General features: G+C 70.1%; 53 protein-coding genes, 1 tRNA gene, 1 other RNA gene and 1 pseudogene (1 of these 56 only partly in view). 22 read left to right on the top strand and 34 right to left on the bottom strand.

The features are described 5' to 3' along the window. On the top strand, window positions 1–382 hold the 3' portion of the coding sequence (locus tag BXU09_RS10155; RefSeq protein WP_078302218.1) for a MazG family protein. The gene continues 266 nt to the left of window position 1, outside the view; only the last 382 of its 648 coding nucleotides appear in the window; its start codon lies off the left edge, out of view; the stop codon is at window positions 380–382. Further along, window positions 379–954: a CoA pyrophosphatase gene (locus tag BXU09_RS10150; protein WP_055363106.1), complete on the top strand. Its 576-nt coding sequence runs from the start codon at window positions 379–381 to the stop codon at window positions 952–954. The genes BXU09_RS10155 and BXU09_RS10150 overlap by 4 nt, the downstream gene beginning before the upstream one ends. Window positions 955–1,135: 181 nt before the next feature. Here BXU09_RS10150 and BXU09_RS10145 read toward each other — a convergent pair whose 3' ends face one another. The 7 genes from BXU09_RS10145 to mraZ all read right to left on the bottom strand — a co-directional run bounded on the left by BXU09_RS10145 (window position 1,136) and on the right by mraZ (window position 7,801). Further along, window positions 1,136–2,161, bottom strand: coding sequence for a DUF4384 domain-containing protein (locus BXU09_RS10145; RefSeq protein ID WP_078302217.1), 1,026 nt, complete (start codon window positions 2,159–2,161; stop codon window positions 1,136–1,138). Between the two features lie 97 nt (window positions 2,162–2,258). Beyond that, the gene (locus tag BXU09_RS10140; protein WP_078302216.1) at window positions 2,259–3,467 is read right to left on the bottom strand and encodes an ABC transporter permease; all 1,209 of its coding nucleotides are present in this window, start codon (window positions 3,465–3,467) and stop codon (window positions 2,259–2,261) included. Between the two features lie 130 nt (window positions 3,468–3,597). After that, on the bottom strand, window positions 3,598–4,176 hold the full coding sequence (locus BXU09_RS21190) for a 3D domain-containing protein (protein WP_099747826.1): 579 nt from the start codon (window positions 4,174–4,176) through the stop codon (window positions 3,598–3,600). Between the two features lie 433 nt (window positions 4,177–4,609). Next, window positions 4,610–5,956, bottom strand: coding sequence for a penicillin-binding protein 2 (locus tag BXU09_RS10130; RefSeq protein ID WP_078302214.1), 1,347 nt, complete (start codon window positions 5,954–5,956; stop codon window positions 4,610–4,612). Beyond that, entirely contained in the window at window positions 5,947–6,354 is a 408-nt protein-coding gene (locus BXU09_RS10125) for a hypothetical protein (protein WP_230273774.1), read from the bottom strand. The genes BXU09_RS10130 and BXU09_RS10125 overlap by 10 nt, the downstream gene beginning before the upstream one ends. After that, window positions 6,351–7,253, bottom strand: coding sequence for a 16S rRNA (cytosine(1402)-N(4))-methyltransferase RsmH (gene rsmH / locus BXU09_RS10120; protein ID WP_078302212.1), 903 nt, complete (start codon window positions 7,251–7,253; stop codon window positions 6,351–6,353). The genes BXU09_RS10125 and rsmH overlap by 4 nt, the downstream gene beginning before the upstream one ends. A 119-nt stretch (window positions 7,254–7,372) precedes the next feature. Continuing rightward, window positions 7,373–7,801, bottom strand: coding sequence for a division/cell wall cluster transcriptional repressor MraZ (mraZ, locus tag BXU09_RS10115; protein WP_055363104.1), 429 nt, complete (start codon window positions 7,799–7,801; stop codon window positions 7,373–7,375). Window positions 7,802–8,050: 249 nt separating this feature from the next. Between mraZ and BXU09_RS10110 the strand changes: the two genes are divergently transcribed. Beyond that, window positions 8,051–8,401 (top strand): DUF423 domain-containing protein, encoded by a 351-nt coding sequence (locus tag BXU09_RS10110; protein WP_078302211.1) that lies wholly within the window; start codon window positions 8,051–8,053, stop codon window positions 8,399–8,401. 82 nt (window positions 8,402–8,483) lie between these two features. On the opposite strand, the gene rnpB is transcribed toward BXU09_RS10110, so the two are convergent. From rnpB to BXU09_RS10095, 3 genes are all read right to left on the bottom strand, one after another. After that, window positions 8,484–8,921: RNase P RNA component class A (gene rnpB / locus BXU09_RS10105), an RNA gene on the bottom strand. A gap of 78 nt (window positions 8,922–8,999) precedes the next feature. Beyond that, complete coding sequence (locus BXU09_RS10100) at window positions 9,000–9,806, bottom strand: pseudouridine synthase (protein WP_078302209.1); 807 nt, start codon at window positions 9,804–9,806, stop codon at window positions 9,000–9,002. Beyond that, the gene (locus BXU09_RS10095; protein ID WP_078302207.1) at window positions 9,803–10,174 is read right to left on the bottom strand and encodes a hypothetical protein; all 372 of its coding nucleotides are present in this window, start codon (window positions 10,172–10,174) and stop codon (window positions 9,803–9,805) included. The genes BXU09_RS10100 and BXU09_RS10095 overlap by 4 nt, the downstream gene beginning before the upstream one ends. 78 nt (window positions 10,175–10,252) lie before the next feature. Between BXU09_RS10095 and truB the strand changes: the two genes are divergently transcribed. Continuing rightward, a complete protein-coding gene (gene truB / locus BXU09_RS10090; RefSeq protein WP_078302205.1) occupies window positions 10,253–11,179 on the top strand; it encodes a tRNA pseudouridine(55) synthase TruB in 927 nt (308 codons plus the stop codon). A 48-nt stretch (window positions 11,180–11,227) separates the two neighbouring features. Here the strand turns inward: truB and gatA are convergent, their stop codons facing one another. The 3 genes from gatA to BXU09_RS10075 form a co-directional block, all read right to left on the bottom strand. Beyond that, entirely contained in the window at window positions 11,228–12,703 is a 1,476-nt protein-coding gene (gatA, locus tag BXU09_RS10085) for an Asp-tRNA(Asn)/Glu-tRNA(Gln) amidotransferase subunit GatA (protein WP_078302203.1), read from the bottom strand. A 187-nt stretch (window positions 12,704–12,890) separates the two neighbouring features. After that, on the bottom strand, window positions 12,891–13,463 hold the full coding sequence (locus BXU09_RS10080) for a CAP domain-containing protein (protein ID WP_078302201.1): 573 nt from the start codon (window positions 13,461–13,463) through the stop codon (window positions 12,891–12,893). Between the two features lie 357 nt (window positions 13,464–13,820). After that, the gene (locus tag BXU09_RS10075; protein ID WP_346417560.1) at window positions 13,821–15,068 is read right to left on the bottom strand and encodes a tetratricopeptide repeat protein; all 1,248 of its coding nucleotides are present in this window, start codon (window positions 15,066–15,068) and stop codon (window positions 13,821–13,823) included. Between the two features lie 349 nt (window positions 15,069–15,417). Here BXU09_RS10075 and coaE point away from each other — a divergent pair, with 349 nt between their 5' ends. Continuing rightward, window positions 15,418–16,023, top strand: a complete 606-nt coding sequence (gene coaE, locus BXU09_RS10070) for a dephospho-CoA kinase (protein WP_078302197.1) — start codon at window positions 15,418–15,420, stop codon at window positions 16,021–16,023. Window positions 16,024–16,184: 161 nt separating this feature from the next. Here coaE and BXU09_RS10065 read toward each other — a convergent pair whose 3' ends face one another. Then, the gene (locus tag BXU09_RS10065) at window positions 16,185–17,825 is read right to left on the bottom strand and encodes a CTP synthase (RefSeq protein ID WP_055362401.1); all 1,641 of its coding nucleotides are present in this window, start codon (window positions 17,823–17,825) and stop codon (window positions 16,185–16,187) included. Between the two features lie 160 nt (window positions 17,826–17,985). Here BXU09_RS10065 and BXU09_RS10060 point away from each other — a divergent pair, with 160 nt between their 5' ends. Beyond that, entirely contained in the window at window positions 17,986–18,645 is a 660-nt protein-coding gene (locus BXU09_RS10060) for a thiamine diphosphokinase (RefSeq protein WP_078302195.1), read from the top strand. A 74-nt stretch (window positions 18,646–18,719) separates the two neighbouring features. On the opposite strand, the gene BXU09_RS10055 is transcribed toward BXU09_RS10060, so the two are convergent. Then, complete coding sequence (locus tag BXU09_RS10055; RefSeq protein WP_144012064.1) at window positions 18,720–20,087, bottom strand: alpha/beta hydrolase; 1,368 nt, start codon at window positions 20,085–20,087, stop codon at window positions 18,720–18,722. A 335-nt stretch (window positions 20,088–20,422) separates the two neighbouring features. Between BXU09_RS10055 and BXU09_RS10050 the strand changes: the two genes are divergently transcribed. The 5 genes from BXU09_RS10050 (at window position 20,423) to BXU09_RS10030 (ending at window position 24,858) form a co-directional block, all read left to right on the top strand. Next, window positions 20,423–21,106 carry a hypothetical protein gene (locus tag BXU09_RS10050; protein WP_078302191.1) on the top strand — a complete coding sequence of 228 codons (684 nt, stop codon included), beginning with the start codon at window positions 20,423–20,425 and terminating at the stop codon, window positions 21,104–21,106. Window positions 21,107–21,303: 197 nt separating this feature from the next. After that, the gene (gene hemL, locus BXU09_RS10045) at window positions 21,304–22,671 is read left to right on the top strand and encodes a glutamate-1-semialdehyde 2,1-aminomutase (protein ID WP_144012063.1); all 1,368 of its coding nucleotides are present in this window, start codon (window positions 21,304–21,306) and stop codon (window positions 22,669–22,671) included. After that, window positions 22,668–23,096 (top strand): CoA-binding protein, encoded by a 429-nt coding sequence (locus BXU09_RS10040; RefSeq protein ID WP_055362402.1) that lies wholly within the window; start codon window positions 22,668–22,670, stop codon window positions 23,094–23,096. The genes hemL and BXU09_RS10040 overlap by 4 nt, the downstream gene beginning before the upstream one ends. 133 nt (window positions 23,097–23,229) lie before the next feature. Then, on the top strand, window positions 23,230–24,291 hold the full coding sequence (locus tag BXU09_RS10035) for an NAD(P)-binding protein (RefSeq protein ID WP_078302187.1): 1,062 nt from the start codon (window positions 23,230–23,232) through the stop codon (window positions 24,289–24,291). A gap of 111 nt (window positions 24,292–24,402) precedes the next feature. Continuing rightward, on the top strand, window positions 24,403–24,858 hold the full coding sequence (locus BXU09_RS10030) for a TerB family tellurite resistance protein (protein ID WP_055363967.1): 456 nt from the start codon (window positions 24,403–24,405) through the stop codon (window positions 24,856–24,858). A 215-nt stretch (window positions 24,859–25,073) separates the two neighbouring features. Here the strand turns inward: BXU09_RS10030 and BXU09_RS10025 are convergent, their stop codons facing one another. The 3 genes from BXU09_RS10025 to BXU09_RS10015 form a co-directional block, all read right to left on the bottom strand. Beyond that, window positions 25,074–27,107, bottom strand: a complete 2,034-nt coding sequence (locus tag BXU09_RS10025; RefSeq protein ID WP_078304929.1) for a DHH family phosphoesterase — start codon at window positions 27,105–27,107, stop codon at window positions 25,074–25,076. 71 nt (window positions 27,108–27,178) lie between these two features. Next, window positions 27,179–27,520: a lipopolysaccharide assembly protein LapA domain-containing protein gene (locus BXU09_RS10020; RefSeq protein ID WP_078302185.1), complete on the bottom strand. Its 342-nt coding sequence runs from the start codon at window positions 27,518–27,520 to the stop codon at window positions 27,179–27,181. Window positions 27,521–27,668: 148 nt separating this feature from the next. Continuing rightward, window positions 27,669–28,844 (bottom strand): S-layer homology domain-containing protein, encoded by a 1,176-nt coding sequence (locus BXU09_RS10015; protein ID WP_078302184.1) that lies wholly within the window; start codon window positions 28,842–28,844, stop codon window positions 27,669–27,671. A 379-nt stretch (window positions 28,845–29,223) separates the two neighbouring features. On the opposite strand from BXU09_RS10015, the gene BXU09_RS10010 reads away from it, so the two are divergent. The 3 genes from BXU09_RS10010 to BXU09_RS10000 all read left to right on the top strand — a co-directional run bounded on the left by BXU09_RS10010 (window position 29,224) and on the right by BXU09_RS10000 (window position 31,987). Continuing rightward, window positions 29,224–29,949, top strand: coding sequence for a purine-nucleoside phosphorylase (locus BXU09_RS10010; RefSeq protein WP_078302182.1), 726 nt, complete (start codon window positions 29,224–29,226; stop codon window positions 29,947–29,949). A 153-nt stretch (window positions 29,950–30,102) separates the two neighbouring features. Further along, window positions 30,103–30,900: an enoyl-CoA hydratase-related protein gene (locus tag BXU09_RS10005; RefSeq protein WP_078302180.1), complete on the top strand. Its 798-nt coding sequence runs from the start codon at window positions 30,103–30,105 to the stop codon at window positions 30,898–30,900. Beyond that, window positions 30,893–31,987 carry a phosphohydrolase gene (locus BXU09_RS10000; RefSeq protein ID WP_078302178.1) on the top strand — a complete coding sequence of 365 codons (1,095 nt, stop codon included), beginning with the start codon at window positions 30,893–30,895 and terminating at the stop codon, window positions 31,985–31,987. The genes BXU09_RS10005 and BXU09_RS10000 overlap by 8 nt, the downstream gene beginning before the upstream one ends. 57 nt (window positions 31,988–32,044) lie before the next feature. Here BXU09_RS10000 and BXU09_RS09995 read toward each other — a convergent pair whose 3' ends face one another. Further along, complete coding sequence (locus BXU09_RS09995) at window positions 32,045–32,371, bottom strand: hypothetical protein (RefSeq protein WP_078302176.1); 327 nt, start codon at window positions 32,369–32,371, stop codon at window positions 32,045–32,047. A 151-nt stretch (window positions 32,372–32,522) separates the two neighbouring features. Here BXU09_RS09995 and greA point away from each other — a divergent pair, with 151 nt between their 5' ends. Beyond that, window positions 32,523–32,990: a transcription elongation factor GreA gene (gene greA / locus BXU09_RS09990; RefSeq protein ID WP_055363971.1), complete on the top strand. Its 468-nt coding sequence runs from the start codon at window positions 32,523–32,525 to the stop codon at window positions 32,988–32,990. Between the two features lie 226 nt (window positions 32,991–33,216). Here greA and BXU09_RS09985 read toward each other — a convergent pair whose 3' ends face one another. Then, the gene (locus BXU09_RS09985) at window positions 33,217–33,711 is read right to left on the bottom strand and encodes an NUDIX hydrolase (RefSeq protein ID WP_055363972.1); all 495 of its coding nucleotides are present in this window, start codon (window positions 33,709–33,711) and stop codon (window positions 33,217–33,219) included. Then, window positions 33,698–34,798, bottom strand: coding sequence for a peptide chain release factor 1 (prfA, locus tag BXU09_RS09980; protein WP_078302174.1), 1,101 nt, complete (start codon window positions 34,796–34,798; stop codon window positions 33,698–33,700). Before prfA ends, BXU09_RS09985 begins: the two co-directional genes overlap by 14 nt. 241 nt (window positions 34,799–35,039) lie before the next feature. Between prfA and BXU09_RS09975 the strand changes: the two genes are divergently transcribed. Next, a complete protein-coding gene (locus BXU09_RS09975; RefSeq protein WP_078302172.1) occupies window positions 35,040–36,002 on the top strand; it encodes a homoserine dehydrogenase in 963 nt (320 codons plus the stop codon). Window positions 36,003–36,091: 89 nt separating this feature from the next. On the opposite strand, the gene BXU09_RS09970 is transcribed toward BXU09_RS09975, so the two are convergent. Together BXU09_RS09970 and BXU09_RS09965 are read right to left on the bottom strand one after the other, a co-directional pair. After that, window positions 36,092–37,093 carry an SIS domain-containing protein gene (locus tag BXU09_RS09970; RefSeq protein WP_078302170.1) on the bottom strand — a complete coding sequence of 334 codons (1,002 nt, stop codon included), beginning with the start codon at window positions 37,091–37,093 and terminating at the stop codon, window positions 36,092–36,094. A 247-nt stretch (window positions 37,094–37,340) separates the two neighbouring features. Continuing rightward, a tRNA-Arg gene (locus BXU09_RS09965) sits at window positions 37,341–37,417 on the bottom strand. Window positions 37,418–37,457: 40 nt separating this feature from the next. Here BXU09_RS09965 and BXU09_RS09960 point away from each other — a divergent pair. The 3 genes from BXU09_RS09960 (at window position 37,458) to BXU09_RS09950 (ending at window position 41,262) form a co-directional block, all read left to right on the top strand. Next, the gene (locus BXU09_RS09960; RefSeq protein WP_144012062.1) at window positions 37,458–39,353 is read left to right on the top strand and encodes a peptidylprolyl isomerase; all 1,896 of its coding nucleotides are present in this window, start codon (window positions 37,458–37,460) and stop codon (window positions 39,351–39,353) included. 92 nt (window positions 39,354–39,445) lie between these two features. Further along, window positions 39,446–40,444, top strand: a complete 999-nt coding sequence (gene trpS, locus BXU09_RS09955; RefSeq protein ID WP_078302168.1) for a tryptophan--tRNA ligase — start codon at window positions 39,446–39,448, stop codon at window positions 40,442–40,444. Window positions 40,445–40,485: 41 nt separating this feature from the next. Further along, complete coding sequence (locus BXU09_RS09950; RefSeq protein ID WP_078304927.1) at window positions 40,486–41,262, top strand: ScpA family protein; 777 nt, start codon at window positions 40,486–40,488, stop codon at window positions 41,260–41,262. A 120-nt stretch (window positions 41,263–41,382) separates the two neighbouring features. Here BXU09_RS09950 and BXU09_RS09945 read toward each other — a convergent pair whose 3' ends face one another. The 8 genes and pseudogenes from BXU09_RS09945 to BXU09_RS09910 all read right to left on the bottom strand — a co-directional run bounded on the left by BXU09_RS09945 (window position 41,383) and on the right by BXU09_RS09910 (window position 48,572). Beyond that, window positions 41,383–42,015 carry a hypothetical protein gene (locus tag BXU09_RS09945; protein WP_144012061.1) on the bottom strand — a complete coding sequence of 211 codons (633 nt, stop codon included), beginning with the start codon at window positions 42,013–42,015 and terminating at the stop codon, window positions 41,383–41,385. A 108-nt stretch (window positions 42,016–42,123) separates the two neighbouring features. Continuing rightward, window positions 42,124–42,954, bottom strand: coding sequence for a shikimate 5-dehydrogenase (locus tag BXU09_RS09940; protein WP_240501159.1), 831 nt, complete (start codon window positions 42,952–42,954; stop codon window positions 42,124–42,126). A gap of 118 nt (window positions 42,955–43,072) precedes the next feature. Beyond that, window positions 43,073–43,990: an N-acetyl-gamma-glutamyl-phosphate reductase gene (gene argC / locus BXU09_RS09935; protein ID WP_078302164.1), complete on the bottom strand. Its 918-nt coding sequence runs from the start codon at window positions 43,988–43,990 to the stop codon at window positions 43,073–43,075. Continuing rightward, window positions 43,987–44,250, bottom strand: coding sequence for a hypothetical protein (locus BXU09_RS09930; protein WP_144012060.1), 264 nt, complete (start codon window positions 44,248–44,250; stop codon window positions 43,987–43,989). Before BXU09_RS09930 ends, argC begins: the two co-directional genes overlap by 4 nt. Window positions 44,251–44,308: 58 nt before the next feature. After that, on the bottom strand, window positions 44,309–44,830 hold the full coding sequence (locus BXU09_RS09925) for an NUDIX domain-containing protein (protein ID WP_078304925.1): 522 nt from the start codon (window positions 44,828–44,830) through the stop codon (window positions 44,309–44,311). Then, window positions 44,827–45,345, bottom strand: coding sequence for a GNAT family protein (locus BXU09_RS09920; protein ID WP_078302160.1), 519 nt, complete (start codon window positions 45,343–45,345; stop codon window positions 44,827–44,829). The genes BXU09_RS09925 and BXU09_RS09920 overlap by 4 nt, the downstream gene beginning before the upstream one ends. After that, on the bottom strand, window positions 45,345–46,403 hold the full coding sequence (gene argF / locus BXU09_RS09915) for an ornithine carbamoyltransferase (RefSeq protein WP_078302158.1): 1,059 nt from the start codon (window positions 46,401–46,403) through the stop codon (window positions 45,345–45,347). The genes BXU09_RS09920 and argF overlap by 1 nt, the downstream gene beginning before the upstream one ends. A 154-nt stretch (window positions 46,404–46,557) precedes the next feature. Then, a pseudogene (locus BXU09_RS09910) lies at window positions 46,558–48,572 on the bottom strand (M14 family zinc carboxypeptidase). A gap of 189 nt (window positions 48,573–48,761) precedes the next feature. Here BXU09_RS09910 and BXU09_RS09905 point away from each other — a divergent pair. From BXU09_RS09905 to BXU09_RS09895, 3 genes are all read left to right on the top strand, one after another. Continuing rightward, window positions 48,762–49,688, top strand: a complete 927-nt coding sequence (locus tag BXU09_RS09905; RefSeq protein ID WP_144012058.1) for an EamA family transporter — start codon at window positions 48,762–48,764, stop codon at window positions 49,686–49,688. A gap of 51 nt (window positions 49,689–49,739) precedes the next feature. Further along, the gene (locus BXU09_RS09900) at window positions 49,740–50,525 is read left to right on the top strand and encodes a histidinol-phosphatase (protein WP_078302156.1); all 786 of its coding nucleotides are present in this window, start codon (window positions 49,740–49,742) and stop codon (window positions 50,523–50,525) included. A 160-nt stretch (window positions 50,526–50,685) separates the two neighbouring features. Continuing rightward, a complete protein-coding gene (locus BXU09_RS09895) occupies window positions 50,686–52,392 on the top strand; it encodes a helix-hairpin-helix domain-containing protein (protein WP_078302154.1) in 1,707 nt (568 codons plus the stop codon). 21 nt (window positions 52,393–52,413) lie between these two features. On the opposite strand, the gene BXU09_RS09890 is transcribed toward BXU09_RS09895, so the two are convergent. The 3 genes from BXU09_RS09890 to BXU09_RS09880 all read right to left on the bottom strand — a co-directional run bounded on the left by BXU09_RS09890 (window position 52,414) and on the right by BXU09_RS09880 (window position 54,488). Next, window positions 52,414–53,175 (bottom strand): DUF4388 domain-containing protein, encoded by a 762-nt coding sequence (locus tag BXU09_RS09890; protein WP_078302152.1) that lies wholly within the window; start codon window positions 53,173–53,175, stop codon window positions 52,414–52,416. A gap of 150 nt (window positions 53,176–53,325) precedes the next feature. Further along, the gene (scpB, locus tag BXU09_RS09885) at window positions 53,326–53,862 is read right to left on the bottom strand and encodes an SMC-Scp complex subunit ScpB (protein ID WP_168174583.1); all 537 of its coding nucleotides are present in this window, start codon (window positions 53,860–53,862) and stop codon (window positions 53,326–53,328) included. Beyond that, entirely contained in the window at window positions 53,859–54,488 is a 630-nt protein-coding gene (locus tag BXU09_RS09880) for an L-threonylcarbamoyladenylate synthase (protein ID WP_078304923.1), read from the bottom strand. The genes scpB and BXU09_RS09880 overlap by 4 nt, the downstream gene beginning before the upstream one ends. Window positions 54,489–54,540 lie beyond the last annotated feature (52 nt).

Here is a 54,540-nt window from a genome sequence, read left to right as displayed (position 1 = left end):
GCGCCGGCACCCGCATGTGTTCGGTGAGGTGAGCGTTCAGGACAGCGCGGACGTCATGAGAAACTGGCAGGAGATCAAGGCGCAGGAACGCGGGGGCCGGCCGCGCCGCGCCGAGGACCGCGTCCCGGCCGGTCTGGGCGCCCTGGCCCGCGAGGCGAAAACGCAGAAACTGGCGGGCGTTCCGAAAGTCGCGGCGCCGCAGGGGCGCGCGGCGGTCGCGCAGGTGGTCGCCGCAGCCCCGGACACCCCGGCGGGCGTGGCCGACGTGCTGGCCGCCGTGGTCACCTGGGCCCGCAGCGTGGGCGTGGACCCGGAACTGGCGTTGCGGGACCGTTCGCTGGGCACGCTGCGCGCCCTGCCTGACCAGGGGCCGGACGCTTGAGCGGCGCCGACCCGCTGGACCGCGCGCTGGCGGACCCCTGGGCGCTGTGGGTGGGCGAGCGGGGGCGGCGCAGCCTGCACCTGCCCACCTACCGCCGCGCGGCCGTGCTGGTCGCCCTGACCCGCGAGGTGGACCCGCGCGTGCTGCTCACGGTGCGTTCGGCGGACCTGCCCACCCACCAGGGGCAGATCAGTTTTCCCGGCGGCAGTCTGGAACCCGGCGAGACGCCCACGCAGGCCGCCGTGCGTGAGGCCTGGGAGGAGGTGGGCCTGGAGCCCGCGCAGGTGACGGTGCTGGGTGAACTGGACGACGTGTTCACCCCGGTCGGTTTTCACGTCACGCCGGTCCTGGCGCGCATTCCGGCCGAACCGACCCTGACCCTGGGCGGTGAGGTGGCGCAGCTGCTGCTGCCGTCCCTGGCGGACCTGCGCGACCTGCCCGTGACGCGGGAGGTCCGGACCCTGCCGGACGGTCAGCGGGTGCCGCTGTACCGCTACCCCTGGCAGGGCCACGACATCTGGGGCATGACGGCGCGGGTCCTGCACGACCTGCTGACCGACGGACCCGGCTGAGCGCAGCCCTCACAGCGGTGGCACGGAATGCGGCGTGAAAGCCGTGGGTGAAGCCCCGCCAGAGCGAACAACCCACGCACATGAACGACAGGTGGCGGCCCCCACCCACCGGGTATCGGTGGGCGGGGGCCGTCAGGACTCTGTCATCAGACAGGGCTCTCTGTTCAGAGGGGAGCGCGGATCAGCGGGTGGGGGTGATGGTGATCTGGCCACCCTGGGTGATGTTGTAGGTGTTGCTGAAGGTGCGGTAGCCGGGAGCGACCATCAGGATCTCATGGGTGCCGCGCGTCAGTTGCAGGTTCAGCAGGCCGCCGCTGACGGTACCGGCTTCCTGGCCGTCCACGAACACGCGGGCGCCGTTCACGCTGGTGCGGATGGTGACGGTGAAGCGGTTGGCGACGGGGGCGGGGGCGGGCGTGACGGCCTGGGCGAATTCCACGTTCAGGTTGGTGGTGCTGCCGGCGCGGACGGTGATGGTGGTGGTGTAGTCACGGTAGCCGGGGGCCTTGACGCGCACCGGGTACGTGCCGGCGCGCAGGCCGCTGTACGTGACGTTCGCGGCGCCGAGGGTGCGGCCGTTCATGATGACGCTGGCGTTGGCGACGTTCGTGCCGACGAACAGGCTGCCGGTGCTGACCGGGTTGCGCGCGGCGACGGTGTAGAAGGCGGTGTCGCTGACCCAGCTGTTCTGCGGCAGGGGCGTGACGACGATGCTCAGCGCCTGCGCCAGTCCGTTCTGGTTCTTGGCGGTCACGGTGGCGAACTGGTCCTGGGCGGTCTTGAAGGAGCTGATCTGGTCGAGGTCCAGCGGGGTGAGGCTGGCGAGCGCCAGGACCTTGTTCTGGCCGACGGGGCCGGCGACGGTGTACGTGAAGTTGTCGCCCGGTGCGGGGAAGCTCTTGGTGGTGCCGGCCTTCACGAAGTTGCTGTCGCTCAGGCGGTTGGGGAGGATCTGGTCGACGCTGCCGTCGGGGTTGACGTTGAACAGGTACACGTACGCGTCGCGGTTGACGGTGGCGCTGATGCTGATCTTGTCGTCCACGCGGTAGGCGGGGTTCTGGTTGCCCGTGGTGTCGCGGTCCACGCGGACGCTGACGTTCAGGTCGGGCGTGGTGGGGTTCACGATGATGCTCTGGGCGCTGATTTTCGGTGCGGCGGCGGCGGTGCTGAGCAGCAGGGCGGCGGGGATCATCAGGAACTTTTTCATGGGTTCAGCGTAAGCGCCGTCACATGACGGACCATGAGTGGGGCGCCGTGAAACATTTATAGGGGTTCAGCTGACGATCAGACAGCGCGGCCCGCGCTCAGCGGATGATGCGGGCCGGTTCGATGCTGGCGGCGCGCCGGGCGGGGATCAGCGCGGCCAGCAGGGTGGTGAGCAGGCCGATGGCGTTCACGCCGAGCAGGTCGCTGACGCGCACCTCGACCGGCAGGCTGGTGATGAAGTACAGGTCGCCGGGCAGCGTGAAGGGCCGCACCGTGAAGTACGCGCTGATGCCCAGGCCCAGCACGTTGCCCAGCAGCAGGCCGCCCAGGCCCAGCGCGAGGCCCTCGAGCAGGAACACCTGCGTGATCAGGCGGCGGGTGGCGCCGATGGCGCGCAGGATGGCGATTTCCTGGGTCTTCTCGAAGACGGCCAGCGTCAGGACGTTCGCGATCCCGAAGGCCGCGACGACCACGATCAGCAGGACCACGAAGCCGATCACTTTCTTCTGCAGCGCCAGCTGATCGAGCAGGGTGCCGTACAGGCTCTGCCAGGGCAGCGGCGAGTACGGGCGGGTGCGGGTCAGCGCCTCCCCGACGGCCGGCGCGAGGTCCGGGTCGTGCAGGCGCAGCTGGTAGCCGGTGATGTTGGTGGTGCCCTGCAGGGTCTGCAGGGTGGGCAGGTTCGTGAAGGCGTACGCGGAGTCGATCAGGTAGTTGCCGGTGGTGAATACGCCCCGGACGGTCAGGCTGGTGCGGCGCTGCGTGGAGTTCAGCAGGCGGACCTCGTCGCCGGTGAAGGCCCCGACACTGCGGGCCAGGGCCGAGCCGAGAATCACCTCGCCGTCTTTCAGGGAGGCCAGGGCGGCACTTTCGGCGACGGGCAGGTCGAGTACGCGGGCGGCCTGTCCGGTCACGCCAAACAGCGTGGCGAAGTCCACGCCGGCGGCGCGGCCCTGGGTGGCGGGCCGGGTCAGCAGGCCCTTGTCGGCCAGGAAGGGCGTGAAGGCCAGGACGCGCGGGTCGGCGCTGGCGGCGCTCTCGAGTTCCCGGTCGGGGCCGCCCGGGTTGAAGGACGTGACGCTCAGGTGCGGGCTGGCGCGCAGGGTGGCGTTCACGAGCGCGCGGGTAAAGCCGTTGGTGAGGCTCAGCGCGGCGATCAGGGCCATGACGCCCACGGCGATGCCGAGGATGGTCAGGACGTTCTGGGTGCGGCGGCGGCGCAGGTGGGCGCGGGCCAGGGACCACGCCAGCGAGCGGTCGGGAGCGGCGTGGCCGCGCTCGGGTGGGGTGGCCGGGGCTGAAGTCATGCAAGGCGGAGGATACCAGAGTGCCCGGCTGGCTCCGGGCCTGCACCCCGGCACAGGAAACCGGGGGCACAGGAAACCGGGCCCCGCTCACGTGGAGGGGGCCCGGCTGGGGAGGTACTGGGTCAGCGGGTCAGCGGACGGCGGTGATGCGGATCTGACGGGCGCCCCAGTTCAGGGCCTCGCTGCGGGTGGCCATCCAGATGTCGACCGAGTTGGTCTTGCGGGCGGCCATGGTGTCCTCGACGATGAAGACGCGGCCCTTGAGCATGTTGGTGTATTTGCCGCTCAGGTCCTCGATCATGACCTTGGTGCCGTAGGGGAAGGTGCGCAGCAGGTCGCGGGACAGGGCGACCACGCCGGGGCGGGTGCGGGTGCCGGTGGCCGTGATGAACGGCGTGGAGTCGGTCTGTCCGGGGACGCTGTTGTAGGCGGTCGAGCGGGCGATGGCGGTCTTGCCGCGGATGGGCGTGAGCGCGACGGTGTCGCTGCTGGCGCTGCTGGTGTCGGCGCGGGCGACGGCCTCGGCGCGGACCTGAGCGGCGCTCTGGGCCTGGGTGGCGGCGGGCGTGGCAGTGGGGGCGGTGCTCAGGGCGTCACGGACGGCGTTGGTGGCGACGGTACTGGCGGGCAGCGCGGGGGTGGCGGCGGAGGCCACTCCGGCGAGGCTGAACAGGACGGCGCGGGTCCAGCGGATCAGGGGTTGAAGCATGGGGTCTCCTGCGGAGGCGGGGCGGTGAGCCCGGCAGCATCCGGCGTTTTTCTGGGTGTGGATTCAAGTGCGGGTGCCAGCATGAAGGCTTTCCCGACCTCGAGAATGAGCGTACGGGGCTCAGATGGCAGCTTCCTGATAAAAAGGGGTTTATGATCTCATTTTAAAGACCAGTAATTTCTATACTGCGTGTATAAAAAACAGAAAATGCCCACTAGGGGGCATTCTGATAGATGAGACAAGTTCTAATGCTCTCATTTAGTTTCTCACATAAATGTTCTGCACCCGGCAGAATCCGGTATCTACCACTGCTCTCTGGGCTCCCAGAAGAGATGACTTAGTAAGCTGGGTTACCCTGTGTGACAGGTCGGGCGTGAGAGAAGCACGAAGGAACAGTTGAACAGGCGGTCAATTCGCTGCCCACTCTCACGCGTTACTCATCAGCTCCGCTGGCCTTGCCCGGCGCGGCCGCCCAGCTCGACAGCACATCCGCCGAGATCTCCTTGAAGATCGGCGCGGCCAGCTGCGAGCCGTGGTACTCGATCTTCGCGCCGTGCACCATCACCGCGATCGTCACGCGCGGCGACTCGGCCGGGAAGAACCCACCGAAGGTGCTGTCGTACACCGTCTTCGAGTACCGACCGTTGGCGTCCACCGTCTGCGCCGTCCCGGTCTTCCCGGCCAGGTCGTATCCCTCGATGCCCGCCTTGGCGAAGATGCCCTCGTTGATCACGTTGCGCAGCATCAGCCGCGTGGCGCGCGCCACCTCCGGACGGATCACGTTACGGCGCTCCACGCCCCCGGCGCCCTCGACCAGCCGCGGCGTCACGTACTGCCCGTCGTTCGCCAGGACATTGAAAGCCGCCGCCAGTTGCAGGTTCGTGCCGCTCATTCCCTGCCCGAACGAGTTGGTGGCACGCACCAGATCGTCCCAGCGCGACAGGGGTTGCAGCGACCCGGTCGCGGCCGGCAGGTTCGGCACGCTCGGCTCCTTCCCGAACCCGTAGGCCTGCAGGTAGCCGTACAGATCCTCGGACGGGAAACGCTCGACGATGTGCGTCATACCCACGTTACTGCTGTAGCGCAGGACGCCCTGGGTGTTCAGCGACGACGGATGCGCCACCTGGTCCCCGATGGTGCTGCCCCAGCGCCCCCCCACGAAGCGGCGCATGGGCGTGCTGTATACCGTGTCCGGCGTGGTCAGGCCCTCGTTCATGGCGGCGGCCACCACCAGCGGCTTGACGGTGGAGCCCGGCTCGAACCGGGTCACGAACGGCCGGTTCAGCCACACCTCCGGCGCGTACCGGCGCCAGTTGTTCGGATTGAACGGCGGGTACGTCGCGGCGGCCAGGACACGGCCCGTGCGGGTTTCGAGCACCACCACCGACCCGAACTCGCCCCGGTGCGCCGGCACGGCCCGCGCCAGCGCCGCCTCAGCCGACGCCTGCACCTGGGTATCCAGCGTGAGTTTCAGGGTCTGCCCGGCCGCCAGCGAGTCGTTGTACGCCGCCTCCAGCCCCTCGAGGCCCTCGGTGGCGCCCATCATGCCGACCAGCTGCCCCGCGATCTGCCCCTGCGGGTACACCCGCTTGCCGTCGCGACTCATGGCCAGCACCTTGCCGTCGGAGGTCACGATCTTGCCGCGCGCCTGCACCACCGAGCTGCGCACCGCCTGCGGCACGCCCCACTCCAGCTGCCCGTACGCCCAGACCAGCAGCAGGAACATCCCCAGCGCCAGCACCCGCATGAACGCCGACCGGGTCCGGATCTTCACTTCCACTGAACACTCACCTCCACCTGGCGCGGCGCGGCAGGCGCGGGCGCAGCCGCCTTGACGCCCCCGATCTTCCCGGTCTCCTTAGCCGCGTCCGTGAACCGCTGCATGCCGTTCGCGAAGGCCCAGTCCCGCAGCCGCTGCGGGTTTTCCAGCACCTGCAGTTGCAGCGCCAGGTCGTCACGCTGCGTGGTCAGGGCCGCCTCACGCGCCTGCGCCTCCTTCAGGGCCGGCCGGACCCCCTGCGTCGCGGCGCGCACCGTCACCAGCGCCAGCACCATCAGCAGGTAGATCAGCACGTACCGCACCGCCCGGCCCCGCCAGGTGGGCAGGCTGGTGTCCACCGTCAGGCGGCCCAGACGCACCTCGCGCAGCGCCGCGCCCTTCCGGAACGGCAGGATCACGCGGCCCCCACCCGCTCGGCCGAGCGGAGTTTCGCGCTGCGGGCGCGCGGGTTGAGGGCCTGCTCGGCCTCGGAGGCGATCACGGGCCGCTTGGTCAGCGGGGTCAGGACCTCGCTACCCAGCAGGAAGCGTTTCACGATGCGGTCCTCCAGCGAGTGGAAGCTGATCACGGCCAGCCGCCCGCCGGGAGCCAGCAGCGTCTCGGCGGCCTGAAGACCGTCGCGCAGCGCGCCCAGTTCGTCGTTCACGTGAATCCGCAGCGCCTGGAAGGTCCGCCGCGCCGGGTGGATGCCCTTGCTGAAGCCCGGATACGCCCGCTTGACGATCTCGGCGAGCTGCACGGTCGTCTCGATGGGTGCTTTCTCGCGGGCGTACACGATGCCGCGCGCGATCCGGCGCGACAGGCGGTCCTCGCCGTACTCGTAGATGATCGCGGCGATGTCCTCCTCGTCGTAGCCGTTCACCACGTCGGCGGCACTCTCGCCGGACTGGCTCATGCGCATGTCCAGCGGGGCCTCGGTGTGGTACGAGAAGCCGCGCCCGGTGTCGTCGAGCTGAAAGGAACTCACGCCGATGTCCAGCAGGATGCCGTCCACCTGCGTGACGCCCGCACCCGCCAGCAGCGACACCATGTCACGGTAGTTGCCCTGCAGGACGTGCAGGCCGGCGTGGTTCGCGGAGCGCGCACGTTCCAGCGCGAAAGGATCCTGGTCGATGCCGTACACGGTCGCGCCGGCCGCCAGCAGCAGCCCGGTGTGCCCGGCGCCGCCCAGCGTGCCGTCCACGAACACCTTGCCCGGCGCGGGAGCCAGGGCCGCGATGACCTCGTCGGCCAGCACCGGAACGTGCGAGAGGCTCCCAGGCCCGTCCGGGTCGGACTCGTCCGTGATGATGTCCATGGGGATGACGTCCGTTGGGATGGACCCGGTGGGAATGACTTCGGAAGGGATGGATTCAGACGGAGCGGAAGGCTCCGGGGTCACGCGGTTGGGCTGTTCGGTATCTGCATTCATGCTATTCACGCCACGAAGTTCACGAGAAGGTCAGGGTTGGGCGGGTTGTCCTGCACGGCCGTGATGGCCGCCTCCCAGCGGTCCGGGGTCCACAGTTCCAGGCGACCGGGCGCGCCCGCCACGATCACGTCGCTGTCCAGACCCGCGAAGGCCCGCAGGGTCTGCGGCACCGACACGCGGCTCTGGTTGTCCAGCCGGGCCTTGTTCGCGCCGGAGTAAAAGAAACGCACGAACGCCCGCGATCCGGCGTCCGTGAGGGGAAGACCCTCGAGCTGCTCCTCGACGCGCTTCCAGCTGGACAGCGGAAACACGTACAGGCAGCCTTCCATGCCGCGCGTCAGGATCATGCCGTCCTCCACGAATTCGCGAAAAGGCGGTGGAATGACCACACGCCCCTTGTCGTCGATGGTGTACGGGTACTCTCCGAACGGCAACGTCTCCCCTTTTCCCCACCCGCTCCCACCGGTACGCCCGGCGAAACGTCAGGCAACGTTCAACCATGAACACGAACTAAACGCATTGAGGTTGATGCGGCGAGTGTAACAGCCCTCCCCACGAATTACCACCAATTCCCACCAGAACCCACAAATGGCACCCGAACGCTCCTGTTTTCCCACCGCGCCCCCCAGAGCGCACCCCGCCCGAGGACACTTTCCCCGGCCGCCCCCGCTAGCATCGGCGGCATGACTGCCCCCCATGCCCTGCGAAACGGCGCGCTGCTGGCCGCCGTGGGCGTCGCGCTCGGTGCGTTCGGAGCCCACGCCCTGAAAGCCCAGCTGACGCCCGAAGCCCTGAATACCTTCGAGACCGGCGTGCGTTACCAGATGTACGCCGCGCTGGCCCTGCTGATCCTGGGTACCCAGCCCGCCCAGACCCGCGCGCCCCGGCTGCTGCTGGCCGGCGCCGTGGTCTTCAGCGGCAGCCTGTACCTGCTGACCCTGACCGGCGTGAAGATCCTGGGTGCCGTCACGCCCATCGGCGGCGCCCTGATGATCGCCGGGTTCGTCCTGGCCGCGCTGGACGCCCGCAAGTAGAACGTGGGCGGTGGGTTGCAGGAACAGTCCCCACCCCACAACAGGCAGGCCGCCTCCGGTTGAATGGGGCGGCCTGCTCGTCTGGTGCGGGGGAACTGTAAGCCGGGTTCTGTCCGTCACTCTCGTGACTGTTCGGCCATCTCTCTGGGACGCGCGTCGCCGCGCGCCTCAAGCGACCATCCTGGCGGTCATAGGGCGGGCCACCCTCGCGCACTGTCGGGTCTTGCACCGGATGGGGTTTACCAGACACTCCCGGTCTCCCGGGAGTCTGGTGCGCTCTTACCGCACCGTTTCACCCTGACCACCTGCCCGCCCGCGCCGGGGCTTTACGTACTGAAACGCCGGCAGGTGGCGGTCTGGTTTCTGTGGCACTGTCCTTCGGCTTCGCCGCCACCCGCACGCAGGCGCGCGCCGCGGGTACTTGACTCGCCGACCAGCCGTTAGCTGGCATCCCTGCCCTGCGGTGCCCGGACTTTCCTCACCCAGACTCACGCCTGGGCGCGGCCGAACATTCCCCCGCAAGGACAGAGCATAGCAGACCGCCCCCACGCACCCCACCCGGACGGGCAGGCGCGTGAGGGCGCGGGGACGGGGCGGCTCAGCCCCAGCGGGCCATCGTCTCGCGCTGCGCACGTTCCCACACGGCGGGGGGCATGCGCTCCGGGTGCAGCAGATCCTGAAGTTCCTTCTGGTTCAGCTGACGGAACTCGCCGGGTTCCAGGTCGCCCATCCACAGGCCGCCCACGCGGTAGCGCAGCAGGCGGTAGACCGGGTGACCGATGGTTTCGAGCATGCGCCGCACCTGCCGGTTGCGGCCCTCGCCCAGCACCACGAAGGCTCCCTCGCGGGCCGGTTCGGCACTGACGGCGCGGGCCACGCCGTCTTCCAGCTCCACGCCGGTCACCAGCGACTCGAGTTCCTCGGCGGTGGGCGGCGCGTCCCCTTCGGTCCAGGCGCGGTAGGCCTTCTCGTGCCCGTAACGGGGGTGGGTGAGGTTCAGCGTGAGTTGCCCGTCGGTGGTGAGCAGCAGCAGACCCTCGGAATCCTTGTCGAGCCGCCCGACCGGGTGCAGGCCCGGAATGCTGGGCATGGCGTCCAGGACGTTGCGGCGGCCGTACTCGTCACGGGCGGTCGTGACGTACCCGGCGGGTTTGTGCAGCATGAACGTGACGTTCTCGACAGCGGTCGTCTCGACGAGTTGCCCGTCCACGCGCACGTCGTCGGCGTCGGTGACGGTGCGGCCCAGCACGGCGACCTCGCCGTTCACGGTCACGCGGCCCGCCTTGATCAGGTCCTCGACGGCGCGGCGCGAGGCGACCCCGGCGCGCGCGAGGCGTTTTTGCAGGCGTTCCCCGCCGGAACTGGCGGGTGTGGAGTCAGGATGGTCAGCGGATCGGTCGGTCATAGGTGCCCCCGGCGGGATGGAAACGAGAGAATGGCCACGACGGCCAGAACGAGCAGGAAGGCCGACAGGCCCAGCAGCAGCGAGCGCAGACCTGTGGGCAGGGATTCGGCGCCGCGCAGGGCGGCGGGTAGCAGCGCGGCGACGCACAGCAGGTTTCCGCCGGCCAGCCCGGCGACCTTCACGGCGTCGGGCCTGAAACTGGCCGCGACCTGAAACGCGCCCCAGGCCAGCAGCAGCGCGCCGCTCCCGCGCGCCAGCCACAGCGGCGAGACGCCCAGCAGGGCCGCCACGCCCGGCGACAGAAAGTACAGGTACAGGCCCAGCGGAACGAACAGCAGGGCGGTCAGCCAGAACGCGACACGCAACACAGGGAACAGTCTACGCGGCCACGGCGAGGCGGTGCGTGCGCCGCTCCCGGCTGGCGCCGCTCTGGTAGCCTCGCGGTTATGCCCGTGATCGCCGTCGACAAACCCCTGAACCTCACCTCTCACGATGTCGTGAACCGCGCCCGCCGCGCGCGCGGCACGAAACGGGTGGGGCACACCGGCACCCTGGACCCCCTGGCGACCGGGGTGCTGGTCCTGTGCGTGGACGACAGCACCAAGGTCGTGCAGTTCATGGAGGCCGACAGCAAGGACTACCTCGCGTGGATCAGCCTGGGGGCCGGGACGCCCACCCTGGACGCCGAGGGGCCGGTCGAGGAGACGGGCGACGTGCCGCCCCTGGACCCGGCGCAGGTGCAGACGCTACTGCAATCCTTCACAGGGCCGCAGGCGCAGGTGCCGCCGCAGTACAGCGCCATTCAGGTGGGCGGGCAGCGGGCCTACGCGGTCGCCCGCGCCGGGGGTACGCTGGACCTGCCCGCACGGAACGTCGTGATTCACACCCTGGACCTGCTGGGCGTCTACCCCAGCGTGGACGCCGCGCCGCGCACCTTCGACCCGCAGAGCTGGACACCCGCTGAAACCGGCCACACCTTCACGCTGCCGCCCGCGCTGGGCGAGTTTCCCACCCTGCTGGTGCGCGCCCGCGTGGGCAGCGGCACGTACCTGCGCTCGCTGGCGCGCGACGTGGGCGCCGCGCTGGGCGTTCCCGCGCACCTGGGCGGGTTGGTCCGCACCCGCGTGGGCCGCTACGACCTGCGGGACGCCGTGACGGTGGAGGACCTGCCCGGCGCGACCGGCATTCCCGACCTCGCCGCGCTGGACTTCCCGGTGATCGAGGCCGACGACCGCGTGGCGCGCGAACTCCGCCAGGGCAAACGCCCGGCCCACTCCGCGCAGGGCCGCCACGTCGTCACCCTGAACGGCGAACTGGTGGCGGTCGTGGACGGCAACGGCGAGCAACTGAAAGTCGTGCGCGCCTGGGCGTGAGGGGGTTGTGGGGTGTAGAACGAGCCGTTCCCACAACCCACACCCTCTTCAGTACCCCGGCGCCACCTGCGGCTGCGCGACCCCGATGCCTTCCAGCGCTCCGGCGATCTGCACGAGGCGTTCGTCGTGCAGGGCGGGCGCGATGAACTGGATGCCGACCGGCAGGGGCGTGCCGTCCACGGTTTCGAAGCCAGCGGGGACGCTCAGGGCCGGGAGGCCCGCGAGGTTGACGGCAACCGTGTCCACGTCGGCGGCGTACATGGCCAGCGGATCGCTGGTCTTCTCGCCGCGCCGGAAGGCCGGGAAGGGACTGGTGGGCGTGACGAGTACGTCGAACTGCCCGAAGGCCTGCGCGAAGCGGTCGGCGATCAGGCGGCGGACCTTCATGGCCTTGCTGTAGTAGGCGTCGTAGTAGCCGCTGCTCAGGGCGTACGTGCCGATCAGGATGCGGCGCTGCACTTCCGGGCCGAAGCCCTGCTCGCGGGTCAGGGTCATGGCCTCGGTCACGTCACTGCCGGGCACGCGCTGGCCGTACACCATGCCGTCGAAACGGGCGAGGTTGCTGCTGGCCTCGGGCATGGCGATCAGGTAGTACGCGGCGATGGCGTAGCGCAGTTCCGGCAGGCTGACCTCGGCGGTGGTCGCGCCCGCGCCGCGCAGGGCGTCCAGGGTGGCGTTCAGGGTGGCGTTCACGCCCGCCGTGTTCCCGGCGAGGCTCTCGGTGATCACGCCGACCCGCAGGCCGCGCAGGTCGTCGGGCGTCCCGGCGGCGAAGGCGGGCGGGGCGTGCAGGCTGGTGGCATCCAGGGGATCATGCCCCGCGATGACGTTCATGACCAGCGCGAGGTCCTCGGCGCTGCGGGCGAACGGCCCGATCTGATCGAGGCTGCTGGCGTACGCGATCAGGCCGTAGCGGCTGACGCGGCCGTAGGTGGGTTTCAGGCCGTACACGCCGGTGAACGCGGCGGGCTGGCGGACGCTGCCGCCAGTGTCGCTGCCCAGACTGACGGCGCTCAGGCCGGCGGCGACGGCCACGGCGCTGCCGCCGCTGCTGCCGCCGGGCACGCGGGCCGGGTCGTGCGGGTTCAGGGTGGGGCCGTAGGCGCTGTTCTCGGTGGAGCTGCCCATGGCGAACTCGTCCATGTTGGCCTTGGCGACGATCACGGCGCCCGCCTGCACGAGCCGCGCGGCAGCGGTGGCGTCGTAGGGGCTGACGTACCCGCGCAGGATGCGGCTGCCGCTGGTGGTGGCGGTGCCAGTCACGTTGATGTTGTCCTTGACGATCACGGGCACGCCCGCCAGCGGCAGGGTCTGGCCGGCGTCCAGGCGGGCCTGCACCTGCGCGGCCTGCTCGGCGGCGTGCGGGTTGACGCTCAGGACGGCGTTCAGGTCGCGGGCCGCCTCGATGCGGGCCAGGGCGGCGGCCGCGAGGTCCTGGGGGGTCGTGTCGCGCGACTGCACGGCGCGGGCCTGTGCGGCGGCGCTGCTGGTGGCGCTGGTGGGTGGGATGGCGGGCACGGGCATACCCGGTCAGTCTAGCGGCGCGGCCCGGCCCGGTGCGCCCGGCCGTCTGAACCGGCCTGCCCGGCGACTCCTGGCGTCCGGCCTGCCCACAACAGGGCGGGTGGGACGGCTCCCCTCACAGAACCGTCCCACCCTTTGTTTGTCGCGTGCGCCCAGCTTCAACCCTGGTGCGCGGTGCGGTCACGCCTTAGCGCGTGCCGTAATCCTGCACCCAGTAGGTGCCGTACCGGCTGCCGGGCTTGTACACGTAGCCCACGCCCACCTCTTTCAGGGTGGGGTCCATCAGGGTCTTGCAGTGGCTGGGGCTGTCCAGCCAGCCCTGCGTGACGTTGCCCAGGGTGTACCCGGCGGCGATGTTCTCGGCCACCACCTGCCAGCCGGTGTACCCGGCGGCCTCGGCGCGCTGGGCGGGCTTGACGCCCTCCGGGGTGTTGTGGTCGAAGTACCCGCGGGCGGCCATGTCGGCGGCGTGGGCGCGGGCGGCGGCCGCCAGGTAGCCGTTCCAGGTGACGGGCGCGGCCGCCGCGAAGCGCTGGGTGCCGCAGGTGCGCGGCACGGCGCGGGCCTCGTTGATCTCCCGGAGGATCTGAGCTTCCTCGGCGCCCATGGTCTGGCTGCCGGCGTCTTTCAGGCCGCTGCCCTGGTTGCCGGTGGCGGTGGTGCTGCCCACGGCGCTGGGGGTGCTGGGGCCGGCGCCGCAGGAGGCGAGCAGCAGGGCGGCGGGGATCAGGAGGGTCAGGGGGTGGGGGAAGCTGGGCATGTGAGGGTCCTTTGTCGCTGCCTGAGTGTGGTCAGCGGTTGAAGTGTCCTCACCTTAGTCAGTGGTCCCTTTCAGGCGGCTCACGCGGGCGTGCATGAATGACGGCGCCCCGGAATGCCCCCATATGGGGGGGAGAAGCCCCGCAGGCCGCGCCCCGCCCACCCACACCATGACCGGTGTTTTCTGTTGTCCCAGACGCCTTCAGCCCCGCAGACAGCGGCAGGTCCGGGGGTGGGGGGTGGGGGGTGAAAATGCCAGCGACCCGTCGCGGTGGACGGGTCGCTGGCAGCTTGAAGTGGACTGTGACGGGCAGCGGCGTCTGTCAGATTTCTGTGACAGTTCCGGCGCGGGCGGCTCTCAGCGCGTGCGGCTCAGGCCCTCCTGGGCCAGCCGGTACGAGGGGCTGAGTTTCAGGGCCGCCTCGTAGTTCTCGCGGGCCTTCAGGCGGTCGGGTGCCACCACTCCGGCCCCCCGCTCGTAACTCAGGCCCAGGTAGTACAGGTACTCGGGGGTGTTGTTGCCCAGCGCGGCGGCGCGCGTCAGGTTCTCGCGGGCGGCCTTCAGTTCACCGCTGTCGAGGTTCAGGCGGCCCAGGTAGTAGTAGAACTCCGGGTAACGCAGCGGATCGAGCGTGACCGCCTGGGTCAGCTGCGCGCGGGCGGTGGCCGCGTCCTTGGCCAGGTAGCTGACCACTCCGTACTGACCGACTGCGTAGGCGTTCTTCGGCGCCAGACGCGCGGCCTGCGCCGCCTCGGGGCGCGCGGCCGTCAGGTTGCCGCTCAGGGCCAGCAGCTTGGCGTAGTACGCGCGGTTGAAGGCGTCGCGGGGATCCACGATCACGGCCTGCTGCAGGTAATCCAGCGCCTGCGGGATGTTCCCGGTCGCGTAGTACATGTCGCCCAGGTTGTACAGCAGGATCGAGTTGTCGGGGTTCAGGGTGGTCGCCTGCCGGAACGCCTGAATGGCCTTCGTGGCGTCGCCCTGCAGTTTGTACACGTACCCGCGCTCGTTCCAGACGCGACTGAGCGGGACGTTCTTGCCGGCCGTGGGGGTCTGCGCCAGCGCCTCGGCGTCGGTCAGGATGCGCAGCGCCTCGCCCAGGTTGCTGCTGACGGCCGCGCGGTCCCCCGCGCCGATGTACTGCTGCACGTACGCCTGCGAGAGCGAGATGTACGCGTCGAAGTTCCGGCTGTCCAGGCTGATCAGCCGCTTGAGGGTCTCGATACCGGCGCTGTACAGCCGCAGTTTCACCTGCGAGCGGCCCAGGCCGATCAGGGCGTCGGGGTTGCGCGGGTCGATCTCGGCGGCGGCGCGGTACGCCACGTACGCCTGATCGAACTGTCCCTGCTCGTAGTAGTACACGCCCACCGCGACGTAGTTCGCGGCGGGAATGACGCGGGCCGGAGCGGCCGGGGTCGTGCCGGCAGGAGTGGTCGGTGCGGGCGTCTGTACAGGAGGCGTCGGTACAGGAGCAGTCTGCGCGGGAGGCGTCTGGGCGGGAGGCGTCTGGGCGGGAGCAGTCTGGGCGACCGCAGCGGACGCCGCGGCGAGGCCCAGGGTAATCATCAGGCCCAGCAGGCCAGAAACGGTCGTGCGTCGATTCACTCGAAAAACCTCCGTGGGGTTCGTCCGGAGCGGCTGCGCCCGAACGACCACGCCCTGCCAGCAACTGGCGTGAGCGGATAATACGTGAGAACGAACACAGCGGGGGTGAAGCGGCTGTGAGATACGGGACCACCCATTCTGACAGTCTTCACGCGCCGCGTGACCGGCAGCTGACGCGCCGCGCTCCCCGGCACCGCTGTTATACGGATTCCGTTTGTTTCGCCGACAATCCGGAACTTCACCGGATTGCCGACTCCACGTCCGGAACCCGTTTTGCTCCCACTCGCTTCGCTCGGATTGAATGGGCTGCAAAGCCCATTCAATCGGAGTCCGTATTACAGTCGGGATCATGAGCTTCCCTTCCCTCCGGCGCGTGGGCCTGACCGGCTCCATCGGCGCAGGCAAGAGTACCGTCGCCGCCCTGCTGCGCGAGCGCGGCCTGACCGTCCTGGACGCCGACGAGCAGGCCCGGCTGGTCACGCAGGACCCGGACGTTCTGGCCCTGCTGGACGTCCGCTTTCCCGGCGTGGTGGTCGGCGGCACCCTGGACCGCGCCGCGCTGGCCGCGCGGGTGTTCGGCGATCCGGCCGCACTGACGGACCTGAACGCCATCACACACCCGCGCGTGCGTGAGCGCATGGCGGAGCTGGAAGCACAGGCCGTCGCACGCGGAGAACAGACCGTCGTGCAGGACGTGCCACTGCTGTTCGAGAGCAGCCTGCACACCCAGATGGACGCCGTGATCGTCGTGGACGCCCCCCTGCCGCTGCGCGTGCGGCGCGTCATGGACCGCAGCGGCCTGACCGAGACCGAGGTGCTGGCCCGCGACGCCCGCCAGCTCCCCGCCGAGCAGAAACGTCAGCGGGCCACCGTCGTCATCGACAACAGCGGCGACCACGCCCACCTGGAAACGCAGGTGGACGCCGCGCTGCGCCAGCTGGGGCTGGATGGTTGATGGCGGATGGCGGATGGCGGATGGCGGATGGCGGATGGTGGGCAGCGTGTGCGCGACCCGGCCTTCCACGTCAAGGCCACCCGCTTCCCACTTCCTGCTGCCCACGCCCTAGCAGAGGGGGCGGCCACGCCTCGCGCCGCCGCCCCCTCTGCTGACCGTGTTTACGCCTGCTGGGCGTCCAGCGCGGCCTTGACGAAGGCGGCGAAGGGGGGGCTGGGGCGCATGGGGCGGCTCTTGAATTCCGGGTGGGCCTGGAGGGCCACGAAGAAGGGGTGGCCGGGAATCTCGATGGTCTCCACGAGGCCCGCGCCGCGTCCTTCCACGCCGGGGGTGACGCCGCTGATGACCAGTCCGGCGTCCTGGAGGCGGCCGGTGTAGGCCGGGTTGACCTCGAAGCGGTGGCGGTGGCGTTCGCGGACGGTGCCGCCCTGCGGGACGCCGTACAGTTCAGCGATCTTAGTGCCGGCTTTCAGGTCCATGGGCCAGTCGCCCAGGCGCATGGTGCCGCCCATCCCGGCGACTTCCAGCTGTTCGGGCATCAGGTCGATCACGCGGTGCGGGGCGTACTCGTCGAATTCGGCGCTGTTGGCGCCTTCCAGGCCGGCCTTGTGGCGGGCGTACTCGATCACGGCGATCTGCATGCCCAGGCAGATGCCCAGGTAGGGGGTGCCGCTCTCGCGGGCGTACTGCGCGGCGCGGACCTTGCCCTCGATGCCGCGAATACCGAACCCGCCGGGCACCAGAATCCCGTCGGCGGCGGCGAGGCGTTCCCGCACATCGTCAGGCGTGACGCTGGCGTCGGCGAGGTCCTCGGCGTTCACCCACTGGATGTTCACGCGGGCGTCGTTGGCGATCCCGGCGTGCGTGAGGGACTCCATGAGGCTCAGGTACGCGTCGGGCATGGCGGTGTACTTCCCGGCGATGGCGATCGTGACCTCGCGCCGGGGCTGCTTGATGGTCCTGACGGCGTTCTGCCACACGCCCAGGTTCGGGTGGGTGCGTTCCAGGGACAGGATGTCCTCGACGGTCTTGCCCAGGCCCTGTTCTTCCAGCGCCAGCGGCACCTCGTAGACGTGCGACACGTCGAAGCTGGAGAACACCCGGTTCTCGCGCACGCTGGTGAACGCGGCGATCTTGCGGGTGATCTCGGCCGGGAGTTTCTCCTTGCTGCGGACCATCACGATGTCGGGGCTGATGCCCACGGAGCGCAGTTCCGCGACCGAGTGCTGGGTGGGTTTGGTCTTGAACTCGTTGCTGGTACCCAGGTACGGCACCAGCGTCAGGTGCAGGTACAGGACGTTCTCGTCGCCCTCGTCGAACTTGAACTGCCGGATCGCCTCGAGGAACGGCAGGCTCTCGATGTCGCCGACGGTGCCGCCCACCTCGATCAGGACGATCTCGGCCCCGGCGCGCTCGCCAGCGGCGCGGATGCGGCTCTTGATCTCGTCCGTGACGTGCGGGATGACCTGCACGGTCTGCGACAGGTAATCCCCGGCGCGTTCCTTGCGGATGACTTCCTGGTACACCTGCCCGGTCGTGATGTTGCTGCCGGCGGGAATGTCGAGGTCCAGGAAGCGTTCGTAGTTGCCGATGTCCAGATCGGTCTCGGCACCTGAGGCCGTGACGAAGACCTCGCCGTGCTCGTAGGGGCGCATGGTGCCGGCGTCGATGTTGATGTACGGGTCGATCTTGACGGCCGTGACGCGGTAGCCGCGCGCACGCAGCAGCGCCCCGAGGGACGCGCTGGCCACGCCTTTACCAAGGCTGCTGACGACGCCGCCTGTAACGAAGATGTATTTCATGTCTGACCGCGAGCGCCCGCCCCACGCGGGGCCACCCCACTGCAAAGGGGCCAAAAAGAAAAACCGGGGCGCTCGGCCTCCGGGATTTGATCCTAGCACACGGAATCCCGGCGGGGGGTGACCCCGCGCCGCGCGGCATACTGCCGGGCGTGAGGGCCGTTTGATCGCGTGGATTCTGGTGGGGGGCCGGCTGGTGGATGCGCCGCTGCTGCGGGCGTTGCCGCGTCCGGGGGTGGTGGTCGCGGCGGACGGCGGGGCGCGGCACGCGGCGCTGCTGGGTATGCAGGGGCCGGGTATACAGGGGCCGGGCCTGCGGGTGGACGTGTGGGTGGGGGATTTCGACTCGTCGGCGGGTGTGTTCGTGGACGCGCCGCGCGAGGTGCATCCGGCCGCGAAGGACGAGACGGACGCGGAACTGGCGGTGCGGGTGGCGCTGGAGCGCGGCGCAACCGAGCTGGTGCTGCTGGGCGCGTTCGGGGGGCGCTTTGATCACGCGCTGGCGCTGGCGCTGCTGGCCGTGCGCCTGACGGAACGCGACGGGCAGCGCGTGACCCTGACCAGCGGGGACGAGTGGGGCTGGCCGCTGACGCCCGCCTCTCCCCTGTCGCTGGACGTGCCGCCGGGCGCGACCCTGAGCGTGCTGGCCGTCTCGGACCTGCGGGGCCTGAGCCTGGGCGGCGTGCGCTGGCCGCTGACGGACACCGATATTCCGCTGGGGAGCGGCTGGACGGTCAGCAACGAGGTGCAGGGCGGGCCGGTGACCGCCTCGCTGCGCGGGGGCCGCGCGCTCGTGACGGTCCTGCCCACCCTGCCGGACTGAACCGACAGCGGCGGGGGCACTCCACGCTGGAATGCCCCCGCTGCTCTGTTCCTACTTCCTACAGCCTAAGCCCCTCAGTTCGCGGGGCAGGAGTCCACGCCGGGGCGCGTGCCACGGGTGAATGTGCAGCCGTAGCTGGGGTCGGCGACGACGGCGGGGGTGGTCACGTCGTCCCCGGCGGGTTTCGTGCCGCCCGCTTCCCATTTCACGAGGTCGTTGAAGCCCTCGACGAGTTCGGCGGCCGTGAAGTCGCAGTGGCCGGGCGCGCGGATCGCGCGCTGCACGAGCCGGTCGCCGCTCCCGGCGGCAGTGGCGGCGGCGCGGTACAGCTGCTGGTGCCGGAAGGGCACGTAGAAGTCCCCGGTGGTGTGCAGGGTCAGGACCGGCACGCTGAATTCGCCGTTCACGCGCGGCAGGTAGCGCACGCGGTCCGGCAGGGCGGGGTTGGCGTTCTGGGCGGGCGTGACGCGCAGGATGCTGGCGTTGAAGGCGACCTCGGCGGGGGTGGGCGCGGCGGCGGTCGTCCAGCGGTAGGTGGTGTTCGCGTTCCCGTACGTGTTGCGGGGCAGGATGCCGGTCACGGTGCCGTCCGAGCCGCCGGTGCTGAACACGGCGCCCTGGAGCGCCCCGACGCGGAAGCCCAGGTCGAACACGGGGCGGGGGCCGCCCGTGAGGTTGCGGGCGATCTCACGCAGTTTGGCGCCCTGCGTGGCGTTCTCCTGCCACAGCGCGCCGCTGTACGAGCTGAAGCTGGCGTTCAGGATGTCGGGCAGCAGCGCCTTGAAGGTGTCGGTGCCCTGCGGGAAGGTCCTGGCGCCCAGGCCCGCGAGGTGCGCGGCGACCAGGGTGTAGTCGCCCAGCCACTGGAATTCGTACTCCTCGTCCATGACGCCGCACACGGGCATGGCGGCGGCGTAGGTGGTCCTGTTCTTCGCGGTCTGCGCGGTCTCCTTCTCGACGGCGGCGCCTGCCACGTGGCCGCCCATGCTGACGCCCATGATCAGCGTCTTGGTGGGCCTGGCGCGGCCGGTCAGGGTGGCGAAGGCGTTGGCCAGGGCGTTGGTGTCTTCCACGCCGGCCTGCACGTCGTAGTAGTTGGCGCTGTAGGAACTGGCGGCCCAGGCGTACCCGAGGCTCAGCCAGTAGTCGCGCAGCGGGGGGGTCTGGACGCGCAGTTCCGGGCCGTCCCCGGCGTACCCGTGGGTGTACATGACCAGCTGTCCGTTCCAGGTGGCCGGCACCTCGATGGCGTAGGCGGCCTCGCCGCGCAGGCCCGGCATCTTGCCCTGGTAGAGCTGCGCGCCGGTCCGGGCGGTCAGGGTGGGCGTGATGGCCGTGAAGGTGCGGGTGTCCTGCGTGCGGGTCTCGGCGGGAACGGGCGTGCGGGAGCAGGCGGCGAGGGCGAGGGCAGCGAGCAGACTGGCGGTCAGGGAACGCATCATGGTGAAGCCTCCGGGAATGCGCGCAGGGCGCATGTGAATTGTCTGAGTCGGCGGCCATCATAGCGCCTGATACGGACTCCGATTGAATGGGTTGCAAAACCCGTTCAATCCGAGCGGAGCGAGTAGGAGCAAAACGGGTTCCGGGCGTGGAGCTGGCAACCCGGCGATGTTCCGGGTTGTCGGCGAAACAAACGGAATCCGTATGACCGGGACCGCAGGAGGCGCGGCGGCCGGGACGGACCCTGGAACCATCCGGGGGACACCTGCGTACCTGGGGGCATGACACAGACCGCTGCACGATTCGGGAACCGTTACCGCCGCGCGGGGGCCGCCGCATGAAGCAGGGCCGGGGATTGGGATGCGGCTGCCTGGGCTGCGGGGGCGGCACGCTGCTGGTCCTGGCGGTTCTGGGGGGACTGGCGTGGTTCCTGGTGGTTCAGCCGGCGCGGTCGTTCCTGGCGAACTGGCAGCCGCCCACCACGCAGAGCCAGCCGCAGGGCCAACCGCAGGGGCAGACTCAGGATCAGCCGACCCCACCCGCGGCGGGGCAGCCGGACGGGGGCGCCGCAGACACGCAGGCCGCGCCGCTCACGCGGGCGGAGGTGCAGCAGTTCGTGCGGGTGCGCCGCAAGGTGAGCGCCGCGATGGGCAGCTCGTTCACGGGCGTGCAGCAGGTGTGGACCGACATTCAGGGCGGGCAGAACCCGAACCTGTTGCAGGTGATGACGGTCCTACGGGACGCGGGCAGCAGTGTGGGCGCGGCCCGGCAGGCGCAGGCGGCGGCGCTGACGGCCGAGGGGATGACACCGGAACGCTACGCGCAGGTGCGCGCCGGAGTGAACCGCGCGCTGGGCGTGCCGAACATCGATTTCGCGCAGGCGGCGCAGTCGCTTCAGAGCGGGCAACTGCCGGACCTGAACCGTGACGTGCAGACCGGCACCGCGCAGGAGCGGGCGCTGGTGCAGCCCTTCCAGAAGGAACTGACGGACACGGCCGCGCTGGGCCTGCTGGGCCTGTAGTCCGGGCAGCCACTGGCAGGCGGCGGGGGGCGATGCGTTCGCTTCCCGCCGCCTGCTGTTACGCTCCCTGGCCTCCGTCTCCCTGCCGCCGCCGGTCTTCATGATTCGTTGAACTTCGCGGGGCGGCGCGGTGCGGGCGGGCAGTGTGTGTGCGCGCTGCCGCACTTGCCTCATGGGCCTCCGATAAGGTGAGCGTCATGAAGACCGAGTTTATGTCTGCCGTCCTGCCCGCGCCGACCGCGCAGTCCGAGGCGCTGTTCGCGCGGGCGCGCGCCGTCACGCCCGGCGGGGTGAACAGCCCGGTGCGGGCCTTTCGCAGCGTGGGCGGCACGCCGCGCTTTATTGCCAGCGCGCAGGGCGCGTACCTGACGGACGCGGACGGCACCCGCTACCTGGATTACATCGGGTCGTGGGGGCCGATGATCCTGGGGCACAACCTGCCCGCCGTGCGCGAGGCGGTCGCGGACGCCCTGCAGTTCGGCACGAGTTTCGGCGCGCCCGGTGAACGCGAGGTGCTGCTGGCCGAGCAGGTCACGCGCCTGACCGGCGTGGACCGCGTGCGGTTCGTCAGCAGCGGCACCGAGGCGACCATGAGCGCCCTGCGGCTGGCGCGCGGCGCGACGGGCCGCAAGTTCATCCTGAAGTTCCGCGGGAACTACCACGGGCACGCGGACGGCCTGCTCGTCGAGGCCGGGAGCGGCCTGATGACGAACGAGGGGCACCTGGGCGCGGCGGCCCCCAGCAGCGCGGGCGTGCCCGAGGAGTACGCGCGCCTGACGCTGGTCAGCGAGTACAACGACCCGCAGGCGCTCGACGCCCTGATGGCCGAGCGGGGGCACGAGCTGGCGGCCGTGATCTTCGAGCCGGTCGTGGGGAACGCCGGGGTGCTGGTGCCCACGCCGGAATTCCTGGCGGCGCTGCACCGCGTCAGGGAGCACGGCACACTGCTGATCGCCGATGAGGTCATGACCGGGTTCCGCCTGTCGCTGCGCGGCGCGACCGGGCTGCTGGGCCTGCAACCGGACCTGATCTGCTGGGGCAAGATCATCGGCGGGGGCCTGCCGGTCGGCGCTTATGGCGGCCGGGCCGACGTGATGGATTTCGTGTCGCCGCAGGGACCGGTGTACCAGGCGGGCACGCTCAGCGGGAACCCACTGGCGATGGCGGCGGGCCTGGCGACCCTGACGGCCCTGGAGAACACCCCGGACCTGTACGCGCGGCTGGACGCGTACACGGCGCAGCTGGCCTCGGGCCTGAAGGCGGCGGCGCAGGCGGCGGGCGTGCCGGTCAGCGTGAACCGGGTGGGCAGCATGCTCACGGCGTTCCATCAGGACGTGCCGGACGGCAGCGTACGCACGTACACCGACGCGGCCCGCAGCGACACGACCGCCTTCGCGGGCTGGTTCCAGGGGATGCTGGCGCGCGGCGTGTACTGGGCGCCCAGCCAGTTCGAGAGCATCTTCGTGAGCGGCGCGCACGGCGACACCGAACTGAACGCCACGCTGGAGGCCGCGCAGGCCGCGTACCTTGACCTGGGAGCGCAGAACATGGGGGCCGGCGCATGACCCTCCTGACGCAGACGGCGCAGATCGTGAACGTCCTGAGCACCCACAAGGTCATCGCGGTGGTCGGCTTTCACCATGACAGCGTGAAACCCGCGTACTACGTCCCGGAGTACATGCACCGCCAGGGGTACACCATCATTCCCGTGAACCCGGCGCTGGCCGCGCGCGGCGAGAGTTACTTCGGGCACCGCGCGGTGTCCACGCTGGCCGAGATCGGGGTGCCGGTGGACATCGTGGACATCTTCCGCCGCAGCGACAAGGTGAGGCTGCATGTGCCGGACATCCTGGCCATGACGCCGCCCCCGAAGGTCGTGTGGATGCAGCTGGGCATCCGCGACGACGCCGTGGCCGCCGAGCTGAGCGGTCACGGCATCGACGTGGTGCAGGACCGCTGCCTGCTCGCGGATCACCGCGCGCTGCTGTGATACGGATTCCGTCTGTTTCGCCGACCATCCGGAACTTCACCGGATGGCCAGCTCCACGGCCGGAACCCGTTTTTCTCCTCCTCGCATCCGCTCGGATTGAAGGGGCTTTGCAGCTCCTTCAATCGGAGTCCGTATGACCCGCGCAGACGTGCTGGTGGTCGGCGCGGGCCTGGGCGGACTGGCGTTCGCGCAGGACGCCGCCCGCGCCGGTCTGCGTGTGGCCCTGCTGGACAAGGCGCGCGGCGTGTCCGGCCGGGCCGCCACCCGCCGCGTGACCCTCCCGGACGGGCCGGAGGTCCGCCTGGATCACGGGGCGCGCTTCTTCACGGCCCGCAGCGACCGCGCCCGCACCCTGGCAGAAAGCGGCGTGCGGGACGGCTGGAACGCCGTGTGGACGCGCGGCGTGGCCCGCTGGCAGGCCGGGCAGGTCACCCCGCCCGACGACGGGCACCCCCGCTACGCCCCCCCGGCAGGCATGAGCGCCCTGGGCCGCACCCTGGCACGCGGCCTGGACGTGAGCACCGGCGTGACCGTCACCAGCCTGAGCCGCCTGGATGCCGCTCAGGGCGGCTGGCGCGTGCACTCGCGCGAGGGGCAGTCCTGGGACGGGGCGAGGCTGATCCTGAACGTCCCGGCCCCGCAACTCCTGGCGCTGCTGGGCACCCTGGACCCCGGCAGCCCCGACGCCGTCCCGGCCGTCCTGCACGGCCACGATTCTGAGGGAGCAGCGTGGCAGGCCGGACCGGTCACGTACGACCCCTGCTGGGCGGCCGGCGTGATCCTGCGCCACGATGTGCCCGCCCACTGGCGCGCCCTGCGGCCCGAACACCCGGTCCTGGAATGGATCGCGCGCGAGCACACCAAACGCCCGGACGGCGCGCCCCCCGCGCTGACGCTGCACGCCACGCCCGCGTGGAGCCGCGCGAACCTGGAACGCACGCCCGAACAGGTGCTGCCGGACCTGCTGGTCGCCGCGCAGGACATCCTCGGCCCGCTGGACGTCGCGCAGGCCTTCGCGCACCGCTGGCGGTACTCCATCCCCGCCGTCACCGCCCCCGGCCCCTGCCACTGGGACGCCGCCCTGGGCCTGGGCTGGTGCGGCGACTGGTTCACGCCCGACCCGCACGGCCCGCGCGTGGAGAGTGCGCTGCTCAGCGGGTGGGCACTGGCCCGCCGCGTGACCGGTACGGACTGACCACTGGGGTCCGTGGGACAGGACGCGTAACCTCGCACGCATCTCAGTGGTCCGCGCCCTAGGATGCCCCTGGGTAGGACCTCCCGGCGCACGCCGGGAAAGGAGCACACCATGGGATTCCTGAAGAACCTGAAAGACCGCGCCCAGCAGGGCCTCGACGCCGCCCAGAAAGGGTGGGGGCAGTACAACAACGCCAAGTTCGCGGACGCCGCCATGGCCGCCAGCGCCCTGATCAGCGCCGCCGACGGCCGCATCGACCCCGAGGAGCGGCGCAAGACGGCCGCGTTCATCATGAGTTCCGACAAGCTCAAGGCCTTCGACGTGAGCGTGCTGGCCGCCAAGTACGACGCGCACTGCGACACCATGACCCGCGACCCGGACTTCGGGAAGATCAACCTGCTTCAGGCGGTCGGGAAGGTCGCCAAGGACGCCGTGGAGGCCCGCACGGTCGCCCAGGTGGCCCTGCTGATCGCCACCGCCGACGGCAACTTCGACGAGAGCGAGCAGAAGATGGCGCGCGACATCATCCACGCGCTGAAACTGCAACCCGGCGAATTCGGACTGTAACCACAGCCGGAAGTGGGGACGCGCCGTTATGCAGGCGCGTTCCCCCTTCCTGTGACGTTCAAACGGATTCCGTTTGTTTCGCTGACAATCCGGAACCTCACCGGATTGCCAACTCCACGTCCGGAACCCGTTTTGCTCCCACTCTGCGGAGCAGCTCTACGAGTCGCGTCCGCTCGGATTGAACGGCTTTGACAGCCATTCAATCGGAGGCTTTATCAGTCGGCGCTGACCGCTTCGCGTTCCGGCACGGCTGGCAGGCCCAGCATGGCGTGCACGCTGGCGCTCCAGCCCTCATCGTCCAGGGTGCGCCAGTGGTGCGCCCACTGCCAGCGGCGGTAGGCGTCGGCGGCGCCCTCCAGGCTGTCCTCGGCGCCCAGCAGGGGGTTGGTGGGCGGGGTGCCCAGGTGGTGGCGGGTCAGGCTGCCTTCCAGATCCGCGAGGGTCCGGGGGCCGAACGCGAACGACACGCGGCCCTCGCTGGCCCAGCGGCGCAGGTCGTCCTCGGGCGGCAGGGCGTACAGGATCAGTTCGCCGCCGGGGTGCGCGTCGCCCGGGCCGGTCAGGGTGAGGCCCGGCACGTTGTCACGCAGGTACGCGGCGATGGGGCCGGTGGCGTGCGCGGCCGCTCCGGCGCGCAGGTGGTCCATGGCGGCTTTCGGGTTCAGGCGCGGGTAGGGCTGCGGGGCGGGCGGCGCGTCCAGGCGCAGGGTGGCGGGGGCGCGCAGCGCCTGACCGTGGAATTCCAGGCGGGTCTGGCCGCGCCACTCGCTGCTGACCAGTTGCGCGGCGAGGTCGCGTTCGCCGCCGGTGTCGTCGGTCTCGTCGAATTTGATGCCGCGCAGGCCCGCCACCTTGAACTGCAGGCTGTTGCCTTTCTTGCCGACCAGTCGGGTGTCGCTCAGGGTGTCGCGCAGGTGCCACAGCGGCAGCGGGTGGCCCTCGCCGAACGGTTCGAAGGTGGCGGCCTCGGCCAGCAGGTCCAGCGAGGCGCCCAGGCCGGGCAGCGGGGCGTCCAGGCGCACGCGGGGGTGCGGCGCGGGGAACTGCCGGGCGTACTCGTGAATGCGGTCCCGGAACGCGCCGATGTTGGCGGGGTCGATGGAGAACCCGGCGGCGCCGGGGTGCCCGCCGTAACGTTTGAGCAGGTCGTGACTGAAACGAAGGCCCTGCACGGCGCTGATGCCAGGCGTGCTGCGGACCGAGCCCTTGCCCTGCGCGATGATGTACACGGGTTTGTGGTACGTCTCGAGCAGTTTGCTGGCCACGATGCCCATCACCCCGGCGTGCCAGTCGGGGTGCGTGACGACCAGCGCCGGGTCGGCGGGGTCCGCGATGCTCAATGCCTGCGCGAACATGTCGTCCTGCAACTTGCGGCGTTCCAGGTTGCGGATTTCCAGGTACTCGGCGAGGCGGGCGGCCTCGTGCGGGCTGCGCTGCGTGAGCAGGTCCAGGGCCACATCAGCCTCGCCCATGCGCCCGGCGGCGTTGATGCGAGGCGCGAGGATAAACGCCACGTCCCGCGCGGTGGGTCGGCGGACCCGTCCGGCGTCCAGCAGGGCGCGCAGGCCCGGCAGTTCGGTGTCGGCCAGGGCGTCCAGTCCGGCGCGGACCAGAGCGCGGTTCTCGCCGATCAGGGGGGCCACGTCGGCCACGGTGCCCAGGGTCGCCAGGGCCGCGTAGGGGCGGGGTTCCGGTAGCCCCAGCAGGTCGTTCACGGCCCACAGCAGGTGGTACGCGACGCCCGCACCGGTCAGGTTGTGCAGGTCGTGGTCGAAGTCGGTGGTCAGGCTCGGGTGGACGACCAGCGCGTCCGGGAATTCGTCGCCGGGCGCGTGGTGGTCGGTCACGATGACCTGCGTGCCGTGGTCCAGCAGGGCGCGCACCTCGTCGTGGTTGGTCACGCCGCAGTCCACCGTCACGAGCAGGTCGCAGGCGGCGGCGTGTTCCGGCACGCGATCCGGGTGGACGCCGTACCCCTCGTTCAGGCGGTGCGGGATGAAGCCGTGCACGTCGGCGTCCAGGTCGCGCAGGCCCAGGACCAGGGTGGCGGTGGCGCTCACGCCGTCCGCGTCGTAATCCCCGTGGATGCGGATGCGTTTGCGTTCGCGGATGGCCTGCACGATCCGGGCGGCCGCTTCCCGCAGGGCCGGGTTGGGCGTCAGGGTCAGGGGTGGGTCCAGCAGCGCGGCGCTCAGCCCACGCCCGCTCAGGACCTGCGCCAGCGGAGGGGACACCCGCCAGCGGCGCATGGTGTCCAGCAGTTGCTCACGGCTGGCGGGCGGGGCCAGCAGCCACTCGGTGGGCGGCGCGGCGCGGCGGGTCACGCGGGCTCCTGTTCGGCCGGTTCGGAGGTCAGGGGCAGCATGGCGCCCAGGCGGGCCTGAAGGGTGGCGGTCAGGCGGTCCTCCGCCGCGCGGCGTTCACGGGCCTCACGGTGACGGCGCTGGCGTTCGCGCCACAGGCCGGGCAGCAGCAGCAGCGCCATGAAGGTCGCGCCCAGCAGCAGGAACAGGCTGACGCTCACGCCGACCGAGACGGTCAGTTCACCCCGGCCGAACGGCAGGGGCAGACGCACCAGAGCGGGATTTTCCAGCGCGAACAGCGCCAGGTAGGCGGCGATGCCGAGCAGTAACAGCACCTGAAGGAAGGAGACGAGGCGCATGACCGTCAGTCTACCGCGCGGCCAGCAGCGCGAAAGGAAGCTGGGGCGCTTCCATCAGGCTGCGGGGAATACGACAGGGGCGGCCCCCGTGGTGGGAGCCGCTCCTGCTGCCTGCGATCCGGTGATCAGATCGCGGGAGTGCTCAGGTTCAGAAGAAGAACTTCACGCCGGCTTTCGCGCCGAGGTTGAAGCCGCTCTTGTCGGCGGTGGCCAGGCCGGTGCCGTAGCCCTTGTTGCTCAGGTAGTACTTGCCGCCGCCTTCGACGTAGGCGGAGATGCTGTCGGTGATGCGGTAGTCGGCACCCAGCACGGCGTTGACGTACACGTCGGACTCGTTCTTGGTGGTGTCGTTACGCTTCTGGCTGCTGGTGAGGCCCAGACCGGCGCCCACGTAGGGGGTCAGGTTGCTGCCGGTGCTGATGTCGTAGGTGGCACTGACGTCGCCGCTGATGGCGTTGTAGCCGGGCTGGTAGTCGCCGGCGACGCGCACGCCGACCGGGCCGATCACGTTGCTCTTGCCGATCACGGCGCCGCCGCTGAAGCAATAGCCGACCGCCGTGTTCTTGCCGTCCACGCTGCGGCACTCGGAGCCGGTGGCGGCACCCTTCACGCCGCCGTTGATGCCGACGTACAGGTCACGCTGGGCCATGCTGGTGGCAGGAGCGGTGTCCCCGATCACCACAGTACCGGTCGCGGGCGTGCTGGGGGTGGTGGTCACGGTGCCGCTGGCGCTCGTCCCGGCGGGGCCGGCAGGGCCCTGGGGGCCGACGGGGCCGGCAGGGCCAGCGGGACCGGCCGGACCCTGGGGACCGGCGGGGATGTTGCGGATGGCCGCTTCGAGCGCGTCGATGCGGGCGGTCATGGCAGCGGTGTCGGTGCTGGCAGCGCCGGCGCCCATGCCTTCGATCTTGGCTTCCAGGGCGTCGATGCGGGCCTGCTGGTCGGCGGTGAGTTTCTCGAGGTCGGTCACGCGGCTGGCGATGGCGGCCAGTTCGGTGCTGACTTCCTGCATGCCGTTGGCGACGGCCGTCATGTCTTCCTGGCTCAGGCCGCAGTTGCTGAGCGCGCCGGTCTGGAGGGCGCGGTAGAAGATCAGGGCAGCTTCGTAGCGGGTCAGGTTCTGGTTGCCGCGGTAGGTGCCGTCGGGGTAACCCTGGATCAGGCCGCACTGAACGATCCGGTCCACGGCGTCCTTGGCCCAGTGGCCGGCGGGCACGTCACTCAGGGTGACCTGTGCGGGGGCGGCGGTGGTGGTGGCGGTCTGGGCGCTGGCAGCGCCGAGGCTCAGGGCCAGGGTGGACGCGATGATCAGTGATTTGCGCATGATGTTCTCCTTGGTTCGTTCGGCTGCGGGAAGAAGGGCCGGGACCCCGTGACTTTCTCCGCTTTCCTACTGTCACCGTAGGCACCAGCCGTGAGTGATTTGTGAATTTATGTACGGTTGCCCTTGCGGTCAGGTGCGGTTTCCGTGTCGATTCGTTGATTCGACTCTTTTGTGAGCCCGTGATGACAGAGTGGTCATTTATGGTGAGAGAGACTTTGGGCGCAGGTGACGGCAGTATCGGCATCCACATGAGAAGCCTGTCGGAATGCCAATGCAGCCTCCTCATGAGGGAACTCTCATGGCCTTTCCAGCCGACGGGGCCTGCGCCGGCGAGCCTCCGCCCCGCGACGCGCGACAGGCGGCCCCTTATACTCCGCGCATGAGTCAGATTCACGTTCGCGCCCAGCCCGGAGACGTCGCCCCCTACGTGCTGCTTCCGGGCGACCCCAACCGCGCGCGGCACATCGCGCAGACCTACCTGGAAAATGCCCGCGAGTACACCAGCCACCGCCAGCTGCTGGGCTTCACCGGGACGTACCAGGGCGTCCCGGTCAGCGTGCAGACCACCGGGATGGGCTGCCCCAGCGCCGCCATCGTGACCGAGGAACTCGCGCGGCTGGGCGCCACCACCCTGATCCGCGTGGGCACCCTGGGCGGCGCGACCCCCAGCGTCGCACCCGGCGACCTCGTGATCGCCACGGCCGCCGTACCCAACGACGGCACCACCCGCCAGATGCTGGGTGGCGCGCCGTACGCCCCGGCCGCCAGCTTCGAGGTCGTGGAGGCCAGCGTGAAGGCCGCCCGCGAGCAGAACGCCCCGCACCATGTGGGACTGGTCATGACCGAGGACGCCTTCTACGCCAGCACGCCCGAACACGCGCGCCTGTGGGCGGGACGGGGCGTGCTGGGCTTCGAGATGGAAGCCAGCGCCATCTTCCTGATCGCCGCGCAGCGCGGCCTGCGCGCCGCGTGCCTGACCGCGTGCAGCAACGACATCGGCGATCCGCAACTGGTGCCTGACGAGGTGCTGGCGGCCGGGGTGGACCGCATGGTGCGCGTGGCGCTGGGCGCCATCGTGACGCTCGCCGCGAACGACGCCAGGTAACGCCAGAACGCAACCCGGAGGGCCACGGCGATGTTCTGCGCCGTGGCCCTCCGCCATTCCCGGACAGGCGGGGGCCGGGCGCGGGCAGTGACGGGCGCGCGACATGGCCAGCAGCGTGGGCTGTGGCGGCGCGGGCTGTGGCAGGATAAACCCATGACTCAACTCGACGAACTGGAATTCGACAACGTGCAGATCGACCAGCATGGCCCCATCGCCGTGCTGACCATCAACCGCCCCCGCGCGCTGAACGCCCTGAACGCCGATACCCTCTCGGAGATCGCGCAGGCCGTGAACATGATCATCGAGGACGCCGAGGTGGGCGCGCTGATCATCACGGGCAGCGGCGAGAAGGCCTTCGTGGCGGGCGCGGACATCAGCGAGTTCGGTGACCTGGAGGGCGTGTACGACGGCCGTGAACTGGCGCTGGCCGGGCAGGACGTCATGCATCAGATCAGCAGCCTGCCCATTCCCGTGATCGCGGCCATCAACGGGTACGCGCTGGGCGGCGGGCTGGAACTGGCGCTGGCCTGCGACGTGCGCGTGGCCTCCACGGGCGCCCGCCTGGGCCTGCCGGAAACGGGTCTGGGCCTGATTCCCGGTTTCGGGGGAACGCAGCGCCTGCCGCGCCTGATCGGCACGGGCCGCGCCCTGGACCTGATCCTCACGGCCCGGCAGGTCAAGGCCGACGAGGCGCTCGCCATGGGTCTCGTGAACTACGTGGCCGACAACGCCCTGACCAAGGCCCGCGAGGTCGCTGAGGCCATGCTGAAAAACGCTCCGATTGCCGTGTCGCTGGTCAAGGAAGCCGTGCGGCGCGGCATGGACACCACCCTCGAAGGCGGCCTGGAGATCGAGGCGGACCTGTTCGGCATGACGGTCGCCACCAAGGACTTCCGCGAGGGCGTGGACGCCTTCCTGAACAAACGCCCGGCGGAGTTCCAGGGTGAGTGAGAAGGGCGGCCCCTCCGACGGGAAGGGCAACCCGCAGAAGTTCCGGCTGAGCGTCGAGAGCGGCGTCGTCAGCGACGTGGCCGGACGTAACGAGGCGGGCCGCGACGGGGCCGCACCCACCACGCCGAACGGTCAGCGGGTCGTGGAGTTCACCACGCCGCGCGCCAAGCTGATCGAGGAGGCCAATCAGGCGATCCGCGCGGACCTGCAGGCCTTCCCGCGCGCGCTGGCCGCCTACGAGGCGCTGCGCGGCGACCCGGAGGCCCTGGCCCACTGGGACATGGCGAACTACATCACCATGCGCAAGCTGGGGTACAACGACCACGGGCGCGTGCACGCGTTCATCACCGGCGCGGCGGGCATGGCGATCACGGAACTGCTGCTGGAGGGCGGCGTGAAACCCGACCTGATGGAATCCGGCGTGGGCGACCCCGACGACGTGTTCCTGACCGTGATCCTGGGAACCATGCTGCACGACATCGGCAACCAGATTCACCGGGCGGGGCACGAGGCGCACGGCGTGGCGCTGGCCCTGCCGATCCTGGACCGCATCATGGGGCCGCTGTACCCGGATCCGTTCAAGCGCACCAAGGTCCGGTCGTTCATTCTGGGCGCCATCAACTGCCACGACCTGAATCCCGCCCCGCTGACGGTCGAGGGCGGCATCGTGGCGGTCGCGGACGGCACGGACATCACCAAGGGCCGGGGCCGCAAGGCGTTCAGCCTGGGCAGCGTGGACATCCACTCGATCAGCGCGCTGGCCGTGGATCAGGTCGTCATCGAGCGGGGCCGCGACAAGCCGGTGCTGATCAGCGTGACCATGAACAACTCGGGCGGCATCTTTCAGGTCGAGGAGATCCTGGCCCCCAAGGTCATCCGCACGCCGCTGCGCCGGTTCGTGGAACTGCGCGCCACGACCCGCCCGCAGGGCGACGAGCAGATCCTCTCGCGGGTCCGGCTGGACGGCGACCACTTCGTGATGGACCTCGAAAGCGGCGAGCAGGTCGAGGTGGAGGTCATGGACTCGCAGAAGCAGGCGCAGCAGGCGGTGGCCGAGAACCTGGGCCTGAGCAGCGACAGCCGCTGACCTCACGCAGAAGCGCCCCGGCCGGTGATCTGGTCGGGGCGTTCCTGCAAGGGGTGGTTACTTCTGGGTGCCGGGCAGTGGGGTGGTGCGGGCGGGGCCGCCGTCCACGCCGCCGCTGCGGTGCGCGCCCTCTCCCCCGCTCGCGCGGCCCTCGAGGTCGCTGTCACCGTCGTTGTTCGGGGTGCCCTGGCGGTCCTCGAAGTCATGGCCGCCCAGCACACCGTCGTTGAAGCCCGGCTGGTCGTTGGGGTTGGTGCCGTCGGCGTCGGCCGCGCCGCGCAGCAGGCTCTCGGCCGCCATCTTGTCCTGCAGCAGTTCGCCGGTGGTGCCGTCGTCGCGCACTTCCCCTTCCGGGGCGTAGTCGGAATCGTTCTTGCGGGTCATGTGGGCAGCGTACCCGGCCCCGCGCGGGGGCAGGTGGGGAGCGGCGCGAGGACTTCTTCATGTCCGGCCTCATGTGCCCGCCCCACGCCTGCCGGGCAGCGGCGCGCGTCACATGCACGGTCAGGTCCGGACGCTCTATACTTGACTGTCTATGACGAAAGAACGCATCACCATGACCCAGCGCGGGTATGACAAACTGCTCGAAACCCTTCACTTCCTGAAAACCACCAAGCGTGAGGAGATCTCCGAGAACATGGGGCGCGCCATCGCCGACGGCGACCTGCGGGAAAGTGCCGCGTACGACGAGGCCCGCATGCAGCAATCCGAGAACGAGGCCCGCATCTCGGAACTGGAAAGCCAGCTGGAGCGCTCGGTGATCATCGAGGAAGACAGCAGCGGCGGCGCCGGCCTGGGCGCCAAAGTCACCGTGAAAGACGCCAAGGGCAAGGAGCACCGCTTCGAACTGGTCGGCACCTACGAGGTCGACGTGCTCAAGGGCAAGATCAGCGACGCCAGCCCCATCGGCAAGGCCCTGGCCGGCCGCCGGGCCGGTGAGAAGGTCACGGTGCAGCTGCCCAAGGGCAACGCCGAGTTCGAGATCCTGGCTGTCGACTACTGATACGGACTCCGATTGAACTGGCTTTGCAGCCCATTCAATCCGAGCGAAGCGACTCGTAGAGCTGCTCCGCAGAGTGGGAGCAAAACGGGTTCCGGACGTGGAGCCGGCAATCCGGTGAAGTTCCGGATTGCCGACGAAACAAACGGCAGTCCGTATGACCCCGGACACCCGGCGCACGGGAACGCCCCGGCCCCCTGACGGCCGGGGCGTTCTCATGCGCCAAACATCAGGGGCGGGGTTTCAGCGCCGGTATGCGCAGTCCTCCCCGCCCGTCCCAGCCCTTGAACGCGTAGAACCGTCCGGGCTCCCCTGTCTTCAGGAAATCACTCAGGGGCTCCCGCATGGGCGGGGATTCGATCAGGTCGAGCGCCTCCTCCAGGGTGCAGAAGCGCGCCTCGACGATGAAGCCGTCCGGGTCGGCAGGGTTCAGCAGTCCGTCCCAGGTGGCCTCGAACGCCACGGCGATGGCGCGCTCGCCCCGGCGCTCGTCCTCGATGTGCACCGTGTAGGCCATGTGCTTGATGCCCGTGAGTTTCAGGCCGGTTTCCTCGAAGATCTCGCGGTACAGCGCTTCCGGGAGCGTCTCGCCGGGCTCCACGACCCCGCCGGGCAGGGTGTGGCGCACCCGGCCGTGGCCCTGCCAGTCGTTCCCGACGAGCAGCACCCGCCCCAGGCGGTCACGCAGGATGCCGGCGGCGACCAGCAGGTCACGCCGCGCCATGCTGTCCCTCCTGGCCCTGCATGTCCATGAGTTGCAGTTCCCGCTGCGCGCGCGCCAGGGCCGCCACGACCGGCGCGAGGTTCCCGGCGATCACGCTGTCGAGCGGGTGGTTCTTGCCCTCGCCTTCGAGGCGGTGGTCGGTCACGCGGTTCTGCGGGTAGTTGTACGTGCGGATCTTCTCGCTGCGGTCGCCACTGCCGACCTGCGCGGCCCGCTGCGAGCGTTCGCGTTCCTCGCGGGCGGCCCGTTCCCGCTCGGCGAGGCGCGACGCGAGGACCACCAGCGCCTTCTCGCGGTTCTTGATCTGCGAGCGGCCGTCCTGGCACACGACCATGATCTCGTCGGGCGTGCCGGCGCGGTACACGGCGCGCACGGCCGAGTCGGTGGTGTTCACGCCCTGCCCGCCCGCACCCTGCGAGCGGAACACGTCGATTCGCACCTCGGACAGGTCCAGCTGCACCTCGGCCGTGTCCGCCTCGGGCAGCACGGCGACCGTGACGGTACTCGTGTGGATGCGGCCCTGGCTCTCGGTGGCAGGCACGCGCTGCACGCGGTGAACGCCGCGCTCCCAGCGCAACGCCCGGAACGCGCCGTCCCCCGTGACCTCCGCCACGACCCGGCTGGCGCCGCCCAGGTCGCTCTCGTTGGCGTCCAGAACGTTCAGGCGCAGGCCCGCGCCCTCCACGTAGCGGGTGTACATGCGCAGCAGGTCCATCACGAACAGGCCCGCCTCGGCCCCGCCCGCCCCGGCGCGCAGTTCCAGGATCACGTCCTTGGCGTCGTCCGGGTCGGTGGGCAGCAGCAGGACCACCAGTTCGGCCTCGATGTCCTTCAGGCGGGCTTCCAGGGGCGGGATCTCGCTGGCGGCCAGTTCACGCATGTCCGGGTCGCTCAGCAGTTCGCGCGCGCCGTCCAGGTCGGCCTGCACGCTGTCGCGTTCACGCAGCAGCGTGACCAGCGGGAGCAGTTCGCGGTGACGGCGGGTCAGGCGGGCGTACTCGCGGGAGTCGGCCAGCGCGGCCGGGTCGCCCAGGGCGCGCTCGACCATGCCGAATTCGGCGGTCAGTTCGGTCAGGCGGGCACTCATGTGGACCGGACCTGACGCCCGGCCCAGGGAGGGCACAGACGGAGCGGACGGAAGATGGACACGGGAAACATGCACGCAGTCTAGCGTCCCGCCCTCTGAGCCACTGATACGGAAGGCCGAGGCCCTTGGGCGTTTCAAATGAAAGGCTTCACGTTCAATGGAACCGGCGCGCGCATCCCCCACTGCCCACACCTATCCCGGCCCGCCCGGACGCCGGGGGCCGGGCGCTACAGTCGGGCGCATGAGAACCGTGACTGTGGGCATGCTCGGCTGTGGCACCGTGGGCCAGGACGTCCTGAACCTGATCGAACGTCGCGGGGCGATCTTCGCGGACCTGGGCGTGAAGATCGAGGTCGTGGGCGTCCTGGTGCGCGACACGGCCCGCGAGCGTCGCATTCCGGCCGGCACGCCCCTGACCACCGACCCCGCCTTCCTGCAGGAGTGCGAGGTCGTGATCGAGGCGATGGGCGGCGTGCAGCTCCCCATGACCATGTTGCGCCCCTACCTGCGCTCCGGGCGGCCCGTCATCACGGCGAACAAGGCGCTGCTGGCCGAATGCTGGGACGAACTGCGCGACTACGCCCTGAACGGCAAACTGTACTACGAGGCGTCCGTGATGGCCGGCACGCCCGTCATCGGCCCCATGAGCACCGTGCTGCGCGCCAGCACCTTCACGCGCCTTCAGGCCGTGCTGAACGGCACCTGCCTGTACATCCTGACGCAGATGGAACAGGGCCGCGACTACGCGCAGGCCCTCGCCGAGGCCCAGGCGCTCGGGTACGCCGAGGACCCGCCCACCCTGGACGTCGGCGGGTTCGACACCGCGCACAAACTCACGGTCCTGGCCCGCTTCTGCGCCGACGGGAACTTCCGCTACGACCGCGTGCAGGTGCAGGGCATCGAGCACATCACGCAGGACGACATCCAGGCCGCCCGCGAACGCGGCGAACGCATCAAACTCGTCGCGGAACTCGAATCCGTCGGCGGCGAGTGGCAGGCCCGCGTCGCCCCGCAATCCCTGCCGGAAACGCACCCGCTGTGCACCGCCGGAGCCAGCCGCAACGCCATGGTCTACGAGGGCGAGGAATGCGGCACCCTGATCTTCGCCGGGGGCGGCGCCGGCGGCATGGTCACCGCCAGCGCCATGGTCGGCGACCTGCTCGACCTGCTCATCGGCTTCCCCGGACACGTTCCTCTCCATTGAACTGGCCCCTGCACTGAGGGGGGCGGGACGCGGGAGGCAGGGCGCGGTGGAGAACCACTGCGTCCCGCCTCCCGCGCCCCGCAAACGGATTACTCGTCGTCCAGGTCGTCCTCGTCGAGTTCCACGTCGTCCACGTCCTGATCGTCGGCCCAGTCTTTCAGGACGTTGGTGCGGCGCAGGTCGTCGCGGGGCGCGGCGAGGCGGGCGTTCTCGCGGTCCTCGCCGCTCATGACGCCCTGCGCGCGGGCCAGGACGGGCAGGTCGCCGGGCTGCTGCTCGTAACGTTCGGCGAGGTACGCGGCGACCCACGCGCCGAAGTACCACAGGGCCAGCGCGGCGGGGTAGCCGACGGCGCCGTCCGGGTACGGGACGTGGATGATCTCGTCGATGCGGCTTTCGAGGATCTCGCGGGCCAGCATCAGGGTGTCGTCGGCGTCGCCGAGGATCAGCGCGACCTTGGCGTCGCCTTTCTCGTGCTGCGCCTCGAACGCGCCCGTCACGAAGGGCAGCGGGTCGCCCAGGACCGGGATGCTCAGGGTCTTGCTGGTGCGGGCCAGCAGGTGCTGCCACGCGTGCGGGAGGGCCTCGGCTTCGGGCGCGGCGAGCAGCAGGGGCGTGCGGCCCCACAGGCTCCAGGCGAGGTCGCGGGCGGGGTTGTTCTCGGTGACGTGCGGGGCGCAGCGTGCGGCGAGGTCGGCCAGCAGGGCGTCGGCGGCGGCGGCCTCGTCGCTGTGGCCGCTGGCGTGCGCGACGAACTGCGCGAAGTGGTACGTGGCGAGCGGCCCGCCGGGCACGAGCACGTCGATCTCCTCGGGGGTGCCGCCGGTGGCGACGCGGCGGGCGTTCGCGCCGGCCACGACGGCCAGGTCGGCGTAATCGGTGGCGAGGGCGCTGGCGTCGGGGCTGCCGAGCACGAACTGCGTGCCGCCGCGCGTGAGGCTGCTGGCGATCAGGGTCTGGGCGATGGCGGCGGCCAGGGTGCCCTCGCCCACGCCGACCAGGCCGTAGGGAGCCTCGTCGGGGCGGGCGGGGCCGGCGTACGAGCCGGGCAGCGTTTCGAGCAGGGTCAGGAGGTTGATCGGGGCACTCATGAGGCACAGCGTACAGGGCGCGGCGGGGGCGGGTGGGAACGCAGGGCACGGTCGGGCCGCCGCCCCCCGGTCTTACGGGCACCGAAAAAGAGTGGCGTAGACGCTGTTTCCCGCTTCACGCCCGCTTAATCTTGCGTGCTAGAATCCGGCGCGTGCGACTCCAGACAACCCCGCCAAGGCGCCCGCGCGTGACGGGCGGACCCCTGAACAAAAACACCACCCCTGAGGGTGGCGTTCATGGATCTTATGGTGCACTCGACTGGACTTGAACCAGTGGCCTTTGGCTTCGGAGGCCAACGCTCTATCCACCTGAGCTACGAGTGCATAGCTCGCGTACCCTAGCACTTCGCATGAAGGAGATCAAGTGAACAAGAAGAAAATCGTGAACGTCATGCTGGGCGTTCTGGCCCTGCTGCTCGTCGCGGGCATGGCGTTCCAGTTCACCCCGAACGTCGGGGAGCTGTTCAACCGGCAGACCGGCACGCCCGCCCTGACCGTGAACGGCACGACCGTCACCGTCGAGGAACTCGAAGCGGCCCGCCGCGCCAACCCCGTCCTGGCCAGCGCCGATACCGGCGTGCTGGGCGACGACTTCAAGACCTTCGTGGTCGCGCAGCAGATCCAGCAGACGCTGGTCCGTAACGCCGTGAAGGACATCCGCGTGAGCCGCGCCGACGTGGCCGCCAAGGTCACGGAAGTCCGCGAGGCCAACCAGCTGACCGACAGCAAGGCCTGGACGGACGCGCTGCAGGGTGCGGGCCTGACCGACAGCTCGTACCGTGAGCAGGTCCGTCAGAGCCTCGCCATCGAGCGCCGCGTCGAGGAGATCAAGAAGGGCGTGCCCGCCGCGACCGACGCGGAACTGCGCGCGTACTACGACCTGAACACCGAGAAATTCCAGACGGACGCCCGCATTCAGGCCCGTCAGATCGTCGTGGCCGACAAGGCCAAGGCGCAGGCGCTGCTGAAGCAGGCGCAGGGCGGCGCGGACTTCGCCGCTCTGGCCAAGGCCAACAGCAGCGAGTTCGCCGACCGTGGCGGCGCCCTGGGCCCCATCGAGAACGGTGCGCCCCGCCCCGTGGCGCAGGTGGCGCTGCCCGCCGAGGTGGGCACGGCTGCGTTCGCCCTGACCGACGGCGGCCTGACCGACGTGATCGAGAGCGGCGGCAAGTTCTATGTCGTGAAGGTCGAGAAGTACCTCGCGCCCGCCCCGAAACCCTTCGCGGAAGCCCGCAGTGACCTCGTGACGGCCGTGAACGAGCAGAAGAAGAACGCCGCCGTGGAAGCCTGGGTGGCCGGCCTGGAAAAAGACGCCAAGATCGAGTTCAAGGACCTGAACTGGAAGGTCGAGGACCCGACGGTCGCGACCGTCGCCGGAAAGAACATCCCGTACTCGAAGGTGATCGAGCAGGTCGTGAACAACCAGCAGTTCACGGCGCTGCTGCAACAGGTGGACCCCGCGCAGGCCGCGCAGCTCGTGAACTCCATCCTGAAACCCCAGGTGACGCAGCAGCTGATCGCCGGGTACGCCGCGCCCACCCTGATCGAGCGCCTGAAACTGAACCTGACCGGCACGCAGCAGGAACTGACGGCCGGGATCGCCGCGTACGGCGCGCGGAACGTGAAGGTCACGGACGCCGACATCAGCAGCTTCTACACCGAGAACCGCGAGCAGTTCCAGACGCCCGCCAGCGGCACGGTTCTCGAGGCGAGCTTCAAGACCCAGGCGGCGGCCCTAGCGTTCCGCAACAGCTACGACGGCAGGGCGGACTTCGCGGCGGCGGCCGGCAAGGCGGGCGGCACGGTCAGCGAGCGCGGCAGCGTCACGGCCGGCGACGGCAAACTCGGCGAGGAACTGAACGCCGCCGTGTTCGAGGCCCGCAGCCTGCGTGACGCGGGTGAAGGCAGCCTGACCGACCCCGTGAAGGTCGGGGAGCGGTACTCGGTGGCGTTCGTGACCGACCTGAAACCCGCTGCGACCCAGCCGCTGAGCGCCGTGCGCGACCAGATCGAGACGCAGGTCCTGGCCCAGAAGAAGAGCGAGGAAGGCCAGAAGTTCCTGGACGCCCAGGTGGCCAGCCTGAAAGCCAAGAACAACCTGGAAGCCGTGCTGGCCGCGCAGCAGAAGCGCGTGGACGCGCAGACGCCCAAGACCCCGGCCGCCGAGGACAGCAGCGGGAAGGACAGCGCCGCTCCTGCCGACGGCGACGCCCCGGCCGCCGAAGGCGAAACCCCGGCCGCGCCGCCCGCCGACCAGTAATACGGACTGTACCCGGAGAAAGCCCCGCCCTGTGCGGGGTTTTTTCATGCCGCCTGCTTTTTGTGGGCGCCGCCCGCTAGAATCACGGGGTTATGCCGCGTGTCTTTTCAGGAATCCAGCCGACCGGCGAGCCTCACATCGGGAATTACTTCGGGGCCATGCGTAATTACGTGCGGCTGGGTGAGGAGTTCGGGAAGAACTCCATCTACTGCGTGGTGGACCTGCATGCCATCACGAACCCCGCGTCGTTCGACCCCAGGCTGCTGGCGCAGCGGACCTTCGAGATGGCGCTCGCGAACTTCGCCGTGGGCCTCGACCCGAGCCGGGTGACGTTCTTCGTGCAGTCGCATGTGCCCGAGCATCAGGAACTCGCGTGGATCTTCACGACCCTGACGCCGGTCGGTGAGCTGGAACGCATGACGCAGTACAAGGACAAGTCCGAGCAGCTGGAGAGCATTCCGGCGGGCCTGCTGATGTACCCGGCCCTGATGGCCGCCGACATCCTGCTGTACAAGGCCGATACCGTGCCGGTCGGTGAGGACCAGACGCAGCACATCGAGCTGACGCGCGAGATCGCCCGGAAGTTCAACCACGCGTTCGGCGAGACGTTCCCGGAACCGAAGGCCGTGTACGAGAAGCAGGCCCTGCGGATTCCCGGCGTGGACGGCAACGGCAAGATGGGCAAGAGCAAGGGGCCGGGCAGCACCATCGGGATTCTGGAACCGCTGGACGCCATCTGGCAGAAGCTGCGGGTCGCGCCGACCGACCCGGCCCGCGTGCGCCGCACCGACCCCGGCAACCCGGACGTGTGCCTGATCTTCGATTACCACAAGCTGTTCAGCGACCTGGATACGTTGCAGACCGTGGACGCCGGGTGCCGCACGGCCGGGATCGGCTGCATCGACTGCAAGAAGACGCTGCTGGCCGGCATGACCGAGCACCTGAGCCCCATTCACGAGCGGGCCGAGGCGCTGAAGGCCGACCCGGACTTCGTGCGTGACGCGCTGGCGCAGGGCGCGAAGGAAGCCCGCGCCACCGCGCAGCCGATCATGGAGGAAGTGCGCGAGAAGGTCGGGTTCCTGAAACTCTGAGCCCTGTCCCCGTGACCGCCGCCCCTGTGACCACCGCCCCCGTGACTGCCGCGCCCGCCCGGCCCTCCCCTGCCCCGCCGCCCCCGGCCGGGGAGGGGTTCACCGTGCAACTTCCGGCGTTCACGGGCAGCCTGACGGACCTCGCGTCGGCCCTCCGGACCGGCCGGGTCGGGCCGGGCGAGGTGCCGCTGCTGCGCCTCACGCGGGACGTGCTGGCCTGGGCGCAGGCCGTGACGGGCGGACCCCTGAGCGCCTGGCCGGACCTGCTGCCCACCCTGGCCGCCGTGATCGCCCTGAAAGCCCGGCTACTGCTGCCACAACCCGAGCCGGACGACCCCGAACCGGGCGACGGGTGGGACGAGCCGCTGGACGACGTGCTGGGGGGCGTGGAGGCCCTGGCGGAACTGGACGCGCTGGTCGGCTTCCTGGCCGCCCGACGCCGCGAGCGCGAGGGCCTGATCCCCGCCCGCGCCGTGCCCGTGAACCTGCCGCGCCGCGAACGGCCCCGCAACCCGCAGGGCAGCCTCGCCCGGCTCGTGAAGGCCGCGCAGAACGCCGTGCGGCAGGTCGAGGTGCCGCTGCTGGCCCGCGACCGCCTGACCCTGGCCGACGCGCTGGGCGCCCTGCGCGCCTTCGGCACGCGCCTGCGGACCTTCACGTTCCGGGGCATTCCCACCCAGGACTGGGGCGAGCAGACCACCTACTTCGCCGCGCTGCTGGAGGGGGTCAAGGAGGGGAACTTCAGCGTGCAGCAGGACGAAACCTACGGGGACATTCAGGTGCAGTCCCACCTGCGCGACGCCAGCGACCCCGACTGATACGGACTCCGATTGAATGGGTTGCAAAACCCGTTCAATCCGAGCGGAGCGGGTAGGAGCAAAACGGGTTCCGGGTTGTCGGCGAAACAAACGGCAGTCCGTATGAGCGGGGTGCGGAGGTCAGCGGGCCAGTTGCGCCTGCACCGTCCCGGACGCCGGGTCGAGCGTCACGGACGGCCAGGGATTCGGCATGCGGTCCGTGCGGATGTCGATGCGGTAGGTCGCGCCGGGTTCCAGCGTGACGGGCGTGACCACCCCACCCCGCAGGACCGGTTGCGCTGGCCCGCCCAGCGGCGTGACGGTCACGGTCACGCGCCGCACCTCGTCCAGCAGCGCTTCCGGCACCGAATCGATCGGGTCGGCGCTCACCTGGGTATCCGTGACGCGCACGCGCAGGTCCGCGTAGTACGTCAGGAACTCGGCCTCGGGCAGGAACGCGGCCAGCGCGGCCGTGACCGTGGGCGCCCAGACGGTCACGGTCCAGCGTTCGGCGGTCACGCGCAGGTCCGGGCAGTTCAGGGCGTAGTCCGGCGGGACACTCCCGGTCGCCGCGCCCGTTCCGTACTCCAGGATGCCCATCGGCCCCACGCGCGGCGACGCGGCGCAGATCGCGGCCTGCTGCGCGTCACTGAAGTCCGTGAAATCGTTCGGGATCACGGACGAGGTGGGCACGCACCCGACCAGACCCAGGGCGCCCACTCCCACCACCGCTGCCCGCATCCACGCCGCCGACTGCCGCTGCTGTCGCTTCATGCTGCCCTCCCCTGGCCTGCCCGCCGCGCACCACGCGACCGGCCGGACCTGAGCAGACTTCACCCTATCCGGCCGGTCATTTCAAGGGGGCAGCGGAGGCGACTGGGATCAGGTGCGCGCGAAGGCCACAGCTGCCTGGACCTGCTCGTCCGTCGGGCGCACACCGGTGTACAGCACGAACTGCTCCAGCGCCTGGAGCGCCACGACCTCCAGACCCGTGACGACGGGCCTCCCCTGCCGCCGCGCCTCCACGATCAGGGGCGTCTCGCTGGGCAGGGCGACCACGTCGAACACCGTGCCCGCGCGCGCGATCTGCTCGGGCGTGAAGGCCAGCGTGTGCTCATCGGCTCCTGCCATGCCCAGGGGCGTGACGTTCACGAGCAGGTCACCGTCCTGAACGTCGGGCGTCGTGGGTTGCCAGTCCCAGGCGCACCTCCCCGCCAGTTCCCGCCCGGCCTCCTCGTTGCGGGCGACGATCACGCCGCGCGTGAAGCCCGCGTCCCGCAGGGCGCTCGCCACGGCCTTGCCCATGCCGCCGCTGCCGCGCAGCACCACCCGCGCCCCCCGGTTCAGTGCGTGCCGCTCGATCAGGATCTGAATGGCGGTGTAATCGGTGTTGAAGGCCTTCAGGTGCCCGCCCGTGTTCACGATGGTGTTCACGGACCCGATGGCGGCCGCCGAGGCGTCCAGTTCGTCCAGCAGCGGAATCACCGCTTCCTTGAACGGCATGCTGACCGCGCAGCCGCGCACGCCCAGCGCCCGGATGCCCCCCACGACGCCCGTGATGTCCTGCACGCCGAAGGCCTTGTACACGAAGTTCAGGCCCAGCGCCGCGTACAGGTGATTATGAAAGCGCGTCCCGAAGTTACTGGGGCGGGCCGACACGCTCATGCACAGCGTCGTCTCACGGTTGATGTCCAGCTTGCTCGCGCCCGTCACGACTGCCCCGCTCCGGCGACTCCGCTACGTGCCCTGCGCTCCGCTCCGGTCACTCCACTCCGTCTCCGTCGTCTCATTCCTGCTCCTTCCAGTCGGCTCCGGGGATCCCGGAGCGGAATCATAGTCCCAGCATGAGGTTCAGGTTCTGCACGGCCGCCCCACCCGCGCCCTTCCCGAGGTTGTCCAGCCGCGCGGCCAGCAGCGCCCGCTCACCGTCGGCGGACGGGTACACGAACAGCTCCAGGTCGTTCGTGCCGTTCAGGGTCTGCGGGTCCAGCACCTCCGGGTTGTCGGACATGTCGAACACGCGCACGTACGGCTGCCCGGCGTAATGCGCTTTCAAAGCCGCGTGCAGCGCGTCTGGGGTGGTGCCCAGCTCGCGCAGGTGCAGCGGGATGGTCACGGTCATGCCCTGCGCCCACGCGCCCACGTTCGGCGTGAACACCGGCGTGCGGCTCAGGCCCCCGTAGCGCATCGTCTCGGGGATGTGCTTGTGCCCCAGCCCCAGCGCGTAACTCAGGAACGCGCCCCGCATCGGGTGAGCCTCGCCCCTCTCGTGCGCGTCCACCAGCGCCCGGCCCCCACCGGTGTAGCCGCTGTACCCCTGGATACTGACCGGGAAGTCCGCCGGGATCAGGCCCGCGCCCGTCAGCGGGGCCAGCAGCGAGATCGCGCCCGTGCTGTAACAGCCGGGGTTCGCCACGAAGCGCGCCGCGCGGATCGCGTCCGCCTGCCCCGCGTTCAGTTCCGGAAAGCCGAACACCCACGCCGGATTCACCCGGTGCGCCGTACTCGCGTCCAGCAGGCGCGCCGCCGGGTTCGTGGTCAGCGTGACCGCCTCGCGCGCCGCGTCGTCATGCAGACACAGAATCGAAACGTCCGCCGCGTTCAGCAACTCCGCCCGCGCCGCGCTGTCCTTGCGCCGCGCCGGGTCGATGCTCAGCAGCTCGATATCCGCGCGGCCCTGAAGCCGCTGCCGGATCTGCAGGCCCGTCGTTCCGGCCTCACCGTCAATAAATACCCTGGGGACTGTCATGCTTGATTCTCCATCAGAGACTGCGTGACCTGCGCGTGCAGGCGTTCGAGTGTCATAGCCAGGGACGTCCCGGGTTTCAGGTGCGTCCAGAGGTCCGGCGTCATGGGCACGATACGGATCACCCCGTGCCCACCGCGCCCGATGACCTCCGGGTCGAGGGTTTCCCACCACGCGCAAGCATTCACCAGCTCTCCGGCCCGCTGGAAGCTGAAGATGCTGCCGTCCATGGGTCCCATATACGGGTCATCCAGCTTCTGCATCAGACAGGGTCGCCAGTCATCCTCAGGCAGGTTGACGCGGGCCAGCAGGAACGGCGCGTCATGCACGGCCCACCCCGTAACACAGCTGCACGAGCCGCTTCAGGTCGCCCTTGGCCGGGTCGCCCTGCTCGATGCGCCGGATGAGTTCGGGGGGCGTGAGCCACTGCGCGCTGCTGAAATCGCCGGGGTTGAAGATGGGTGGGTCGTCGCGGCGCAGTTCGTACACGTGCATGAAAGCACTCAGGCCGTCGCGCGGGCCAAAGCTGGCGATCTGCCGCCAGCGGAGGTCGTCCACGTTCAGGTTCAGTTCCTCCTGCGTCTCGCGGCAAAAGGCCTGCTCGTACGTCTCGCCGCGTTCCACGTGCCCGCCGACACTCATGTCGAGGCAGCCGGGGAACAGACGTTTGTGCGCGGTGCGGCGCGGAATCCACAGCTGGCCCGCCCGGTTGATCAGGAAGGCGTTGATGACGCGGATGGTCAGGCCGCGCGCGTAGGCGTCCTCGCGGGTGACCGCGCCGATGACCTCGTCGTGCTCGTTGACGAGATCGAGCCATTCCTGCTGTGCCTCCGCTGCCGTCATGCGGTCCATTCTGAGGCCAGGACGGCGTACGCGGCGTCGTCGGTCCATTCGCCCCGGTGCAGGTAGCTCTGGAGGGTGGTGCCCTCGTGCCGGAAGCCCAGGCGGGTCAGCAGTCCGGCAACAGGGGTGTTGCGCGGGTCGATGCTGGCGTGAATGCGGTGCAGGCCCAGGTCGGTGAAGGCGTGCGTGATCAGGGCGTGCAGGGCCTCGCGGGCGTACCCGTGCCCCTGGGCGTGGCGGGCGAGGGTCACGCCGACTTCCGCCTGTGGTCCCTGCGTATTCAGGCCCACGTCGCCCAGCAGTTCACCGCCGCTCAGCATGACGGCCCGCTGCACCCAACCGGGCGAGCCCAGCGGCGCGTCCGACACGAGCCCCGCCACACTGTCCGGCGTGGCGGGCAGCGGCCAGCCCTGGTAGCGCGCGACCTCCGGGTCGTTCCGGTATGCCAGAACGTGCGGCAGGTCGTCGGGCGTCAGGGGCCGCAGGGTCAGGCGGGGGGTGGTGAGGGTGGTCATTACCAGCGGGGTTTCAGGTCGCCCATCAGGTGGTACATCAGGGCTTTCTGGGCGTGCAGGCGGTTCTCGGCCTGATCGAACACGCGGCTCTTGGGGTGCTCGGTCGCTTCGGGGACGGTTTCCTCGCCGTAGTGGGCGGGCAGGCAGTGCAGGAAGATGCCGTGCGGGGCGAGGGTATCCAGCATTTCGGGCGTGACCTGATAGCCCTGGAAGGCGCGGCGGCGGATGTCGGCCTCGGCTTCCTGGCCCATGCTGATCCACACGTCGGTGTACAGCACGTCCGCTCCGGCGATGGCGGCGAGGTCGTTGGTGAGGGTGACCTTCACGCCGGCGCGCACGGCGTCCATGAGGACTCCGGCGTTCGGTTCGTACCCGACGGGCGTGACGATGGTGACGTCGGTGCCGGTCAGGATGCCCATGTGGATGTGGCTGTTGGCGAGGTTGTTGCCATCACCGATGTACACGACGCGGCGGCCGCGCAGGTCGGTGCCGAATCCTTCCTCGATGGTCTGGTAGTCCGCCAGCAGTTGCGCGGGGTGCAGCATGTCGCTCAGCCCGTTGATGACGGGGACGCTGGCGTGCTGCGCGAGTTCCTGGAGGGTCTGCTGGAGGTACACGCGGCCCATGACGGCGTCCACCCAGCGTTCCAGGTTACGCGCGACGTCGCTGACGCGTTCGCGGGTGCCGAGGCCGATCTCGGTGTTCGAGAGGGTGATGGCGTGCCCGCCGAGCTGGTACATGCCCACGTCGAAGGTGGTGCGGGTGCGCAGGCTGGCCTTCTCGAACACCAGCGCGATGCTGAGGCCCGCCAGGGGTTTCACGGCGCGCCACTCGCCGCGTTTCATGGAGTGCGCGGTGTCCAGCACGGCGCGCAGTTCGCCGGCGGTCATGTCGAGGTTGCTCAGGAAGTCCCGCCCGGCCAGGACTGGCGCGGGCAGCGTTTCGGGGGTCAGTAGCGTATCTTTTCGCACGGCTGACTTGCGGGCGCTCTCGCCCTTCCTGGCGTTTTTCCCGGCCTGCTTGCTGGCTTTACTGGCTTCGGTGGCGACTTTCGGCATAGAGGCGGAGTATACCCGCTGACGGTCAGGAGGGAATCACCCCCGGTCCGCAGCGCATGAATATGCACTCCGGATGACTGGACATGCAAAACGGGGTGTGGTGCGCGGGAGGCAGTGAAGATCACCGCGTACCGCCTCCTGCGCACCGCTTCCCTTACCGCGTTTCCGTCAGGGTGTAGCTGCCGCTGCCGGAGTAGGCGTACACGCGCCAGCGGTACGTGCCACTGGTGGCCGTGTAGTTAATTGCCTCTGTGCTGGTGCTGCCCTCGCTGGCGGCCACCTGCGTCCAGGTGCTGCCCGAGAGTTTCTGCAGGTACAGGTCGAAGTCGGTGCCCGACGGGCCGCTCAGGTTGCCCTTCAGGGTGCCGCCCGCGTAGCTGAAGCCGGTGGTGGACGGCTGGTAGGAGTTGCTGCGGCTGGCGACCGTGCCGGTGTAGGTGGTACTGGCGGGCGGGGTGACGGTGCCGCCCACCGTGACGAACACCGCCGACACCGGGCCGTACGTGCCGTTGTTGTTGCGGGCGCGGACGTACACGGTGTGCCGCCCGTCACTGAGGCCAGCGGTGGACACGGTGGCGCGCACGGCCTCGGTCGCGGAACCGAAGGATCCGTCGGTGGCGGTCATGGCGGTGGGCGTCCCGCCGGCCCAGGGGGGCGTGTCGATGAAGTACTCGGCGGCGGTGACCGTGCGGGTGGGTTCGGCGCCGTTGCTGGTGTTGAAGCGGGTGTTCGTGGCGCTGGCGCTCAGGGTGAATGTGCCGCCCGTGGCGACGCTGGCGGGCGCGCTGACGCTCACGCTGTCCGGGCCGCTGCCCAGCTGGTACGGTGCGCGGGCCACACGCAGGGCGTACAGCAGGGCGGCCTGGTTCTGCGGGAGGATCGTGCCGGTGAAGGCGCTGCACGACTCGAAGAAGGCGTTGCCCAGCTCGAAGGTGTACGACGCGACGCCCAGCTCCCCGTACGCGAAGTCGTTCGTGGTGCCGCTGGTGGGGTACAGGCCGATGGACTGCTCGGGGTGTAGCCGTTGAAGTAGGCCAGTTTGCGGCCCAGGGATTGCAGCGCCGCGCCGTTCGGGGCGACCGTGCTGGTGTCCCCCCAGGGCCACAGGACCAGCTTGGAGTAACTGTGAATGTCGATGTACACGCCGGGCGTGCTGGCGGGCGCGGCGTCGGTGCGGGCGGGGCCACGGCTGTCGGGGAAGGCGTCCCGGATGAGGGTCTGGAGGTTCTGCGTTTCCGGTTCGGAGGCCGCCCCCACGCCCCGGTACGTCTCGTTGCAGGGGTCGGTGCTGGACCCGCCGGTGCCCCAGGCGTAGTTGAAATTGCGGTTGAGGTCCGCGCCGAACAGGCCGTTCCCGCAGGCCTGCGTGTCGTTCGCGTTCTTGCGCCACGACGCGCCCGCCTCGGCCTTCTTGCGGCCGTCCGGGTTGCTCTGGAGGACCAGCCAGACTTCCTGCGTGTCGAGCATCCAGGTGACGTCGGCGTCCCGGCCGTAGTTGGCGAGCAGGTACTCCGCGAAGCGGGTGGCGAGTTCGGCGGGCGTGTACTCGCGCGCGTGGATGGACGCCGTGATCAGCAGGCGGGGTTTGGTGCCCGTGACGCTCCTGTTGGTCAGTTTCAGGACGTTCATGTCGTACCCGCCGCGCCCCTTCGTCTTCAGCCACGAGGACCCGAAACTGCTCCAGCTGGCGAGGTTCGGGTACTGCGCGGCGAGGTTCTGCGCGCTGGTGTACGTCTCCTCGACCGTGCGGTAGCAGGAGTAGCCGTTGATGCTCAGGGCGCCCAGCGGGTTTTTCAGCGAGGCGCTGTGCCGCTGCGTTTCCCTGGCGTCGATCTGCACGGTCCAGCCGCGCGTCAGGCCCGTCACGCGCAGCCGCTCAAAGTCAGCCTTGCCGACGTCCAGCAGCACGAAGCCTTCCTCCAGGCTGCCGCCGACCGGTTCGAAGGTCTTCACGATGTCCAGCCAGTCGCGCTGGGTCCTGAAGTCGATGCGGGACACCACGACCGGGTTCTGCTCGAAGGTGCGGCACTCGTCGGCGCTGGCGACCAGCGAACCGGTCCCGCCGGGGGGCGTGGCCGCCACGGGCTGCGGCGTCTGCGAACAGGCGCCCAGCAGCAGGGACGCACTCAGGATCAGGGACAGAGCCGGGCCGTTCGTGAATCGACGCATGAAACCTCCGGTGAAGGCACGCCAGAAACAGCCCGGTGGGGCGGCGGGCAGCGTGCAGATGAATTGGTCGGTACCGGTCCACTGTAACACCCGCCCGCCGGCGGCCGTGGGCCGGGCCGTCCAGCCCTGCGGGATGCCGGCTCTCCCGCGCTCCGGCCCGGACCCACGCTGGGCGTACACTCGCGCGCAGTGAGTGCCTCCAGCCCCTCCCCCATCTCCCTGCCGCCCCTGAACGCCCGCGCGCTGCTGCTGGCCCTGCTGATCACGGGCATCTGGGGCGTGAATTTCGTGGTCATCAAGTGGAGCGTGGCGGACGCCCCGCCGCTGCTGGTGGCCGCGCTGCGATTCGCGCTGGCGGCGCTGCCTGCCGTGCTGTTCGTGCCGCGCCCGCAGATGCCCGCCCGGCTGCTGTGGGGGTACGGGCTGGCGGTGGGCGTGGTGCAGTTCGGGCTGCTGTACCTCGCCATCGGGCTGGGCATGAGCGCCGGCCTGGGCTCGCTGCTCATGCAGATGCAGGCGTTCTTCACGGCGCTGCTGGCCGCGCGCTTCCTGGGCGAACGCGTGCAGCCGTGGCAGGTGGCGGGCATCACGCTGGCCTTCGCGGGCATGGGCGTGATCGGCGCGCTGTCCGGCGGGGACCTGACGCTGCTGAGCCTGGGCCTCACGCTGGCCGCCGCGCTCGGCTGGGCCGTCAGTAACCTGATCGTGCGGGCGTCCGGCGGGGCGAACATGTTCAGTCTGGTCGTCTGGAGCGCCCTGATTCCGCCCATTCCCCTGACGATCCTGGCGGGCGTCGTGGACGGCTGGGACGCCGTGACCCGTACCCTCACGCAGTCCGGTGCGGGCTTCTGGGCGGCCGTCCTGTTCATGGGCCTGGGCAACACGGTGCTGGGTTTTGGCGTGTGGGCCGCGCTGATCCAGCGGCACGGCGCGGCCCGCGTCGCCCCGCTGTCCCTGCTGGTCCCGGTGTTCGGCCTGATCGCCAGCGCCCTGGTGTACCAGGAGGCGTTCCCGCCCGGCAAGGCCATCGGCGCGGCCCTGGTGTTCGCTGGCCTGATCCTGCACGTGTTCGGCGGCCGCTGGTGGCACCGGGCGGGGCAACGCAGCCCGGCCTGACCACGGCTGGCTGTACTGAAGAACGCACGCACCCTGCCGTACCCTGTGGGCATGACTGGACCGCTGTTCGATTCTCATATGCACACGCCCCTGTGCGGGCACGCCACGGGGTCGCCGCGCGAGTATGCCCAGGCGGCGCTGGACGCCGGACTGGCGGGGATCTGCTTCACGGATCACATGCCGATGCCCGCGTGGTACGACGCGCCGTGGCGCATGCGCCTGGATCAGCTGGCGCAGTACGTGGAGGACGTGCGGGCCGTGCAGACCGAGTTCGCCGGGCGGCTGGACGTGCGCCTGGGCCTGGAGGCGGACTTTCACCCCGGCACGGAACGCTTCGTGGAGGAGGTGCTGGGCGCGCACCCGTGGGATTACGTGATCGGCAGCATTCACTACATCGGCGCGTGGGGCTTCGACAACCCGGAGTTCATCGCGGAGTACGACAGCCGTGATCTGGCGGGCCTGTACCGCGACTACTACGCACTGGCCGAGGGCGCCGCGAAATCCGGGCTGTTCGACTCCATCGGGCACCTGGACTTGCCCAAGAAGTTCGGGCACCGCGACCCGGACGGGTACGCCGCGCTGCACGCCCTGGACGTGATCGCCGAACGCGGCGTTGCTCTGGATTTCAACACGGCCGGGTGGCGCAAACCAGTCGCCGAGGCGTACCCCGCCCCGGACCTGACCCGCGCGGCTGCCGAGCGCGGGATTCCCTTCGTGCTGGGCAGCGACGCCCACAAGCCGGGGGAAGTCGGCTACCGCTTCACCGACGCCATCAAGCAGATTCACGACGTCGGCGGGCGGATCGTGACGTACCAGGGACGCGTCCGGCACGGGTAAGGCAGAAGCTCCTGGCTCCCCTTGACTTGCAAAGCTCCGCAGGAGAGGGGAGCTGGCCGCGCAGCGGACTGAGGGGTCGCCCACCGGCCCGGCTGGTCAGGCGTTTGGCGCACCCGCCGACTCCCGCTTCCTCAGCCCGCATCCCCCTTACTCTGGGGGCATGGATGTCACGAAGAAGTCCCTGGTGGGCGCGCTGAAGACCACGGCGGATCTGCTGGATCTGCTGGGGGTGGGGGATGATGGGTTCCGGGCGCAGGCGTTCCGGAGTGCGGCGCGCAGCCTGGAGGGCGTGCAGGATGAGGTGGATGTACTCGCAGGGCGGGCGTTCGCGGGTATTCCGAAGGTCGGGAAGGCGATTGCGGCGGATCTGCTGGAGTACGTGCGGACGGGGGTATTCGGTCCGCTGGAGGACGCCGCGAGTCTGATTCCGGCGGGTGTGCTGAGTCTGTTCCGGGTGCGGGGGCTGGGGCCGAAGAAGATCCGGGCGTTGTGGGACGCGGGGATCGATTCGCTGGAGGGGCTGCGGGAGGCGTGCCGGGATGGGCGCGTGGCGGGTCTGAAGGGGTTCGGGGCGAAGAGTGCGGCGTCGTTTCTGGAGGCGGTGGAGTTCGCGCTGGGCGCACAGGAGCGGCAGCACCTGAGCACGGCGCACGAGGTCGCCGAGGGCCTGTGCCGGGTGCTGGACGGCCTGGAGCCGCAGGTGTCGGGGGATGTGCGCCGGGGCCTGGACACGGTGCGGGTGGCGCGCGTGACCGTGACCGCCTCGCCGGAGGGGGTGCAGGAGCGGCTGGCTGGCGTGGTGGAGGGGCTGGAACCGGTCGAGAAGAAACCGCTGTTCGCGGGCCGCGTGGACGGCGTGCCGGTCGAGGTGGCGTACGCGCCCACGCCGGGCGTCCGGGGGGCGCTGGACCTGATGATGGGCGGCGGCACCGCGTACCGCGAGTCGCTGCGCGAGGAGGCGAAGGCGCGGGGCTTCGACCTGAGCGGGCGGGGCCTGAAGCGAGGCGGCGAGGTGCTGGACACGCCCACCGAGGCCGACGTCATGAAGACCCTGGGGCTGCCCCTGCGGCCCGCCGAGTACCGCGACCCCGAGCATGACGCCGTGTGGGAAGCCCTCCCCCACCCGGATGCGCTCGTGACGGTGGGCGACCTGCGCGGCATGCTGCACACGCACTCCACGTGGTCGGACGGCGCCAGCAGCATTGCCGACATGGCCGCCGAGACCGTCCGCCTGGGCCACGGCTTCCTGGGCACCGGCGACCACTCACGCGCCGCGCACTACGCGAACGGCCTCAGCATCGAGCGCCTTCACGCGCAGCTGAAGGAAATCCGCGAGTTGCAGGCGGCGGGCGTGCCGCTCGTGGCGGGCGCCGAGGTGGACATCCTCGACGACGGCACCCTGGACTACCCGGACGACGTGCTGGCACAGCTGGATTACGTGGTCGCCAGCGTCCACAGCCTGTTCACGCTGAGCCCCGAGCGGCAGACCGAACGCCTGATCCGCGCCGCCAGCCACCCGCTCGTCACCATCCTGGGGCACCCCACGGGCCGCCTGCTGCTGCGCCGCCCCGGCTACGCCCTCGACATGGACGCCGTCATGGCCGCCTGCGCCGAGCGCGGCACGGTCGTCGAGATCAACGCGAACGCCTACCGCCTGGACATCGACTGGCGCGTCGCCCTGACGTGGCGTGACCGCGTGACGTTCGCCATCAACACCGACGCCCACGTGCTGGGCGGCCTGAAAGACGCGAAATACGGCGTGATGGTCGCCCGCAAGGCCGGCCTGACCCCGGCGCACGTGGTGAACACCCTGGAGCGCGAGGCGTTCCTGGCGTTCGTGCAGGCGCAGCGGGCCGCGCGGACCTGACGCCGGGTCGGGCGCCGTCCGTCAGACGGGTTTGGCCAGGACGCTGTCGCCGGCACGCAGGGTGGTGCGCACCAGCAGGTCGGCGGGAATCATGATCTGGTTGGTCAGGTTGGCGGACATGCGGACGGGCAGGGTGTACACCTGTCCGTCGTCGGCTTTCAGGGCCACGAGTTGCGGGTGGCGCACGATGTCTTCCTTCCAGCGTCTGAAGATCAGTTCGTCGACCAGCGCCACGCCCTGCACCTGCCGGGTGATGGTGACGGTCAGGCGGGCCACGCGGGTCTTGCGCGGCACGATCAGGCCGATGCGGAACAGTTTGAGCAGCATGCGTTTCGCTTCGGGGTCCTGCGCGAGTTCCGAGACGGGTTTCTGCGCGTCGATCTGCTTGAGGACATCGAGTTCCTTGAGGCTCCAGCGCATGCGGCCCACCCGCTGCGGCGACGTGACGCGCGCCGGACCGTCGAACGGCAGCTCCTGGAAGGGCATGGCTTCCAGCGCTTCCAGGGTCACCTCGTCGAGGGTGCTGTCCAGGCGGGGGTTGCCGTGCGTGACGCCCTCATCGAAGTGGAAGCGGCCCTTGGGGTCCAGCATCAGCCGGACGAGTGCCTGCACGCCGTCGTCCTGGCCGAACTGCAGGTGCCGGACCCGCCCGGCTTCCAGCCACGCCTGAAACTGCCCGTCTGGCCGGAAGACGTACAGCACGCCGGTCCGGCCCTGCTCGGTCAGCAGGTACAGCAGTTCCAGAAAGTCGAAGGTGTCGAGGCTGGAGGTGGATCTGGTCATGCGTGCGTGGCGTTCAGAGTGATCACGTCCTCCCGTCGCGGCGCCGCGCGCCCCTGCACTCATGTTCGCTCATCTGTCCCGCCCGGACAAGTGGCTTTCCGGTGGCGTCCCACTCACCCACCATGTTCAGCTGCACAGTCAGCTGCACGGTCAGCTGCGAAGCAGGTGCGAGAAGTTCGCGTTCTCCAGCGGCGGCAGGTCCTCCAGGCTGGTCAGGCCGAAGTCCAGCAGGAACCGTTCCGTGGTGCCGTACAGCAGCGGCCCGCCCACGGCGTCCGAACGGCCCACGACCTTCACGAGTTCACGCTCCTGCAGGGTCACGACCGTCCCGGCGCTCCCGCCACGCATCGCCTCGATTTCCGCGCGCGTGACGGGTTGCCGGTAGGCGATGACCGCCAGGACCTCCAGCGCCGCGCTGCTCAGGGGCGGCAGGGGCGGCGGGGCCAGTAGCGGGGCCAGGTGCCCGGACAGCGTGGACGGCACCACCAGCCGGTACCCGCCCGCGACCGCCTCGACCGCGAACCCCAGGTCGGCCGCCTGCAGCCGCGCCGTGAACGCCTGCATCTCCCGCAGCGCCGCGTCCTCCGGCACGCCCAGCACCGCCGCGAGTTCCCGCACCTGCACCGGCCGCCCGGCCGCCAGCAGTGAGGCGCCGATCAGGGCGCCCAGGGACGGCGCGCCGGTCACGCGGATTCCGTCAGGGCGGCCCGGACCTGCGCCTCGCTGACCGCCCCGGCCCGCAGGATCAGCCCTTCGGGCAGCAGCAGCACGGTGCTCGGCACGCCCAGCGCCGGGTACCCACCGTCCGGCAGAACCTGATCCCCCAACCCCAGGTCCCGCGCCTGCTCGAAGGTCAGCGCGGCCGGCTGGCCGCTGCGGTTGCAACTGGTCGTCGCCAGGAGGCCACCCACCCGCTCCAGCAGTGCCAGTGCCACCGGGTGGTCCGGCAGGCGGATCCCGACCCGGCCGCCCGGCGCGAGGTCCTCCGGGCAGTCGGGCCGGGCCGGCGTGACGACCGTCAGCGGACCGGGCCAGAACCGCTCCAGCCGTGCCAGCGCCGGCTGCGGCAGGATCAGGCGCTGGGCCGCCGCGCGGTCCAGGCAGGACACCTGCACGGGCTTCTGCGCGTCGCGTCCTTTCAGGTCGTACAGGCGGCGGATGGCGGCCGGGTGATCCGGGTGCGCCGCCAGTCCCCAGACCGTCTCGCTGGGGTACGCGACCACGCCGCCCGCCAGGAGTCGCGCGGCCGCCCGTTCCACCTGCTCGTGCCAGTCCGGCCCGGCGTGCCCGTGTGCGTTCTTCTCGTCGTTCATGATCGGTTCTCCCTGCCACTGCCCGCCTGCCCGGAACACACCCGAAGCTGTA

Origin of the sequence: Deinococcus sp. LM3, assembly GCF_002017875.1 — a bacterium.
GTDB lineage: Bacteria > Deinococcota > Deinococci > Deinococcales > Deinococcaceae > Deinococcus.
This window is presented reverse-complemented; position numbering and strand designations above follow the sequence as displayed.

What these genes read in the sequence shown, in the direction of transcription:
- BXU09_RS10145 (WP_078302217.1), bottom strand. Translation starts at nt 2,161, where the DNA reads ATGAAAAAGTTCCTGATGATCCCCGCCGCCCTGCTGCTCAGCACCGCC.
- BXU09_RS10035 (WP_078302187.1), top strand. Translation starts at nt 23,230, where the DNA reads ATGACCCGCGCAGACGTGCTGGTGGTCGGCGCGGGCCTGGGCGGACTG.
- BXU09_RS10020 (WP_078302185.1), bottom strand. Translation starts at nt 27,520, where the DNA reads ATGCGCCTCGTCTCCTTCCTTCAGGTGCTGTTACTGCTCGGCATCGCC.
- BXU09_RS10110 (WP_078302211.1), top strand. Translation starts at nt 8,051, where the DNA reads ATGACTGCCCCCCATGCCCTGCGAAACGGCGCGCTGCTGGCCGCCGTG.
- argF (WP_078302158.1), bottom strand. Translation starts at nt 46,403, where the DNA reads ATGCCGAAAGTCGCCACCGAAGCCAGTAAAGCCAGCAAGCAGGCCGGG.
- BXU09_RS09930 (WP_144012060.1), bottom strand. Translation starts at nt 44,250, where the DNA reads ATGCAGAAGCTGGATGACCCGTATATGGGACCCATGGACGGCAGCATC.
- rsmH (WP_078302212.1), bottom strand. Translation starts at nt 7,253, where the DNA reads ATGGACATCATCACGGACGAGTCCGACCCGGACGGGCCTGGGAGCCTC.
- coaE (WP_078302197.1), top strand. Translation starts at nt 15,418, where the DNA reads ATGAGCTTCCCTTCCCTCCGGCGCGTGGGCCTGACCGGCTCCATCGGC.
- BXU09_RS10065 (WP_055362401.1), bottom strand. Translation starts at nt 17,825, where the DNA reads ATGAAATACATCTTCGTTACAGGCGGCGTCGTCAGCAGCCTTGGTAAA.
- BXU09_RS10080 (WP_078302201.1), bottom strand. Translation starts at nt 13,463, where the DNA reads ATGCCCAGCTTCCCCCACCCCCTGACCCTCCTGATCCCCGCCGCCCTG.
- BXU09_RS09970 (WP_078302170.1), bottom strand. Translation starts at nt 37,093, where the DNA reads ATGAGTGCCCCGATCAACCTCCTGACCCTGCTCGAAACGCTGCCCGGC.
- BXU09_RS10010 (WP_078302182.1), top strand. Translation starts at nt 29,224, where the DNA reads ATGAGTCAGATTCACGTTCGCGCCCAGCCCGGAGACGTCGCCCCCTAC.
- BXU09_RS10015 (WP_078302184.1), bottom strand. Translation starts at nt 28,844, where the DNA reads ATGCGCAAATCACTGATCATCGCGTCCACCCTGGCCCTGAGCCTCGGC.
- BXU09_RS09895 (WP_078302154.1), top strand. Translation starts at nt 50,686, where the DNA reads ATGGATGTCACGAAGAAGTCCCTGGTGGGCGCGCTGAAGACCACGGCG.
- BXU09_RS10055 (WP_144012064.1), bottom strand. Translation starts at nt 20,087, where the DNA reads ATGATGCGTTCCCTGACCGCCAGTCTGCTCGCTGCCCTCGCCCTCGCC.
- BXU09_RS10040 (WP_055362402.1), top strand. Translation starts at nt 22,668, where the DNA reads ATGACCCTCCTGACGCAGACGGCGCAGATCGTGAACGTCCTGAGCACC.
- greA (WP_055363971.1), top strand. Translation starts at nt 32,523, where the DNA reads ATGACGAAAGAACGCATCACCATGACCCAGCGCGGGTATGACAAACTG.
- BXU09_RS09920 (WP_078302160.1), bottom strand. Translation starts at nt 45,345, where the DNA reads ATGACCACCCTCACCACCCCCCGCCTGACCCTGCGGCCCCTGACGCCC.
- BXU09_RS21190 (WP_099747826.1), bottom strand. Translation starts at nt 4,176, where the DNA reads ATGCTTCAACCCCTGATCCGCTGGACCCGCGCCGTCCTGTTCAGCCTC.
- BXU09_RS10005 (WP_078302180.1), top strand. Translation starts at nt 30,103, where the DNA reads ATGACTCAACTCGACGAACTGGAATTCGACAACGTGCAGATCGACCAG.
- BXU09_RS09995 (WP_078302176.1), bottom strand. Translation starts at nt 32,371, where the DNA reads ATGACCCGCAAGAACGATTCCGACTACGCCCCGGAAGGGGAAGTGCGC.
- BXU09_RS09900 (WP_078302156.1), top strand. Translation starts at nt 49,740, where the DNA reads ATGACTGGACCGCTGTTCGATTCTCATATGCACACGCCCCTGTGCGGG.
- hemL (WP_144012063.1), top strand. Translation starts at nt 21,304, where the DNA reads ATGAAGACCGAGTTTATGTCTGCCGTCCTGCCCGCGCCGACCGCGCAG.
- BXU09_RS09985 (WP_055363972.1), bottom strand. Translation starts at nt 33,711, where the DNA reads ATGGCGCGGCGTGACCTGCTGGTCGCCGCCGGCATCCTGCGTGACCGC.
- BXU09_RS09880 (WP_078304923.1), bottom strand. Translation starts at nt 54,488, where the DNA reads ATGAACGACGAGAAGAACGCACACGGGCACGCCGGGCCGGACTGGCAC.
- truB (WP_078302205.1), top strand. Translation starts at nt 10,253, where the DNA reads ATGCCCGTGATCGCCGTCGACAAACCCCTGAACCTCACCTCTCACGAT.
- BXU09_RS09975 (WP_078302172.1), top strand. Translation starts at nt 35,040, where the DNA reads ATGAGAACCGTGACTGTGGGCATGCTCGGCTGTGGCACCGTGGGCCAG.
- BXU09_RS10050 (WP_078302191.1), top strand. Translation starts at nt 20,423, where the DNA reads ATGAAGCAGGGCCGGGGATTGGGATGCGGCTGCCTGGGCTGCGGGGGC.
- BXU09_RS10100 (WP_078302209.1), bottom strand. Translation starts at nt 9,806, where the DNA reads ATGACCGACCGATCCGCTGACCATCCTGACTCCACACCCGCCAGTTCC.
- BXU09_RS09890 (WP_078302152.1), bottom strand. Translation starts at nt 53,175, where the DNA reads ATGACCAGATCCACCTCCAGCCTCGACACCTTCGACTTTCTGGAACTG.
- prfA (WP_078302174.1), bottom strand. Translation starts at nt 34,798, where the DNA reads ATGAGTGCCCGCCTGACCGAACTGACCGCCGAATTCGGCATGGTCGAG.
- BXU09_RS09925 (WP_078304925.1), bottom strand. Translation starts at nt 44,830, where the DNA reads ATGACGGCAGCGGAGGCACAGCAGGAATGGCTCGATCTCGTCAACGAG.
- BXU09_RS10030 (WP_055363967.1), top strand. Translation starts at nt 24,403, where the DNA reads ATGGGATTCCTGAAGAACCTGAAAGACCGCGCCCAGCAGGGCCTCGAC.
- trpS (WP_078302168.1), top strand. Translation starts at nt 39,446, where the DNA reads ATGCCGCGTGTCTTTTCAGGAATCCAGCCGACCGGCGAGCCTCACATC.
- argC (WP_078302164.1), bottom strand. Translation starts at nt 43,990, where the DNA reads ATGACAGTCCCCAGGGTATTTATTGACGGTGAGGCCGGAACGACGGGC.
- BXU09_RS10025 (WP_078304929.1), bottom strand. Translation starts at nt 27,107, where the DNA reads ATGCGCCGCTGGCGGGTGTCCCCTCCGCTGGCGCAGGTCCTGAGCGGG.
- BXU09_RS10140 (WP_078302216.1), bottom strand. Translation starts at nt 3,467, where the DNA reads ATGACTTCAGCCCCGGCCACCCCACCCGAGCGCGGCCACGCCGCTCCC.
- BXU09_RS09945 (WP_144012061.1), bottom strand. Translation starts at nt 42,015, where the DNA reads ATGAAGCGACAGCAGCGGCAGTCGGCGGCGTGGATGCGGGCAGCGGTG.
- gatA (WP_078302203.1), bottom strand. Translation starts at nt 12,703, where the DNA reads ATGCCCGTGCCCGCCATCCCACCCACCAGCGCCACCAGCAGCGCCGCC.